The 57,671-nt window shown below is 57.1% G+C and carries 58 protein-coding genes (1 of these 58 running past the window's edge); 15 read left to right on the forward strand and 43 right to left on the reverse strand.

Annotated elements, in window-relative coordinates:
• A partial coding sequence (tnpC, locus tag FEAC_RS03590; protein WP_052565457.1) for an IS66 family transposase occupies window positions 1-1,261 on the forward strand: 1,261 nt, incomplete at its 5' end.
• Between the two features lie 4 nt (window positions 1,262-1,265).
• On the opposite strand, the gene FEAC_RS03595 is transcribed toward tnpC, so the two are convergent.
• The 12 genes from FEAC_RS03595 to ftsY all read right to left on the reverse strand — a co-directional run bounded on the left by FEAC_RS03595 (window position 1,266) and on the right by ftsY (window position 9,894).
• Complete coding sequence (locus tag FEAC_RS03595; protein ID WP_152623065.1) at window positions 1,266-1,745, reverse strand: hypothetical protein; 480 nt, start codon at window positions 1,743-1,745, stop codon at window positions 1,266-1,268.
• 143 nt (window positions 1,746-1,888) lie between these two features.
• Complete coding sequence (locus tag FEAC_RS03600) at window positions 1,889-2,284, reverse strand: TA system VapC family ribonuclease toxin (protein ID WP_035391473.1); 396 nt, start codon at window positions 2,282-2,284, stop codon at window positions 1,889-1,891.
• Window positions 2,281-2,511, reverse strand: coding sequence for a hypothetical protein (locus FEAC_RS03605; RefSeq protein ID WP_035391475.1), 231 nt, complete (start codon window positions 2,509-2,511; stop codon window positions 2,281-2,283). The genes FEAC_RS03600 and FEAC_RS03605 overlap by 4 nt, the downstream gene beginning before the upstream one ends.
• A gap of 1,074 nt (window positions 2,512-3,585) precedes the next feature.
• The gene (locus FEAC_RS03610) at window positions 3,586-4,671 is read right to left on the reverse strand and encodes a trans-sulfuration enzyme family protein (RefSeq protein ID WP_035391477.1); all 1,086 of its coding nucleotides are present in this window, start codon (window positions 4,669-4,671) and stop codon (window positions 3,586-3,588) included.
• A 21-nt stretch (window positions 4,672-4,692) separates the two neighbouring features.
• Window positions 4,693-4,986, reverse strand: a complete 294-nt coding sequence (locus FEAC_RS03615; protein WP_035391478.1) for a DUF2469 family protein — start codon at window positions 4,984-4,986, stop codon at window positions 4,693-4,695.
• A 34-nt stretch (window positions 4,987-5,020) separates the two neighbouring features.
• On the reverse strand, window positions 5,021-5,362 hold the full coding sequence (gene rplS, locus FEAC_RS03620) for a 50S ribosomal protein L19 (protein ID WP_035391480.1): 342 nt from the start codon (window positions 5,360-5,362) through the stop codon (window positions 5,021-5,023).
• Window positions 5,359-6,123 (reverse strand): tRNA (guanosine(37)-N1)-methyltransferase TrmD, encoded by a 765-nt coding sequence (trmD, locus tag FEAC_RS03625; RefSeq protein WP_035391504.1) that lies wholly within the window; start codon window positions 6,121-6,123, stop codon window positions 5,359-5,361. Before trmD ends, rplS begins: the two co-directional genes overlap by 4 nt.
• A 2-nt stretch (window positions 6,124-6,125) precedes the next feature.
• The gene (locus tag FEAC_RS03630) at window positions 6,126-6,620 is read right to left on the reverse strand and encodes a ribosome maturation factor RimM (protein WP_052565465.1); all 495 of its coding nucleotides are present in this window, start codon (window positions 6,618-6,620) and stop codon (window positions 6,126-6,128) included.
• Complete coding sequence (locus FEAC_RS03635; protein WP_052565467.1) at window positions 6,577-7,047, reverse strand: KH domain-containing protein; 471 nt, start codon at window positions 7,045-7,047, stop codon at window positions 6,577-6,579. The genes FEAC_RS03630 and FEAC_RS03635 overlap by 44 nt, the downstream gene beginning before the upstream one ends.
• Complete coding sequence (gene rpsP, locus FEAC_RS03640; RefSeq protein ID WP_035391484.1) at window positions 7,044-7,295, reverse strand: 30S ribosomal protein S16; 252 nt, start codon at window positions 7,293-7,295, stop codon at window positions 7,044-7,046. The genes FEAC_RS03635 and rpsP overlap by 4 nt, the downstream gene beginning before the upstream one ends.
• 72 nt (window positions 7,296-7,367) lie before the next feature.
• Window positions 7,368-8,702: a signal recognition particle protein gene (ffh, locus tag FEAC_RS03645; RefSeq protein WP_035391487.1), complete on the reverse strand. Its 1,335-nt coding sequence runs from the start codon at window positions 8,700-8,702 to the stop codon at window positions 7,368-7,370.
• Entirely contained in the window at window positions 8,695-9,894 is a 1,200-nt protein-coding gene (ftsY, locus tag FEAC_RS03650) for a signal recognition particle-docking protein FtsY (RefSeq protein WP_035391489.1), read from the reverse strand. The genes ffh and ftsY overlap by 8 nt, the downstream gene beginning before the upstream one ends.
• 556 nt (window positions 9,895-10,450) lie before the next feature.
• Between ftsY and FEAC_RS03655 the strand changes: the two genes are divergently transcribed.
• A complete protein-coding gene (locus FEAC_RS03655) occupies window positions 10,451-10,750 on the forward strand; it encodes a hypothetical protein (protein WP_152623066.1) in 300 nt (99 codons plus the stop codon).
• A gap of 140 nt (window positions 10,751-10,890) precedes the next feature.
• On the opposite strand, the gene FEAC_RS03660 is transcribed toward FEAC_RS03655, so the two are convergent.
• The 9 genes from FEAC_RS03660 to FEAC_RS03700 all read right to left on the reverse strand — a co-directional run bounded on the left by FEAC_RS03660 (window position 10,891) and on the right by FEAC_RS03700 (window position 19,711).
• The gene (locus FEAC_RS03660) at window positions 10,891-11,430 is read right to left on the reverse strand and encodes a DUF6036 family nucleotidyltransferase (RefSeq protein ID WP_035391493.1); all 540 of its coding nucleotides are present in this window, start codon (window positions 11,428-11,430) and stop codon (window positions 10,891-10,893) included.
• Entirely contained in the window at window positions 11,423-11,800 is a 378-nt protein-coding gene (locus FEAC_RS03665; protein ID WP_152623067.1) for a hypothetical protein, read from the reverse strand. Before FEAC_RS03665 ends, FEAC_RS03660 begins: the two co-directional genes overlap by 8 nt.
• Window positions 11,801-11,960: 160 nt before the next feature.
• A complete protein-coding gene (locus FEAC_RS16290; protein ID WP_201773830.1) occupies window positions 11,961-12,158 on the reverse strand; it encodes a zinc ribbon domain-containing protein in 198 nt (65 codons plus the stop codon).
• Window positions 12,074-13,171 carry an RNA-guided endonuclease InsQ/TnpB family protein gene (locus FEAC_RS14510; protein WP_201773831.1) on the reverse strand — a complete coding sequence of 366 codons (1,098 nt, stop codon included), beginning with the start codon at window positions 13,169-13,171 and terminating at the stop codon, window positions 12,074-12,076. The genes FEAC_RS16290 and FEAC_RS14510 overlap by 85 nt, the downstream gene beginning before the upstream one ends.
• Window positions 13,172-13,241: 70 nt before the next feature.
• On the reverse strand, window positions 13,242-14,792 hold the full coding sequence (locus FEAC_RS03675) for a DEAD/DEAH box helicase (protein WP_035391495.1): 1,551 nt from the start codon (window positions 14,790-14,792) through the stop codon (window positions 13,242-13,244).
• A 10-nt stretch (window positions 14,793-14,802) separates the two neighbouring features.
• Window positions 14,803-16,086 (reverse strand): BREX system ATP-binding domain-containing protein, encoded by a 1,284-nt coding sequence (locus FEAC_RS03680; RefSeq protein WP_035391497.1) that lies wholly within the window; start codon window positions 16,084-16,086, stop codon window positions 14,803-14,805.
• Window positions 16,083-17,078 (reverse strand): BREX system ATP-binding domain-containing protein, encoded by a 996-nt coding sequence (locus tag FEAC_RS03685; protein WP_035391499.1) that lies wholly within the window; start codon window positions 17,076-17,078, stop codon window positions 16,083-16,085. The genes FEAC_RS03680 and FEAC_RS03685 overlap by 4 nt, the downstream gene beginning before the upstream one ends.
• Window positions 17,071-17,847: a hypothetical protein gene (locus FEAC_RS03690; RefSeq protein ID WP_152623068.1), complete on the reverse strand. Its 777-nt coding sequence runs from the start codon at window positions 17,845-17,847 to the stop codon at window positions 17,071-17,073. The genes FEAC_RS03685 and FEAC_RS03690 overlap by 8 nt, the downstream gene beginning before the upstream one ends.
• A 1,309-nt stretch (window positions 17,848-19,156) precedes the next feature.
• Entirely contained in the window at window positions 19,157-19,711 is a 555-nt protein-coding gene (locus FEAC_RS03700) for a cysteine hydrolase family protein (RefSeq protein ID WP_035391511.1), read from the reverse strand.
• A gap of 854 nt (window positions 19,712-20,565) precedes the next feature.
• Between FEAC_RS03700 and FEAC_RS03705 the strand changes: the two genes are divergently transcribed.
• Window positions 20,566-21,771, forward strand: coding sequence for an RNA-guided endonuclease InsQ/TnpB family protein (locus FEAC_RS03705; protein WP_052565473.1), 1,206 nt, complete (start codon window positions 20,566-20,568; stop codon window positions 21,769-21,771).
• 181 nt (window positions 21,772-21,952) lie between these two features.
• Here FEAC_RS03705 and FEAC_RS03710 read toward each other — a convergent pair whose 3' ends face one another.
• From FEAC_RS03710 to FEAC_RS03740, 6 genes are all read right to left on the reverse strand, one after another.
• The gene (locus tag FEAC_RS03710; RefSeq protein WP_035388736.1) at window positions 21,953-22,879 is read right to left on the reverse strand and encodes a phosphoribulokinase; all 927 of its coding nucleotides are present in this window, start codon (window positions 22,877-22,879) and stop codon (window positions 21,953-21,955) included.
• 66 nt (window positions 22,880-22,945) lie between these two features.
• On the reverse strand, window positions 22,946-25,822 hold the full coding sequence (tkt, locus tag FEAC_RS03715) for a transketolase (protein WP_081900974.1): 2,877 nt from the start codon (window positions 25,820-25,822) through the stop codon (window positions 22,946-22,948).
• Window positions 25,823-26,359: 537 nt separating this feature from the next.
• A complete protein-coding gene (locus FEAC_RS03725) occupies window positions 26,360-27,553 on the reverse strand; it encodes a GAF domain-containing sensor histidine kinase (protein WP_035388738.1) in 1,194 nt (397 codons plus the stop codon).
• Window positions 27,550-28,227, reverse strand: a complete 678-nt coding sequence (locus FEAC_RS03730) for a response regulator (RefSeq protein ID WP_236684597.1) — start codon at window positions 28,225-28,227, stop codon at window positions 27,550-27,552. Before FEAC_RS03730 ends, FEAC_RS03725 begins: the two co-directional genes overlap by 4 nt.
• Window positions 28,228-28,499: 272 nt before the next feature.
• Window positions 28,500-29,522, reverse strand: a complete 1,023-nt coding sequence (locus FEAC_RS03735; protein ID WP_035388739.1) for a class I fructose-bisphosphate aldolase — start codon at window positions 29,520-29,522, stop codon at window positions 28,500-28,502.
• A 52-nt stretch (window positions 29,523-29,574) separates the two neighbouring features.
• The gene (locus FEAC_RS03740) at window positions 29,575-30,501 is read right to left on the reverse strand and encodes a LysR family transcriptional regulator (RefSeq protein ID WP_160290325.1); all 927 of its coding nucleotides are present in this window, start codon (window positions 30,499-30,501) and stop codon (window positions 29,575-29,577) included.
• A gap of 129 nt (window positions 30,502-30,630) precedes the next feature.
• Between FEAC_RS03740 and FEAC_RS03745 the strand changes: the two genes are divergently transcribed.
• From FEAC_RS03745 to FEAC_RS03770, 6 genes are all read left to right on the forward strand, one after another.
• Window positions 30,631-32,079: a form I ribulose bisphosphate carboxylase large subunit gene (locus tag FEAC_RS03745; protein ID WP_035388740.1), complete on the forward strand. Its 1,449-nt coding sequence runs from the start codon at window positions 30,631-30,633 to the stop codon at window positions 32,077-32,079.
• Window positions 32,080-32,123: 44 nt separating this feature from the next.
• Window positions 32,124-32,540, forward strand: coding sequence for a ribulose bisphosphate carboxylase small subunit (locus tag FEAC_RS03750; protein ID WP_035388742.1), 417 nt, complete (start codon window positions 32,124-32,126; stop codon window positions 32,538-32,540).
• Window positions 32,541-32,598: 58 nt separating this feature from the next.
• Entirely contained in the window at window positions 32,599-33,474 is an 876-nt protein-coding gene (gene cbbX, locus FEAC_RS03755) for a CbbX protein (protein WP_035388743.1), read from the forward strand.
• A gap of 415 nt (window positions 33,475-33,889) precedes the next feature.
• Window positions 33,890-34,456 carry a redoxin domain-containing protein gene (locus FEAC_RS03760; RefSeq protein ID WP_052565477.1) on the forward strand — a complete coding sequence of 189 codons (567 nt, stop codon included), beginning with the start codon at window positions 33,890-33,892 and terminating at the stop codon, window positions 34,454-34,456.
• Entirely contained in the window at window positions 34,453-35,175 is a 723-nt protein-coding gene (locus FEAC_RS03765) for a mycothiol-dependent nitroreductase Rv2466c family protein (protein WP_035388745.1), read from the forward strand. Before FEAC_RS03760 ends, FEAC_RS03765 begins: the two co-directional genes overlap by 4 nt.
• 428 nt (window positions 35,176-35,603) lie before the next feature.
• Window positions 35,604-36,065: a hypothetical protein gene (locus FEAC_RS03770; protein ID WP_035388746.1), complete on the forward strand. Its 462-nt coding sequence runs from the start codon at window positions 35,604-35,606 to the stop codon at window positions 36,063-36,065.
• Window positions 36,066-36,296: 231 nt separating this feature from the next.
• Here the strand turns inward: FEAC_RS03770 and FEAC_RS03775 are convergent, their stop codons facing one another.
• Window positions 36,297-36,962, reverse strand: coding sequence for a haloacid dehalogenase type II (locus FEAC_RS03775; protein WP_035388814.1), 666 nt, complete (start codon window positions 36,960-36,962; stop codon window positions 36,297-36,299).
• A gap of 444 nt (window positions 36,963-37,406) precedes the next feature.
• Here FEAC_RS03775 and FEAC_RS03785 point away from each other — a divergent pair, with 444 nt between their 5' ends.
• Complete coding sequence (locus tag FEAC_RS03785) at window positions 37,407-37,664, forward strand: hypothetical protein (RefSeq protein ID WP_152623069.1); 258 nt, start codon at window positions 37,407-37,409, stop codon at window positions 37,662-37,664.
• Window positions 37,665-37,852: 188 nt separating this feature from the next.
• Here FEAC_RS03785 and smc read toward each other — a convergent pair whose 3' ends face one another.
• The 12 genes from smc to FEAC_RS03845 form a co-directional block, all read right to left on the reverse strand.
• On the reverse strand, window positions 37,853-41,239 hold the full coding sequence (gene smc, locus FEAC_RS03790) for a chromosome segregation protein SMC (RefSeq protein WP_035388752.1): 3,387 nt from the start codon (window positions 41,237-41,239) through the stop codon (window positions 37,853-37,855).
• Window positions 41,236-42,120, reverse strand: a complete 885-nt coding sequence (gene mutM / locus FEAC_RS03795) for a bifunctional DNA-formamidopyrimidine glycosylase/DNA-(apurinic or apyrimidinic site) lyase (RefSeq protein WP_081900975.1) — start codon at window positions 42,118-42,120, stop codon at window positions 41,236-41,238. Before mutM ends, smc begins: the two co-directional genes overlap by 4 nt.
• Window positions 42,068-42,838, reverse strand: coding sequence for a ribonuclease III (gene rnc / locus FEAC_RS03800; RefSeq protein ID WP_052565479.1), 771 nt, complete (start codon window positions 42,836-42,838; stop codon window positions 42,068-42,070). The genes mutM and rnc overlap by 53 nt, the downstream gene beginning before the upstream one ends.
• A gap of 2 nt (window positions 42,839-42,840) precedes the next feature.
• Complete coding sequence (locus FEAC_RS03805; protein WP_035388756.1) at window positions 42,841-43,119, reverse strand: acyl carrier protein; 279 nt, start codon at window positions 43,117-43,119, stop codon at window positions 42,841-42,843.
• Complete coding sequence (plsX, locus tag FEAC_RS03810; RefSeq protein WP_052565481.1) at window positions 43,112-44,095, reverse strand: phosphate acyltransferase PlsX; 984 nt, start codon at window positions 44,093-44,095, stop codon at window positions 43,112-43,114. Before plsX ends, FEAC_RS03805 begins: the two co-directional genes overlap by 8 nt.
• 4 nt (window positions 44,096-44,099) lie before the next feature.
• Complete coding sequence (gene rpmF / locus FEAC_RS14515) at window positions 44,100-44,282, reverse strand: 50S ribosomal protein L32 (protein WP_081900976.1); 183 nt, start codon at window positions 44,280-44,282, stop codon at window positions 44,100-44,102.
• 180 nt (window positions 44,283-44,462) lie between these two features.
• Window positions 44,463-44,954, reverse strand: coding sequence for a YceD family protein (locus FEAC_RS03820; protein WP_052565483.1), 492 nt, complete (start codon window positions 44,952-44,954; stop codon window positions 44,463-44,465).
• Window positions 44,947-45,516, reverse strand: a complete 570-nt coding sequence (locus FEAC_RS03825; RefSeq protein WP_052565484.1) for an ATP synthase subunit B family protein — start codon at window positions 45,514-45,516, stop codon at window positions 44,947-44,949. The genes FEAC_RS03820 and FEAC_RS03825 overlap by 8 nt, the downstream gene beginning before the upstream one ends.
• Window positions 45,513-45,995 carry a pantetheine-phosphate adenylyltransferase gene (coaD, locus tag FEAC_RS03830; protein ID WP_035388758.1) on the reverse strand — a complete coding sequence of 161 codons (483 nt, stop codon included), beginning with the start codon at window positions 45,993-45,995 and terminating at the stop codon, window positions 45,513-45,515. The genes FEAC_RS03825 and coaD overlap by 4 nt, the downstream gene beginning before the upstream one ends.
• Before the next feature lie 150 nt (window positions 45,996-46,145).
• Window positions 46,146-46,673: an RsmD family RNA methyltransferase gene (locus FEAC_RS03835; RefSeq protein ID WP_052565486.1), complete on the reverse strand. Its 528-nt coding sequence runs from the start codon at window positions 46,671-46,673 to the stop codon at window positions 46,146-46,148.
• Window positions 46,674-47,100: 427 nt separating this feature from the next.
• Entirely contained in the window at window positions 47,101-49,263 is a 2,163-nt protein-coding gene (gene recG, locus FEAC_RS03840) for an ATP-dependent DNA helicase RecG (protein ID WP_035388820.1), read from the reverse strand.
• Between the two features lie 185 nt (window positions 49,264-49,448).
• Window positions 49,449-51,077 (reverse strand): DAK2 domain-containing protein, encoded by a 1,629-nt coding sequence (locus FEAC_RS03845; RefSeq protein WP_035388759.1) that lies wholly within the window; start codon window positions 51,075-51,077, stop codon window positions 49,449-49,451.
• 82 nt (window positions 51,078-51,159) lie between these two features.
• Between FEAC_RS03845 and rpmB the strand changes: the two genes are divergently transcribed.
• Together rpmB and hemH are read left to right on the forward strand one after the other, a co-directional pair.
• A complete protein-coding gene (gene rpmB / locus FEAC_RS14520; RefSeq protein ID WP_269078249.1) occupies window positions 51,160-51,339 on the forward strand; it encodes a 50S ribosomal protein L28 in 180 nt (59 codons plus the stop codon).
• 7 nt (window positions 51,340-51,346) lie between these two features.
• Window positions 51,347-52,360 carry a ferrochelatase gene (gene hemH, locus FEAC_RS03850; protein WP_035388760.1) on the forward strand — a complete coding sequence of 338 codons (1,014 nt, stop codon included), beginning with the start codon at window positions 51,347-51,349 and terminating at the stop codon, window positions 52,358-52,360.
• A 286-nt stretch (window positions 52,361-52,646) separates the two neighbouring features.
• On the opposite strand, the gene FEAC_RS03855 is transcribed toward hemH, so the two are convergent.
• Window positions 52,647-54,467, reverse strand: a complete 1,821-nt coding sequence (locus tag FEAC_RS03855; protein ID WP_081900979.1) for a phosphoenolpyruvate carboxykinase (GTP) — start codon at window positions 54,465-54,467, stop codon at window positions 52,647-52,649.
• 113 nt (window positions 54,468-54,580) lie between these two features.
• Here FEAC_RS03855 and thiL point away from each other — a divergent pair, with 113 nt between their 5' ends.
• From thiL to FEAC_RS03870, 3 genes are all read left to right on the forward strand, one after another.
• On the forward strand, window positions 54,581-55,483 hold the full coding sequence (thiL, locus tag FEAC_RS03860) for a thiamine-phosphate kinase (RefSeq protein ID WP_160290326.1): 903 nt from the start codon (window positions 54,581-54,583) through the stop codon (window positions 55,481-55,483).
• A gap of 119 nt (window positions 55,484-55,602) precedes the next feature.
• Complete coding sequence (locus FEAC_RS03865; protein ID WP_035388762.1) at window positions 55,603-55,896, forward strand: hypothetical protein; 294 nt, start codon at window positions 55,603-55,605, stop codon at window positions 55,894-55,896.
• 105 nt (window positions 55,897-56,001) lie between these two features.
• Complete coding sequence (locus tag FEAC_RS03870) at window positions 56,002-56,547, forward strand: hypothetical protein (RefSeq protein ID WP_035388763.1); 546 nt, start codon at window positions 56,002-56,004, stop codon at window positions 56,545-56,547.
• Window positions 56,548-56,715: 168 nt separating this feature from the next.
• Here the strand turns inward: FEAC_RS03870 and FEAC_RS03875 are convergent, their stop codons facing one another.
• Together FEAC_RS03875 and FEAC_RS03885 are read right to left on the reverse strand one after the other, a co-directional pair.
• Window positions 56,716-57,249 (reverse strand): HNH endonuclease, encoded by a 534-nt coding sequence (locus FEAC_RS03875; protein WP_081900981.1) that lies wholly within the window; start codon window positions 57,247-57,249, stop codon window positions 56,716-56,718.
• 333 nt (window positions 57,250-57,582) lie between these two features.
• A protein-coding gene (locus FEAC_RS03885; RefSeq protein WP_035388765.1) for an acyl-CoA dehydrogenase family protein crosses the window boundary here: on the reverse strand, window positions 57,583-57,671 show its 3' portion. Its footprint extends 1,177 nt past the window's final position; only the last 89 of its 1,266 coding nucleotides appear in the window; the start codon falls outside the window, past its right edge — the gene reads right to left on this strand; the stop codon is at window positions 57,583-57,585.

Genomic DNA, 57,671 nt, shown 5'->3' on the forward strand with positions numbered 1-57,671 from the left:
AAAACCAGCTCCGCGCTCGCTACGGCGTGCATCTGGGCGCCACCCTGGCAAGCAGCCAGGAGCAAAGGGAGCACGTCTTTTACCGGTCGCACACCCAGACAAGGTGCTCTATCATGCACCCTCGAACTGTAAGAGCTGTGGACGCGATCTCAGGGACGCAGACATCATCGACACTGAGGCCCGCCAGGTCTTTGACCTGCCTCCTATGGCACCTGAGGTGATCGAGCACCGGGTACAAAGGCGTCGCTGTAGGTGTGGAACCTTGAGCGTCGCTAGCTTTCCCCCAGAGGCTAAGGCGCCTACCTGTTATGGACCTCGGGTACGAGCGCTCGCAGTGTCACTGGTGATCGGCCAACACTTACCCTATGCTCGCACAGCAGAGGTGCTCAGGGACATGCTCGCAACACCGGTGTCGACCGGAGCTATCTGTGCTATGGTCGCTGAAGCCTCCAAGAGAGTGGAACCATTCATAGAGACGCTGCGAGAGGGACTCAGTCGAGCCAAGGTCGTGCATTTCGACGAGACGGGCGCTCGAGTAAGGGGCAAGCTCTGGTGGGTACATGGTGCCTCTAGCGAGTCGCTCACCTTGTACTTCGTGCACCCGAGACGAGGCATCTTAGCGATGGACGCGATGGATGTGCTACCAGGGTTCACCGGTGTCGCTCAACACGATGGTTGGAAGCCCTACCTACGCTACGAAGATGCAACGCACGCTCTCTGCAATGCTCATCACCTTCGAGAGCTCGAGTACGTGTCTAGCCAGATGGGTCAGGGGTGGGCAAGCGAGATGGCAGGGTTGCTCCTCGAGATCAAAGCAGCGGTGGGTCGGGCCTCTGACAAGGGCAAGGTCGCCCTCGATCCCCGTCTCCTCGGGCGCTACCTGGCCCGCTATGACCGCATCGTCGCTGCGGGCTTCGCCGCTAACCCTTTGCCCGAGCGAGTGTCGGGCAAGAGGGGACGCAGAGCCAAGTCCAAGGCTGCCAACCTGCTCGAGCGCCTCGATCGCTACCGCAGTGAGGTTCTGCGTTTTGGGACCAACTTCGCAGTGGACTTCGACAATAACTTGAGTGAGCGTGACGTTCGTATGCTCAAGTTACAGAACAAGATCTCAGGTGGTTGGCGATCCGAGGAAGGGGCTCAAGCTTGGGTTCGAGTACGCTCTTACCTCTCCACTGCGAGAAAGCAGGGCCACAACGCAACGGAGGTCCTAACCCAGCTCTTTGGGGGACACTGTTGGATGCCGACGCTTCCCGGTCCGTGAACGTCTACGAGAGCGATGCCTGATAGTCGCGCACCGTGGCAACTAGGCATGCCCCGATCTGCAAGGTGGCCTGGGCGACCACTTCGAGGGCCCTATTGCGTCGATCGAATGAGATCTTCGGCCCGAAGCGTTCAGAATGTAGCGCGGATGCGAGCTCCGTACAAAAGACGAGGACGTTAAAACCCATCCTTTTGCGCTCGGGTGCCTCGAGAGGGGTGGTCCCCAGCAAATCATTGGCCAGTTTGGCCCAGATAAGCAGCACCTCAGCGTGGGCTTCGATCATCGAAGGGTGCGAGGTCGATGCCTCCTCCTCGAGCGCCATGACCAAAGTGACCGGACCGTCTGCGAAATAGACGGGTCCTCTCCCGCGCAGCCAGGTCGGTGACTCAGCCAACGCCTCTTCGGGTGGAGGCAGCATCAGGGCGTGGTGAGCACACCGAAGCATAACCGTGCCGCTAGCCTCTGGCCTCTTCGTCTTGCTCATTGCCATCATGGTACCATCACCAGCTGCTAAGTGGTTGAGGGACCTGAATGGTTACAATCCGACAAGGATAACGCTCATCTCACCAGAGAATGACCAAGATGATCGAGACGTGACAATCTCTTTACGTCATAGATACGTAAGTGTTACTGAATCAGCTCGGTCTCGTTGGGAAGCACTTCAGCGAGAGCCTGATCGAAGGTTGCGAGCAGACAACCCCGACTAGTGGCAAGTGCCGCGAGGTAGGCGTCGGTGACCTGCCTATGGCCAACGACATGTCGGAGGTCCGCTGCCGTGTACGAGATTGAATCCGGCCAAAAAGCGCATCGCGGTGAACCGTAGAGGACTGATAAGGCTCCCACCGCGGTGGTGTAACTCTCGCCCACCCGGACAAGGAATCGGACAAGGGCGCCCTCCACGATCGGACAAAGCGCAATCGCATCGACTTCGGCTGCCCATCGCACCGCTGTGTCGTGGTGCTCGTGATCGGAGATCACGAGAGCGATCAGCGCGTTGGCATCCAGCAGATAGGTGACGCTCATTCGTCGTCCAGCGCGTTAGCCACCTCCGCAGCAGTGATTTGCCGACCAAGCGTGATCACCGGAAAGCCGCTCGTCGGATCGGTGGTTATCTCCAGAGACTCACCGAGCGCCGCAAGACCGCGCACCGTCAGGTCCGCCACCACGGTCGAAAGGGACTGATGACGCTCCAAGGCGAGCTCTCGAGCGCGCCGATGAACGGCAGGTGGCAAATCAACCGTAGTTCTCATGACTACATCATAACAGCATCACCCATGATGCTGACCGACGTTGTTCCACGGAGTGCTCGACCCGCTGAGTGAAAATCAATCTGTACATCTAGGGTATGCCGACGGCAACCCGCTGGTATCGTAGTCACGCCCCATCATGAGGGAATGAGTAGAATTGGTGGGCCTCATGGTCGAATGTACAGGACTTCGCCGGTCGTTCTGGTACCGGAGACCAATGCAGAGAGGCACTCTTTGACAATCGGTGGCCCAATGGCTTCGTCTAACTAAAGATGTGCAGGTAGCGCTTACTACACCCGACCAACCAAGCAACTCATGCACGCCTCATTCAGTCACATAACGTCGTTGGCTTACAGGCACAGCAATGCACCACAATCAGGCTGAGCATACGTACATGGTTCATGGCAATCCACCACGACACCGAGTCCAAGAAGGAGATCCGCGGAGTGGAGTTAGCCCCAAAGATCGGGGTGCGCTACACGAGGGTGTGGTATTTGTTTCGCCGATTCCACGTCGTCATGAGCCGGCGTCAACGAGGAGTATCTACTCAATGGCGAGTTCGATGTATACGACATGCTCGCGGGCGGAGCATGTCCTGAGGGGACTGAGACACCAAACCCGCAAAAGCTGCTGCCTCATCGCGGTGAGTCTCGATGAGCGCGCGTATCCAAAGTAGATGTGGGCCCACACCCGCTGACGGCTATGGTAGGTCACTAGTTCTGCCTCGTCCAATCGCAGTTGAGACCCCGACCAGGCGTTTGTGGTAGAGTCTTTCAGCCCACCGACCCGGGCCAGTCTTCCCCGTGATTGGCGTCAACTTCCCAAGCGACCCACTATCCAAGCGAGTACGCGAGAATCGAGCGCACCGAACTCCTTGGGGGAGTTACCCTGACAGCAGTGATTGTCCCAACCACAAACTACTGGGTTGAGTTATTCAACTACTGCTTCGATCCTCCCGATACTGATCGCTCTGCAACAATTTCGAGCCTGTCCACAAGAAGCGGGAAATACTACTGCCCCGACCATCAATTGCGAACAATCGGTTCGGGCCGCTGTTGGGCCCACCCCATGCGGATGCTAGACGCCGACAGCAGCTAGTGCGTATTCGATATCGGCCCAAAGGTCGGCGGTCGACTCAAGCCCTACGCTAAGCCGAACGAGTCCACTCGGGAGCCGCTCCTCGCCACTGTACTTCGAACGCCGCTCGGCAAGGCTCTCCACTCCTCCTAGCGAGGTTGCATGATGGAATACGCGTAGCTCGCTCACGAATCGATCAGCTCGCTCAGCCGAATCGAGAATGAGCGACAACAGCGCTCCACCAGCGCTCTGCTGGCGGCCAGGTCCTACAAGAAGCCCATCAAAGCCTGGATAACGGACGGCGTCTTGGCCCAATCGAGTCACGAGCGAGCCCGCAAGCTCAGACGCCGAATCGGATGCGTGCTTTACACGTACTCCAAGTGTCTTTGCACCGCGGTAACACAGGTAGGCCTCAACCGGGCCCATCACCGACCCTACCACTGCGCGAACCTCGAAGAGTCGTTCGGCGAGGGCCTCATCCGCGACCACCACCAACCCAGCGAGGACATCCGAATGGCCGGAGATAAACTTGGTCGCCGAATGTACGACGATATCAGCCCCGAGGCTCAACGGATTCTGCAGGATTGGGGTAGCGACGGTGTTGTCCACCGCGAGCAGCGCACCGTGATCATGGCAGGCTTGGGCGATCCCAGCGATGTCGTAGGTGACGAGGAGAGGGTTAGACGGTGATTCAAGCATGAGAACATCGCCCTCTTCGAGTCCGGTGATCTCCGTCGGCGTATGCAACAAGGCTTCTGTTACGTAGCTGCACTGCGCAAGATGGTTCTTGACCATAAAGTCGGCCAGATCCCGAGAACCCACGTAGGTGTCCTCCGAGATCACCAACCTACCAGCGGTCAACAGCGATGAGGCAAACATAGCCGCCTGGCCAGAGGCGAACGACACCGCGGTGCCACCCTCGAGTTCGCCGATCAGCGTCTCGAGCGCCTCCCATGTGGAGTTGGAATACCTACCATAGACGACACGCTGCCCCTCATAGTAGGTAGCATTGAGCGAAACCGCCGGATTCGGACCGTGCAAACGATCCTCCACCACTGGGAGTTGCAACTTTGTAAAGATATCCATCTATCCCCATCGCTAAGGAGCCTAGGAAGTGGGTTTCGAAATTTCCTCGATATTGACATCTTTGAACGAGATGACTCGCACTCTCTCGACGAATCGGACTGGGCGATACATATCCCATACCCATGCGTCTTCGAGTACTACATCGACAAAATTGACACCCTCTTGCTGCTTCGGCTCGACCTGCACTTCATTCGCCAAGTAAAAACGGCGCTCCGTCTCTACTACGAACTTAAACAGGGGAAGCACTGCCTTATATTCCTGGTAGAGAGCAAGCTCTACCTCGGTCTCAAAGCGCTCGAGATCCTCGGAGCTCATGCCAACCAAAGCCTCGGGCAGCGAGAGCTCGATGTCATCGCTTCTCTTTGATCTTTGCCTTCTTACCAATTCGATCACGCAAGTAATATAGCTTGGCACGTCGTACGTCACCGCGAGTGATGACCTCGATCTTTGCGATTATCGGGGAGTGAATCGGGAAGATGCGCTCGACACCAACACTGAAGCTGACCTTGCGAACCGTAAAGGTCTCTCCGAGACCAGACCCGTTCCTGGCAATGACAGCACCCTGGAAGACCTGGATACGTTCTCTGGAGCCCTCAACGACACGAACGTGGATCTTGAGGGTATCGCCTGGGGCGAAGTCAGGGATGTCCGTCTTCAAGGACTCCTGGTCTAGCATGTCGGTCGGCTTCATCGCTCGAAACGCTCCTTGTCAATAGTTTGCAACAGTTCATCATACCCGTAGCGATGAAGTAGCTCGACCTCTTCGGCCGAGATCCCACCACGAGCCTGAATCAGGTCTGGGCGTAGCTCCAGCGTACGCACCAGTCGTTGCGAGTGTCGCCAACGTGCGATCTCCGCATGGTCCCCCGAAAGAAGCACCTGGGGAACCTCGCGGCCATCAATCACTCGCGGACGGGTGTATTGAGGATACTCAAGCAGTCGATCGGAGGCGAAGGACTCCTCTCTCGGACTCTCCTCATTACCAAGTACCCCAGCGAGCAACCGTGCCGTCGCCTCGACGACGACTAGAGCTGCCAACTCACCGCCGGCGAGGACAAAATCACCGATCGAAAGCAGACGATCACAGCGTTGTTCGATGCGAGCATCGAAACCCTCGTAGCGTCCACAGATCAATGTGAACCCCTCTAAGGTGCTCAACTCCTCTGCGTCGGCTTGGCTAAACGTCGATCCAATCGGGGAAAGCCCGATTACCGGTTGTACGATCCTGGGCTCCTCCGCCAGCACGCGCAGTACCGGCTCTGGCATCATCAACATCCCTGGACCGCCGCCATAGGGAGCGTCATCAATAGAGCGCCTGGGATCATCGGTATAAGCGCGCAGATCCACAACGTCGACAGTCAACAACTCGCGCTCTCTAGCACGAGCGAGCAACGACGAGGTCAGATACTGCTCAATCATCTGTGGGAAGATGGTCATTACGGTCACCCGCAGTGTCATAGTTCGAACAATCCTTCGGGGGCGTCGATCACTACGCGATCATCGAGAACCTCGACGATAAAGAGTGTGGGAACAAGCGCCTCGTTCTCGAGTACCATCAGTTCGCTCGCAGGGTTCGCCTGAACCGCCACTACCCGTCCATGATCGACCGAGTGTTGATCGACGAGCAACTTCCCGATGAGCTGGCCCACCAGGGTGACAGGGGGTTCATCTAGTGGCTCTGCATATAGCGTCATCCCTGAGAAGCGCTTCGCGTCTTCCATTGAGTAGACGCCCTCAAGCCTGACCAACAATCGATCTCCGATTGGACGCAGCCCTGCTACAGTCACCTGCTGGCCGAGTTTTGTAGTGAGCGTAAGCCCTGGTCGAACCCGATCAGGGACATCACTTAATGGTCGTAGGTAGAGCTCGCCGGCCAATCCATGGCTTCGTCCGAGCTGAGCTACCTCAACCTTGCCGACGTGGTCGGTCGTCTCGTCGTGGTCCACCACGCCTACCACCACCATTGCCGCCGCGCGATGGGCGTCCACGCCCGCCGCCAGGGCGACCATCGGAGAATTCAACCTGCGCACTCAAACCAGAACGTTGAGCAGCAGCTCCAACGATGGTGCGAATCGCAGTAGCCGTTCTTCCGCCGCGGCCAATAACCTTGCCGAGCTCACCTTGTGGGACGGTAACGGTTACCTTGATCTCACCGTCATGAGCTCCGGTGGCGTGACGAACCGTGATCTGGTCCTTGCCACCACGTACGAGCGAGCGCGAAAGATAGCCAACCAACGAGCTAATGTGCTCACCGGACTGGCTGACCGATCCAGTGGACTCGTCAACCTCCGGAGCGTTCACTTCAGCGTCGTCTGCGTCGGACTCTACTCCGTCGCTGACCTGGTTCTCATCAGATGTCTCTTCGTACTCACTCACTGCTCACCCTCTTTACCTGCCAGCTCTAGAAGCTTTGAGACCCGCTCGGTAGCGGTTGCACCCTTATCGATCCAGCGCTTGGCGGCGTCGACATCGACGTGGAACTTGGACGGCTCGTTTCGCGGAGAGTACCAACCGATAATCTCGAGAAACCGACCATCGCGAGCGACTCTGGAATCAGCGACAACGATGCGATAATGCGGTTGCTTCTTCTTACCGGTGCGAGCTAGGCGCAACTTGACTGCCACAGAACTTCTCCTCAACAAACTTAGTTAACGTTGTAAACGATCAACCTCTAAAGTGTAGGCGCTCACGAGCGCCTACCTGCGCTTCTTACGCTTGCTCTTCGCGCGACTACGCGTCGCCGATGGCGGACCAACTCCCATCTGACGCATCATCTTATTCATATCGCGGAACTGCTTGAGCAACGTATTGACCTGTAACTGGGTGGTGCCTGATCCAGATGCGATCCGCGCCCGCCGGGAGACATCGATGATAGAAGGGTTTTTACGCTCCGCCTTGGTCATCGAGGAGACGATCGCCTCGATCCGACTTATCTCACCCTCATCGATATCTTGGTTCTTGAGCTCCTTTGGAACCCCAGGCAACATCGACAAGACACCCTTTAAAGGCCCCATCTTGCGAACCTGTCGAAGCTGCTCGAGAAAATCCTCGAGATCGAAATGCCCAGTTCGAAGGCGATCTGCACCCTTCTTGGCGACATCCTCATCCATGGTGTCTTGGGCCCGCTCGATAAGGCTTAAGACATCCCCCATCCCGAGTATCCGCGATGCCATCCGATCGGGATAGAAGGGTTCAAAATCCTCAAGCTTCTCGCCAACGGAGGCGAAGGCGATCGGCTTGCCTACCACCTCCTTCACCGATAGCGCGGCACCACCACGGGCATCGCCATCGAGCTTGGTGAGGATAACCGCAGAGAGCTCAAGACGTTCATCAAAGGCGCGGGCGGTCACAACAGCATCTTGGCCAATCATCGCATCCACGACCAGGAACCGGAGGTGCGCCTGCGTAGCCTTTTGGATCTCACTGACCTCATTCATGAGCGCATCATCAATAGCCAGCCGGCCAGCGGTATCGATGATCACCACATCTCTAGCGAGCCGTCTTGCCTCGGCGACGCCCTTGGTTGCTACCTCGACCGGAGTAGTCGGTTCACTAAAGACAGGTACACCCGCCTGTTCGCCGAGGATCTCAAGCTGACGCACTGCACCTGGACGTGCAAGGTCAGCGGCGATCAGGTACGGGGACCGGCCTTGGCGCCGAAGCAGCAGAGCGAGTTTGGCCGCCGCCGTCGTCTTACCCGAACCTTGAAGACCTGCCAACAGCAAGATCGTCGGTGGAGTGGAGGCGAACCGGATACGGTAGGTATCCTGTCCCAACACATCGATGAGTTCATTATGAACCGCCTTGACCACCTGTTGTCCAGGGGTCAAAGAAGGTGAGGCCATAGCACCGACGGCCGCGACCCCAACCCGTTCGCTGATCAGGTTAACGACACCGATATTGACGTCAGCCTCGAGTAGGGCACGCCGAATCTCGGCTAGAGCTTCGTCAACATCAGCCTGGGTAAGCCGAGTCTTGCCGCGTATCCGCGACAGCGCGCCTTCGAGGCGTTCTCCAAGTGTCTCAAACATCCGACTCTTCTCCTATCAGTGCCCCAACAAAGGCCTGCGGATCGAACGGGGCCAGATCCAAGAGCCCCTCTCCAAGCCCCACCAGCTTAATCGGGATACCAAACTGGGACTCGATAGCGAGTGCTACCCCACCCTTGGCACTCCCGTCAAGCTTGGTCAGCACTATGCCGGTCACCTCGGCTGCACCATGGAATACTTCAGCCTGGCGTAGTCCATTCTGTCCGGTAGTCGCGTCTATCACCAGTAGCACCTCGGTGACCTCCCCAGAAGACTTTGCCGCAACCCTACGGATCTTCTTCAACTCCTCCATCAGGTTGGTCTTGGTCTGTAGACGACCGGCGGTGTCACATAGAACCACGTCACTCCCGACAGCTCGAGCATGCTCGATAGCATCGAAGATCACCGAGGCCGGATCGGCGCCGGACTGGCCCGACACTACCTCGACCCCGGTCAGCGACGCCCAGACTCCCACCTGCTCGGTGGCCGCCGCTCGGAAGGTATCGCCTGCGGCGATCATCACCGAACGCCCTGAGGATGTGAGCAGGCTCGCGACCTTGCCTATGGTGGTCGTCTTGCCAGTACCATTCACGCCGACTACCAAGATCACACTTGGCTTTGTAGTAACAGAGAACTGAAGCTCCCTAGATTCCTGTAAAAACTTGGACTCCAACAACTCCGTTAACTCCTGCCGCAGCGCGAGCGCTGTCGGACTTTTGCCGAGCTTACCCTTAAGATCGGTCACGAGTTCAGCCGCCAGGCCAGGACCCATGTCAGAGAGTATCAACGTCTCCTCGAGGCGAGTCCACTCGCCAGCTTCGATACCGGCATCGCTCGAACGTAGACGCGAGAACAGAGTGGCGAACGGACCACGCGAACGGGTTAGAGAGGATGTCATCGAGACGGGTTGCGTAGGTGCAGTGGGGACGCGATCAGGAGTCTCGCGAGCATCCTCCTCCTCTTCGGCGAGTCGATCCTCATCGGCTGGGGCCTCGGGCGCTAGTGAGTCGGTAACAGCCGTTGAGCTGTGCTGATCGGAGGGTCGTTCCTCTACCTCAGGAGCGCTATTACCATCAATCGCGCTCGTTTTACCCTTGTCAATTCGCTGTCGATTCGCGCCAGCACGGGTGCGTACGAGCGCCAGCCCAAAACCAAGAATGACAAAGAGGACAACAACTATAAGCAATGATTCCATTGCCACTCATCGTAGAGTCTGAATCTCCCTTCTTGGCCACAAGCCCCCGATTTCAACACCACGAACCGCCCCGACTTTCGCGGAGACTCCTGATCTACAGAGAACAGGGCCTTGAGAGTAATTTCGGAGCTCCTCCCTGGAGGCAAGCGGATTCGGATAGCTGGGATCGCCGAGGGGATCGTCAATCACCTAGGGTCTCCTCGATTCCGCAACCAAAGCGGGTACGAGATCCATTTTCTTCTCGGAGCAATGACCCCGTGAGGCGACACAAGATCATTCCTGACGCCTGTACTACTCTTCCCTAGAGCTGCAACTCCGCTGACAGGGCCTTGGAGTGCAGCTCCGCTGACAGGGCTAGTACATATGTGTTCCGGGAGTTGCACCAACGTCAGGATCCATCCACGTTCAGCCGTGAACAGAACGGACACCGATCATCAGTGGAGCTTAAACGAACGGTCCGATACTGAAGAAAAGATTGCCCACCGCCAAGCATGCCTCCTCCACTGTCTCGATTCCTTCCAGGCCGGCGACCATCGATCATCAACTGAGCGGAGAGATGGCTGACTATGTAGCAATAGCTCAAGAAGATGCCACCAACGCAGCAGCTCAGTCATCCTACTTGTTTGCTGTAACGGCTACGATATTCACCTATTCGCCGTTCCTGCTACGATCGGTTTCACAGGAGCTGAGATTCTTGGTTGGCTTGGGGTGGTGGGTCCTAGGTGCTCTTGGAATTACCGCCGTTGGATCGTCGCTACTTTTCGGTCTCCTTTGGAGGAGGCTTCGCCACTTACACAACGGATACCATTTTCGATACAAGAGACACGCTGTCGTGGACGAGAGGCATGGATATTGACCACGCCCACGATATCTTAACGGTTTAGTTGGACAGACTAGGTTCCGCATGACATCCTCCCCGTCCGTAATGGCGGGGAGGATGTCACAAAGGTATTGCGGCGACAGTGACGACAAGCCTTACGGGTGGCAACGTCGCAGCTAACGCGGAGGCACAGGAGGGCTGAACAACTCGAAAAGTAAGAATTTAGAGCGCGGAGGTAGTTGGACGTGCGGGTATGCCTCTTCTAGCGCTGTCATAGCCTCTGCAACGTTGTTGAATCCAGTAAGAGGCCAGAGGGCCTTTAGATCATCTTCATCGCCTCCGATCCGGCTGGCGAATGCCTTGAGCAAGAATAGGTATCGCGGAGACGCGACTCGAACGGTTAACCATTCACTCTCAAAGAAAACATTAGCTTCAGGGTCATCACCAGGAAGAAACCCCTTGACACCATCATTGAGCCACGACTCCGGGATTCCACGAGTGTCGGCGATCTCTCTCGCAATTTGGTAGACAATTGTCTTTGGCTCGAAGACCGCATCAAGATCGCGTGTCAGTCGTCGCGGTGAATAACACAAGCTCATGGCGGAGCCTCCCACCAAGAATATCTCCGCTTTCGTGTTCCGTGCTTCGAGCGCAACCGACAATTCGTTGAGCAGTTCTACAACTTGTTCCCGATCGAAATAGATATCTTCAGACATGGGCCAATGCCGAACGTGGGAGGAATACACCTCGACAGGCAAATGCTGCCGGCGTATCGACAAAGCAGAGTGGTCTCAGACTCGGCGTATCGGTCGCGAACCACCACTTGTCGTCTACAGATCGCTCGGGGTTAAGAGCCCAGTGTGGGACTTTCATTCCGTGATGGAAGGCAAGGTGCTCGGCAAGTCCAGCAAGCATCGCATCGAACGCCCTACTCCCGGTGCTGCGCGGCTCGATGTAGAGCATTTCATGCCTGACGTGATCGTTTGCATCCTCAAAGTCGATACAGAACTGCTTGACACCACGGACAGCTTCAGGCCAGCCGTACCGATCCAACGCCACTACGATGGCACCTGCAAGGTCATCCATTGTCACCCCCCCCAGTTTACCAGGGATGGCCATACCGTAATCCTCACCTGTTCCGACGACGAGCCCAAAACTTGGGCGAAGTACACACCTCCATAAGCACATGTGCGCAGTGAACGCCGTGAAATCCTCCCCGCCCTACGGACGGGGGTTCTTAGGCTGCTCACGCAGTTTCGGCTGGTTGACGCTTTACTGGGTCGCTGTGCTTGTTCGCGTGCGATGTCCCTCCACGTCCTGTGACCGCAAGCCTTGCGGCAATGATATTCTTAGCTGCATTCACGTCTGCGTTATCGGTGTAGCCACACGCTTGGCAACAGAAGATGCTTGGTTCTTGCGGTTCTTCTGTTCTGTGTGACCACACTTAGAACAACGTAGGCTCGTGTATGCGGGGTTGATAGCGATGATTTCTACTGGTGTTATGGCATTGATAGCTTTGTCAGTAAGCCGTTGGCGGAACAAGCCCCAGCCCTGTTCAAGAATTGACCTGTTAAGTCCGGACTTTGCCTTAACGTTCTTGCCAGGCTTGTCTTTCGTTCCTTTGGCTGACTTGGTCATGTTTTTGATCTTTAGTGCCTCTAGTGAGATTAAGTCGTAGTCGCGCACCAGATCGGTTGTGGTCTTTTCGATCCAGTCCTTACGTCGGTCTACTTCTTTGGCTGCGAGCTTAGCTATGGCTAGCTTGGTTGCCTTGTAGCGGTTGGAGCCTTTGACTTGTCTGGCGAGTTTTCTCTGTAAGCGCCTCCTGCGTTGGCGCTGTCCTTTAGTCAGCAACTTCGGTGCTTTCAGGGATTTGCCTTCCGATGTAGCAACCGTAATCGCGATGCCCATATCTATACCGACGACGGACCCTGTTGATTGGCGCTCCATCTGTGGAGCTAGACGTGTGAAACTAACAAACCATCTACCAGAACGATCTGAGGTGACGCGGGCAGATGATGCAGTTTCGATGTCGCTCCATTCGCGAGTGACGCGGAATTTGACCCACCCGCACTTAGGAACGAATACCTGACCCCATTTACGATTAATACGCCTAACAGACAGATCTCGTACAGCAAAACCTTCGTTTACACCAGCCTTGCGCCAAGTCGGACGTCCAAAGTGGTCTGGTCTCTTCCACCAGTTTTGAAACGCCTGGTTTAGGTCCCGAAGAGCTTGCTGCTGAACTGCGGCGGAACCTTCCTTAAGCCATGTCTCTTTACGAGCTTCGGCTAGTTCGTGAGCTTGGGTGTGATAGGTAATCTTTTGTGACCGTTCGCGTCTCCATGAGTTGCGCTGTTCGAGAGCGATATTCCATACAGAGCGAGCATCTGAGCAGTGACGCGCAAGAACAGGCAATTCCTGTTCTCTTGGGTATAGTCGCTCACGAATGCTCATGCTTATAGTGTTGGTCGAGGGTCTAACAGACTTGACTTTGGGATGTAATCGAGGTCGCTCGATCCCGCCCTTAGAGACGGGGTTTGCGATCATGCTTGGTCAATGTCCAAGGAGTGATAACGTCGACACTCTTTGCGGCCGCCATCAACCGTGGGAGCAGTTGTCCGAGAGCACCACATGCGGGATCCTCTACAGTACCGCGCGCAAACAGCACCACCAGTTGCGCAACACCACCGTCAGGTTTTCGCCGAAGGATCCGACCAAGCCGCTGGATGAGCTGACGCTCTGAACCCGATGCGGTCGCGATGATCGCCAAACCTACCTCAGGGATGTCGATTCCTTCGTCGAGCAAGCGAGGCGCCACCAATGCCTCGACTTCACCGCGTCCAAACCGCTCCAGCTGCTCGCGTCGGAGCACGTTACCAACTCCTGAGTGTAAGAATGCAGCCCTCACCCTATGTTGGAGAAGTGTGCTTGCTGCCATCTCGGCCGAAGCGATGCTCTGGCTGAAGACAAGGCAACGCCGGGCCTCATGAATCAGGGTCGCGAGCTGCCCTAGAACTGCAAACTTGGAGGATAGTCCATCGAGAAAGCTCCTCCGTTGAAACAGTGTTTGTTGTAACTTCAGAGCGGTGTCTTCGATCCCAGGCGACCTGGTACTATAAGCGCCACCGGTGGCCTTGATGAGTATGGGTAGAAAATCATCCCGTGGGATCGGACGACCAAACTGGGCCATGAACGCTCGAATCAAGCCTCCGATCACCCCACTGATATCATCATAGATCGTGCGCTCATCATCGGACATGGTGACCGGCACGAGGGAGAGGCGAAAGGGAGCGACAACCTCATCACGGACAGCCATATCGTGAGAGTAGCGGTAGATCACTGGGCCAAAGTAAGGAACCAAGTAGCGAAGATGCCCACTGTCGGGTCGTGCGATGGTGGCGCTTATCCCGAGACGATAGCCAAAGCGTTCATCGAGAATCCGAATATTGGCAGGCGTTGCACAGCGGTGAACCTCATCTACAACCAAGAGGTCCGCTCCATGACGAACGGCAAAGTTTGCGTCTCTGGCAGAGTTCATCACGGAAACCACGATCTCCGGTTCGCTATAGATCCGTCGAGTCCGATCACGTAGGGCCGCAACGACATGTTGCCCTGCAAAAGCCGCCTGGAGTTGGAACAGCCATTGTCCCTCAAGTTCAATGGTTGGAACGACGACGAGGGCGCGCCCACCTTGAGCGACGATCTCTCGGATCGCGTGCAGCGCCACCAAACTCTTCCCCGCTCCGGTGACGGCTTCGATCAGACCACGCGAACCAGCCGCGTGCCATGCCTCCAACGCTTCACGCTGCCAACCGAACATCGAGGGGAATCCCTCGAGGTCGAGCGATGCGTCTGCTGGTATCGCATGGGAGCGATGCGGACAATGGCCAGTAAGTGACCACGCCTCTGAGCCAACTGCGCAGGGTTCAAACAGATCCTCATCCCCAAGCACCGCGAGGAGCGCATCGTGCGTGGGTTGCGCTGACACGAGTGATCTAGAGAGCGCCTCACCAAGTTCATCGATGGTACAGCATCCCTCGCTAGCCAGGATCAGTGCGACGACATCCGAGAGCATGCGATCTCACTCACCAAGGCGAGGTGGGTTCGTCCTCCGCTTGAATCGACTCACGAAGATCAACCTTTACGTCCGTTGACAGCGTGAAAGGGGTATAGCTTGGATCGAGATAGATCAGATCCCACTCGTTGATCCAAGATCGCACATACTGACGCATCCTGTTGGATGGGAGACGTTCGATACCGTGCACATCGGGTGGATCCCATTGGAGCGCCTCCCCGTGCAATGCTTTGATCGCACGGTAGGTGACATCAAGCTCTTCATTCGTCGGGGGTTCCAGCCGTATCTGATGATCACGCAGGAGTTCCATGCCTCGTTTTGCCAACTCGAGGAGTTGGGGCGAACCCTGTGCCATTGCCGCCAGGCGCACCGGAATTTTCTCCAGATCATTCCGCGCAACCAAGACCTCGCTCTCGAAGTCGTCTACGGTTGTGAGCACGGTGGTTACGGGAGCCTGAGGATCGTGGCTCGCCCCCTGCAACCATTGAGCGAGCTCTGCATACGCTCGACCACGTTGGAGTAGAGAGTACCTTCCGATCAACTCCACCTCATCGAGAAGAATGACCCAACCCGAGTAGCCTGCCGCCCCGATGAGTCGCGAGACGAATGACAATCGATCTCGACATAGAACATCTTCTCGCGTCGAGCGGATGTTGTACTCGCTCAACCAACCGGCTTCACGCAGTCGTCGACGGATCTCTGCGACAGCGAATTGATCGCCAGCCCAGAACTGGAGAATCTTATCGACGAACTCCTCATCACCACCTGCAAACTGCTCAAACATTCGCAGAGTCGACGTCAAGCGATGATCAACAAAGCTCCCGTCCGTCGCCAGCCATCGGTATAGCTGGGCAAAGCGGAGCGAGTCTGTTTGGAGTCCAGTAGCAATCTCGGTGATCGCCGACCCCGGTCTGCCGGGTACGCGCGCATCATTTATCGCAGCCCGATAGACAGCTGCGAGGTTGTAGAGGGGCGTCTCCTTAGAGATGACGACTCGTGACACAACAAAGTTCTGCTGAAGGGCTCGCTGGGCTAGGTACTCCAGGAGGTGGCTCTTGCCACTGCCAAAGCCACCCGAGATGAGCAGGCCCGCCGAGGCGCGATCCGTCGGCTCCCAGTTCGCCCGCCGAGCTGTCAACTCCAGATTTGCTAGGTACTTGTCTACCACCTGTGCCTGCATCGTGCCCAGATGGAGCACGCTCTCTCGATTCGGCACTCCTGCGCGCAGCGCCTCCAACGCACGCAGCGCTGTCACAGTCCTCCGTTGTACATCACCTGGATCCAGAAGCGTCATGACACATCTCCGTTTACTATTGAGAAAGTCGAAAACTCCTCGTGAGCTTCTCCCAGTCGAATCAATGCACCGAATGGATTGTCACGAGTCTCATCTCGGATCTCATCGTAGATTCTGAGCTTGAGGGCCTGGTAGAGATCCAAGCCGCGCGTGCGATCACTGACGAACTCCGGCGGCAGACAGACGATCGTCGCCATGTGCCCAAACTCATCGGTGTTGTCGATGAGTTGACGCAAGGATTCGTAAGCGTCGACGATCGCGGCCTTCGTATACCTGAGCGATAGATCAGTCGCGTCACGGAACCGCGGCAGGAAGAACTGCTGGAGATCGAGGGTGAGCAACAGCCCAGAGTAACCATTCTTGATCAACCACTGAACCAACGAGAACAACATAGATCGAGCATTCGCTCGGGTGATGCGGCGAAAGATTCGCGTATTACGCAACAGTGAGATCTGGCTCAGTTCGCCTTGGAGCCACGCCCTTATCGCATCTGCCTCAGCGTCGGTTACCTGTCCAGTCTTGAACTCAAACTGGCACAGACGGATCATGGCAATCCGGAACTCCTGCACCATCGCATAGTCCTTGAAGATATCTGACTGAAAACCACGGTTGACATCGCGGAGCAGTTCGCGAGCATCATACCCATAGTGCTGGGCGAGCTCTGCGAGAGAGATACGTTGGTTCTCGGCGGGTACGCCATATCCCAACGAGTGGCAGACCCGATTCACCGTCGTCCTAGCGAGCTGATCCCAGTCAAGGGTGCGGGCGATCGCAGAGAAGAGCTGGTCTATCATCTGTACTTTGGTTTTCGCTGCATCGATAGTGACGCTCACCATGCCAGCCTGTCGTGCCATCTCCCCCAGAGACGCCTCGATCCGACCGAGGCTCGTCGGTTCACCGATGCAGAACTTGACGGTGGCGCCACCCTCAGGGATGTAGCTCCGGAAGTAATGAGTCTGAAGAAAATCGCAGTAGCGATCAGTATCAATCATTGGCGTCCTCGAATGCAATCGTCGAATAGATCTTGACCTGGCCACCCTTTGCTACCGTCTCCAACAGACCACCACTACGGGTCGACGCACTTGCGGCAAAGCGTAGAATTCGACCATCTTTTGTCTCGATGCAACCACTCTGATCGAGGAGGTAGACATCACGCGCAAACTCTTGTTTCGAGTAGGCACGCGAACCATTGAGCAGCGTGAGGATTGAGTACAGGTGGATCAGTTTGACATGAGAACCCGGGCGCCCTCCCCGATGGGCTATCCACAAATCGTATACCGAGGCGAGTGCCTCGAGGAAAGGCTCTGGTCGGAAACGCGAACGCCGCTGACTATTGGCGCGCAGCTGTGCGACGACTCGGCTGGGGCGAACCTCGCGTACCCGCTTGCGATCGATGGTGATCGCCAGATCCCCTGGGAGTATTTGGAGTACCGAAGGGTAGCACAAGAGTCTCGAATCGGACTCGACCATCGGGAGATGGGCAGCAGCGGCCAACTCCATGAGCTCCCGTTGATAACCGCCAGACTCCATCCACGATGAAAGATCGTAATCGGCGCTCTTTAGCAGCTCACTGGTCATGCGTTGGAGGTCAGTCAGTCGTTCATGAACAGCAGTGATCGCCGCGATAAGTTCGCCCTGGTTGCCACTTGCACTCGCTCGTTGAGCCTTCCGAGCCGCAGCCAAAGCTGTCTGGGTCTCCTTTACCATGGTCGCGATCTCGCGATCGAGGTGGTCAAGTTGACTTTCATAGCCAGTTTCCATCTGCTCTGCTTCAATCACGCTTTCCGCCCTTCTCCATAGCTCCGCCAGAGACCAACTGGGTGGTACCCACGACCAACCCTGTCAGATGGTCAGCTGATCCCTCTTTCGGATCCGCACACCCATCGCTAGCTGCCACCTTAGTCAATGATCCCAGTCGGACCCATTCGCTGCGCTCTAGGCTATCACCAAGCCTGCATTCACTCCTGCATTGGAGAGCTTTCGTAAGCCATGGCAGATTGTGCGCAGCCTCGGCACCAAGTAGTCCTCGTAAGCAAAGGCGTGAAGCTTCCTGGGTTTTGCGGAGACCCCGGGACGCTTCAATGTCTACCACTTGACAATTCGTCCAAGTGTGCACGAGTATTGCGTCCCGACTAATGGGTAGTTTCAATCGCATGAGACGACTACCAACCATGGCAAGCGAGAGACTCAGGCGAAAGTGCCGACAAGAGACTGGGTCACCTGTTCAGATTCAGGAAAATCAAACAATGATGTGACTGCTTCCTGGTGGGCGAAGGAGTCGCTGAAGCGCCTTCTATCCCTATGGTTACCAAGAACTCGCCAAAGATCACCTCGATACTAACATCGGTGACTTCGCCGACAAGGAGCGACCAGCAGAGATCGAGCTACTCAGGAGACGACTGCGTGCCTGGCACGATGAGATCCTGGCACGATGAGATCCTGGCCCAATAGAGACAACAGGACTTACCGCATTCGTGACGAATCGGCCGACGGAATCGATGAACGGCCCCAAAAACCAAATTACGGCTCGGATGACGAACTTTGCGAACTCCAGTATCCGAGCGCTCCTGATGGTTGAAAACCCAGGCTGGTCACTCCGCTCCAAGCTAGCGTCAGCTCCTTCAATCCATGGAGTTCTCCTTTCGCAGGCGAGACCTCTTGCGGAATCGAATATCTCTGATGAGCTTGTGTCTCCTCCCACCCATCGATAGGTTTTGAATCTTGTGCCCAGCGAATTGATCATTCTCCCTTGCTGAGCGCCGCTGCAAGATAGTCGGCTTACCGATTCTCGCTCGATTCTCGTCGCTGATTACCGCTTATCGCCTAAGACCCAGCAAAGATCTCCCTGGGGTAGGAGAAGTCACGAGGTGCTCTTGGAGGAGATGATAGAGCGACCCAGATTTCAGCAGCGTAGAACAGAATGCAGCAGTAGCGGTGAGATCCGCCAAACTATTCTTCCACCTCCATTGGGTAGCTTTCATCTGCGAGCCCATCGCGGAGGTGATCCGAGCCCTCGGGGTCAAATGATTCAAAATCACCCTATGGCAGGGCGAGTTCATCCACATGAATCTCAATACAACCGAACATCGGATGTTCTCACGATCCTGGCGAACTCACCACTCAGGTTAGTCAGGCTCATCGCGTGAATATCTTCTGCTAAGTGTCGATCACCATCTGGACCCGTACGGTCAAAGGTCCAAGTGGCATCACGCACAAGCCACGGGTCAAAACCGAGGTTGCCCGCCATGCGTGTAGTCGTCTCAACGCAATGATTAGTAGTGGCGCCACATATCACAAGAGTATTGATTCCTACTTCACGTAATCGAGTCTCAAGATCGGTACCGATGAAGGCACTGTTGACCCGTTTTACCAGGACCGGCTCACCAACTCTTTCCTTTGCCTCCTCCTTTGGAGAGAATCCAATCCCTTCCGGTCGGAAATAGGAGCTGGCATCGGTACCTGCGTGCCGAATGTGGAAAATAGCGGCGCCTTCCGCTCGAAACAGGGCCAGCAAGCCAGCTATCTTGTCGATAGCATCTGGGTTGTTGCGACCTACTCCGCTGTCCTCAATCGCATCAAAGCCCCGCTGTACATCGATGACCAGCAATGCGGTCGCACTTCGCATCAACTTGGGCTCGGTCTGCACGTTCACTCAAGCTACTTTACCCAGTGAATCGACGCCCCTTGACACCCCAGCTGGATCCACCAAAATACGAGATCTGCGATACCCCGACGTACTCCCCTCCGCTGCCCATCAAAGCTGGTGTGTTAAAATTAAGAGGCCAGCTAGTCGAGGATATTCATGAGCTACCCAACAGGTAGGTTGTGAAACTACTCACGATACGTCCTTCTGTTTCCCATCTTCGTAGCGTCATGGGATGAACCTTAGAGTTCCTGTGCTGCCACTCCAATGGGAACTAACCTCATCGCATAGATATTACAGTCAACTAGTCTGAAACGTACTTAGATTAGAGGCAGCAGTAGTGTGCCCATCTCCGTTCACCTCGTGGTTGCAGCCATAGCCTTTCCTGGGCTGCCCACTTGGTGATCAGCTGGACGGGCAAACATGAGATCTCCCAGTTCTCGCGCATCAAGGTTCGGCGCGTGCTCAGGTTTTTTGACACCCACGGTTCGGCGGTGTCACACAATAACGTCGCCGTCGCTATTGTCTTCCACTTGTCATGACAGTGTCACCACCCTGGACTAACCCCATTTCGGGGCTCAATAGCTGGCCCGTACGTAGTGCTACCGACGCTTGGCCACGCCCTTACAGGTCGCCGACGCACGGCTTGCGAGCACCGTGGTGCGCTAGACCTTCGGCGTAGGACTCTTTCATCCCCGCTCCAATACCGGTTCATCAGAGAGCGCCGGAAGACCTCGTCCGTGAGGGCGGGGATGGATAGGCGCATACTGAGCTGGATATCTCCACATCAGTCAAAACTGTCAGACCCTCAAGCGATAATATAAGTATGAGTATTCGTGAGCGCCTGTACCCAGGAGAACAGGAACTACCTGTTCTTGCGCGTCACTCGCTATGTATGGAATATCGCTCTCGAACAGCGCAATTTGCGGAGACGCGAGCGATTACAAAAGATCACCTACAACACCCAAGCTCACGAACTCTCCGAAGCTCGCAAGGAAAGCTGGCTCAAGGAAGGTTCTGCCGCAGTCCAACAACAGGCTCTTCGAGACCTAAACCAAGCGTTTCAAAACTGGTGTAACAGACCAGACCACTTTGGACGTCCGACTTGGCACAAGGCTGGCATCAATGAAGGCTTTGCTGTACGAGATCTGTCTGTTAGACGCATTAACCGTAAATGGGGTCAGGTATTCGTCCCTAAGTGCGGGTGGGTCAAATTTCGCGTCACTCGTGAATGGAGTGACATAGAAACAGCATCGTCTGCCAGAGTCACTCTAGATCGTTCTGGCAGATGGTTCGTTAGTTTCACACGTCTAGCTCCACAGATGGAGCGCAAGTCAACTGGCGCTATTGTCGGTATCGACATGGGTGTCACTCATACGGTGGCTACGTCTAACGGTGAGTTTCTCGATATGCCAGAACTTCTCACCAAAGGAGAGCATCAACGCAAGAGACGCTTACAGAGGAGGCTCGCCAGGCAAGTCAAAGGCTCCAACCGCTACAAGGCAACCAAGCTAGCCATAGCTAAGCTCGCAGCCAAAGAAGTAGACCGACGTAAAGACTGGATCGAGTGGACCACAACCGATCTGGTGCGCGACTATGACTTGATCTCACTAGAGACACTAAAGATTAAAAACATGACCAAGTCAGCCAAAGGAACCAAAGACAAGCCTGGCAAGAACGTTAAGGCAAAGTCCGGACTTAACAGGTCAATTCTCGAACAGGGCTGGGGCTTGTTCTGCCAACGGCTTACTGACAAGGCTACCAATGCTGTAACACCAGTAGAAATCATCGCTATCAATCCCGCATACACGAGCCTGCATTGTTCTGAGTGTGGTTACACGGACAAGAAGAATCGCGATAGTCAAGCTCGCTTCCACTGTCTATCGCGTGGCTATACGGATAACGCAGACGTGAATGCGGCCAAGAATATCATTGCCGCAGGGCTTGTGGTCCAAGAGCGTGGAGGACAATCGCACATTGTGTCTACCAAGACACAACACAGCGACCCAGCGAAGCGCACCACCACTCCTAAAGCTGCGTAAGCAGCTTGGGAAGCCCCGTCTGTAAGGTCGGGGAGGATGTCACAACTCTCGAGACGATCCCGATCCCGATCCCGATCCCGAGGCCGAGCTGTGAGCGACGGCAGATCGTTGATACCTGACAGGTGTGTTGGCATAGACGATCGAGGGTGACATGGTGCGTTGCGATCTGAGTGGGCGGCCCTCAGCAATGGATCATGTGATGGAGAATGATGAGTTGGGCGATCGCGAGGGGGGCTGAACGTTCGGTGGAGCTGATCCGCCCGAGGCTCGCCGGTATATCGCCACCGAGGCCGATCTTCTCCCACAGCTTCTCTTCGACCAACCTGCTAGCGGCTTCGGGTGCATGACCGTGGATGTGGAGAGCGTCAACGGGCTTGCCATCCTGGTCCCTGATCAGTTTGATATGTGCAGCATCGCGTGTAGCTGGTGTCAAGATGTCGTGGAGATCGGGTTGTGGGACGGTCGGACGTAGCAGGATCGTCGCGCTCAGGGAGCTACGGCCCTCGACCGGGGCGAAGGAGATGACCAGATCGGCATGAGCGCGCTGCGGACGGATATACTTCTCGGACTCGGGTTCGCGTTGTTCCAGGTCGCTTAACACCTGCTCCGTCGTGTATCCACGTTTTGTGGTGTCGCGAGCGATTTTCCAAGCCCTACGGACGGTCTCGGGTGGATCGAGGTAGGCGGTGACGTCGAAGGTGGCACGTGAGAGCTTCGACCAAAGTGGGAACAGCCCCTCGACGATCACAATTTCACTGGGTATGAAGAGCTCTGGGCGACCGAGCGTTCCGTCGGCATGGTGATACTTCGGCTTCAGGATAGGTTGTCCGAGGATGAGGAGCTGAAGGTGCTGCTCCATGATTTCAAGATAGTTACACTCTGGATTCAGCGGCGTGAACGGAAGGTTCTTGCGCTCTTTCCGGTCGTAGCGGTGGTAGTCGTCGGTGCAAAATGACGAGATACGATGCGTGCCGATTGCCTCTACCAGTCCCTTGGTGAGGGTAGTCTTGCCCGACGCAGAATCTCCGGCGATCGCGAACATTGCAACTCGTTCAGGGTGGGGCTCAGTGGCGGTGAGCTTCTGGATGGCTGCTATTCGGTGGGGCATCGGTTCTCCTTTGTCGTGTTAGCGGTAGTCGATCGTACTGTCAAAGGGTCCGCAGACCGTCGGAGCTTATGGAACCAGACGGCGGACGACGCCATAGCGTCCCTCTTGGATCCAAAGACTCTCGAGTTCACTGAACTCGCCCACGGTTCGGGGCGGTCCCAGGGGATTTGCGCCGGTTATCGAGGTCGCAACCACGATGGAGCTTGGGTGTGCTAAATCGCTAGCGTCGAAGCAGCGCGTCGCATAATCAGGGTAATCCGCGGCGACGAGTGCAGCTTCTGTGTCACTCTGCGGTGCACACCTCGCCAGCATCTGACCTGAGAGTGCAAGCGTTGCGGCGGCGGAGATCACGCCCTCAGGAGTGCCTCCGATGCCCCAAAGCATGACAGTAGCGGGATCCCCCTTAAGAACGCGCAAACTTGCCATCACATCGCCGTCAGGTATCTCGATCACCGGCACTCCATGCGCCCGCAAGTCCGCGATCACCGCGGCGTGTCGTGGCTTGGCTAGGATAACGACACTAGTTTCACCAACACCCAATCCAAGCCGACTGGCTACGCGTTTGATGTTCTCAAGGAGTGGCCGATTCAGGTCAATGACCCCGGCGGCACGCTCACCGACGATCAGTTTCTCGAGGTAGTAGCCCGGAAGGCTTCGAAATCCTCCCGATTGAGCAGCGGCGATCACCGAGATTGCCCCCTCCCGGCCACTGGCGGCGAAGTTCGTCCCTTCTAGCGGGTCTACAGCGAGATCGATGTCAATGGTGCCGGTACCAAGGCGTTCACCAACATAGAGCATGGGGGCATGATCCTTTTCTCCCTCGCCGACGATCACGGTGGCCGATACCGGCAGGCGACTGAGTTCGGCTCGCATCGCGGTGACCGCCGCTTGATCAGCGCGATCTTTGTCACCGAGTCCAACTTCGTCAAGTGCTGCGCAGGCGGCTGCCTCGGTCGCCCGGAGTAAATCGGACACCAGGTGAGACGGATGTCCAAGCCTATAGGAGTCCACGACAAGGTCAAGGGCGGCATCTGCTACTTTTTCGGCGGTGAAGCCGAAATGGGCGGCAACATCGTCAACTGGAGCAGAGGTGCCAAAATGATCTACACCATAGAGGCGATCCCCAGGACTGAGAAAGGCGTGCCACCCGGTTCCGACTGAGGCCTCCACCACGAGGCGCGGGACTCCCGTGGGGGCAAGGGCATCTCGCTCTCTCGGCTCAATGGCAAGGAAGCGCTCACGCCATGGCACCGAAATGACTCTGGCCCAGACATCATCCTCTTCCTTCAAGATCTTGGCCACCTCGATCGCGAGCGCTACCTCCGATCCTGATGCGAGAAGGATGATCTCAGGGCTTGAGGGCGTATCGTAGACCACGCGCGCACCGATATCGGTGAGCCAGGTTGGCGACGGCGTTGGGGGCAGCTGTGGCAACGGTTGACGAGTAAGTGCCAGAATCGTTGGACGAGAGCGATCGCTGAGGGCGAGTTCCCAGCTCGCATAGGTTTCGAAGGCGTCAGCGGGCCGCAGGACATTCGTATTTGGGATGATCCGAAGTGCCTCGAGCTGCTCGATAGGTTGGTGCGTTGGACCATCCTCTCCCACCGCAAAGGAGTCGTGGGAGAATAGATAGATGACGCCAAGGCCCATGATGGCACTCAACCGAAGGGCTGGTCGGAGGTAGTCAGAAAAGACGAGGAAAGTCGAGACGTAGGGGGTGTAACCAGAGAGGGCGAGTCCGTTGGCGATCGCGGCCATTGCGTGTTCACGAATGCCGAAATGGATCGTTGACCCGGTGAAGTCGTTGGGTGCGAGCGCCTTGAGGCCTACGTTTAGACCGGTTGATTCGGCTAGGTCAGCCGAGCCACCGATGAGAGCCGTACTCTGAGCTGCCTGGTGAGCAAGGAACGTCGCCGATGCTGCGCGCGTCGCCACTGGTGAGGTAGGTAGCTCCAAAGTTGACCTACGGTTGCCGTGAACGAGGGGCGGGGATGGCGGATCGAACCGCGCGCCATAGGTTTGAGTCCACGTCTTGTGCGACTCTTGCTTGGCCACGATCTGCTCAGCCAGATAGGATCTGACATCCTCGGGAACAAGGAACGCGGGCTCGACAGGCCAACCGTAGGCGGCCTTGGTAGCAGTGATCTCCTCCGCTCCGAGCGGGGCCCCATGGGCCTTGGAGGTGTTCTGCTTCGTTGGAGCACCGCGCCCGATGATCGTGGGTGCGATGACGAGGCTCGGACGATCGTGATCGGCAATGGCTTCGCGGTATGCTCGCTCGATTTCGTCGACGTCTTCGGTGTCCGCAATGGTAATGACCTGCCAGCCATAACTCGTGAAGCGGGCGACGGGATCATCGGTGCAGGATTGGTGACGCGGTCCATCGATGGTGATGTCGTTGGAGTCGTAGGTTACGATAAGCCGGTCGAGGTGCAGATGGCCCGCGAGCGACGCGGCCTCGTGGCTGATCCCCTCCATGAGGTCCCCGTCTGAGGCGAGGACATATGTGTGGTGATCGATCGCCCCATGGCTGTTCTCACGCATCTTTGCTTCACCGATTGCCATGCCGACGGCGGTTGCAACACCCTGGCCAAGAGGGCCCGTGGTGGTCTCGACGCCCGGAGTGAGACCATACTCGGGATGCCCTGGGGTCCTTGACCCCAGTTGGCGAAAGCGCGCGAGCTCTGTGATTCCGACGTCGTAGCCGAAGAGGTGCATTAGAGCGTAGAGCAGGGCTGACCCGTGGCCAGCGGAGAGTATGAACCGATCGCGGTTCGGCCAGGTTGGGTCCTTGGGGTCAAAGTTCAAAATACGTGAGAACAGCGTGTAGCCGATCGGAGCGAGTCCAAGCGGTAGTCCGGGGTGCCCAGAGCGAGCCGCCTCGACCTGATCGATGGAGAGCATGCGGACGGTGGTGATACATCGTTGATCAAGAGAGTTCATGTGGAGGCTCCTTGGGGTACGCGAACAGATCGTAACATCGTCAGGTTCAGGCTGGTTACCTTGGGATGGTTGTGCTGAGACAACCGGGCCAGGTAGAGAGTGACGCAAGCGTCAATCGGGCCTTTTGGTTGGGTGGAGATTGCTGGCGATGCAAGGATTCTCGCATCAACGTCCCAGACGTTGGTACCTCCAAAACTTCGTCGATTGTGCACGTTGACACCGCTTGATCCAATACCGCCTGCGATACAAAGTTGATCCGACTGCGTTCGGCTTCGGGTTACGCGAGGCATGGGCGGGTACATTCCTTTCCTTCGCTGATGTCACTCAACCGCGAAAATGCAAAGAGTGCTGTCTTGGATCCGCTTTCATCGTGCACCACAACCCCCCTGGATCGCAAACGTCATCCCAACCTAGTGGACGATCTCGAGTCGACTCCTCCCCAACATGGGTGATGGAGAGGGTGAGTTGGGACTATGTTCCCGGGCTGGACGAAGGTCGCTCGATTGCGCTGCTCACCACGCCTCCTCGTCGCAGCTATCATGATTCCGTCGACGCACCATCCTCGATGACGGCTGGCGTGACTGGGACTCGTAGGCGTACTAGGGTCCCCTCCCCAGGGCTCGAAAAGAGCTCTAGATTGCCACCGATGATTCGTGCTCGCTCACGCATACCGCCGATCCCGATGGTAGTGGTCGGTGTCGCGAGGTCGAATCCATCTCCTCTGTCCCGAATGACCACCACCAGATCACCACCGATCGTCGCCAGCCGAAGTTCGCACCTGGCGGTCCCTGCGTGCTTCCATGCATTGTTGAGAGCCTCTTGAATGATGCGAAGGGTGGCCAACGCTCGTGTGGCTTCGAGCGTGTTGACGAGCATGTTCGTTCGATCCTCGACCGCGACGGTGAAGTCGGGGTACGAGTTGGCCAAGGTGTCGACGGCCTCGAGAAAGCCGAACTCATCGAGCACCTGTCGCGCTGAGTCCTGGATGAGGTGGCGCATTGCTTGGGTGCTGGCACGCAGGAGATCGGATGCTACCCGCAGATCTCTCGCCTCGTTCTCGTCGAGGCCTCTGGCCGCCTTGACGGCTTCAAGCCGATAGTACGCAGCGTGGACCTGTTGGAGAACGCCATCGTGAAGGTCGAGTTGGATGCGGCGGCGCTCCGCCTCCTGGGCGTCAATGAGCTGTTGAGCAAACCCCTCTAGGGCTCGTTCATGTGCCGCCAATTTATCGACCAAGATAGCATGGTCGAAGGCACCGGCCAGGAAACTCGCCACTGTCGTCAAGACCTCCTGGTGGTGATCGAGATCCACGTCGTCGCGTTGCCAATGGACATTGAGGACACCCACCACGGTCCCACTGGGATTGAGCATTGGCACCGAGATCAACGTGCGAAATCGTTCTCCTTGGAGCTCGGGGAGGTATCTATACCGATGATCACTCCACTTGTCAGGCACAACCGCGACCTGGCCAGTCTGAGCAACCCAGCCAGCGATTCCGTCACCGAGACCTAGCGAGACACGACGACGATAGGTGTCAAAGGGCGGGGTGGCGCCGACCAATTCTATGCGAGTCGCCTCGTAGTTGACCAGATGAACAAAGCAGACACTGGCCCCAACGGCCTCAACAACGAGTTGGGCTGATCGAGCAGCCAGTCGATCGAGCTGCAGGCTCTCGGCGAGCACGCCGGCAAGCTTACGATAGAGTATGAGCTCCTCAGGTTCAAGGATCATCGGAAGGTGACATCCCTCAACGCGACCGCCACCGCTTCGGCACGGGACTTGACCTTGAGTTTTCGGTAGATCGAGGAGAGGTGACTTTTGACAGTCTCTTCACCGAGGAAAAGGTTCTGAGCGATCGACTTCGTCGACATTCCCTTGACGATAAGCTCGAGGATCTCACTCTCGCGATGGGTCAACCCGAGATGTGCTCCAGGCCAAAACTCACCGAGCTGTAGCCGTGCGGCGAGCAGCGCGACGCGACCAGCGATCGATGGGTCGATAGTGATTTCGCCCTCCATCACACGGGTCAAAAGACCTACCAGTTCGGTGCTCGTTGCCTGTTTGAGAATGTAGCCTCTAGCGCCTCCACGCAGAGCACGGAACAGGTACGCCTCATCATCGTAGGCGGTGTAGAACACGACCGGCGTCTCGATTCCTGCCCCCACGACCTGTTCGAGGAGTTCAAAACCGGACCCAATCTTGAGACGAGCATCGGTGAGGATAAGATCAGGAGACTGCTCGGCCAAGATCTGCATCGCTTCGGGCACCGTCTTGACGGCAGCCGACACCTCCACCTCATCAGCATGGCTGCGCAGCATTGCACGCACACCGTCGATGATGACTTCGTGATCATCGACCAATAGGAGCCTGATGATCGACATCAGCGTCGCCTGAGTCCGCGCCATTGCATCGGTATGCCCACTAACACGGATCCTCGCCCGTCGCCTGAGCCCCTTCGTCGGTGTCGCAGAGCCACCAAGCGAGCTGCCCGTGCTTGAGCCCCGGCGCTAATGACCCGGTTGGACCGTGCGATGTTTGCAATGGATTCCACGATAACCAGACTCTCCCGGTGTGCTATGGTGGCCAAAGCTTAGACGCTGGCAAGCGGCACCAGCGCTGCCTGACTGCAGTGGCTGGGATTTGGACATCCTTCTGCCAAACGGCGGTAGACAAACTCTCAAAGCGTGACCAAGTCACGTGGTTCAAGCGCCGCGGCGGTGTCGACTACCCGTGACATCAGGCTTGCCTGAGTAAGTTCGCGGTCCTGACCTGAACTGGCCCAGACTTTGAGCGGGGTGTCCTGGAGCGCACGGCCGAACGAGAAGGTAAGCGGCCAGGGTAGTGGGTCCATGGCGTGCATCGCAGCCAGGTTTGTGGTGGCGGCCTCGTCGGATTGACCGCCGGACAGGAGGGCAATTCCCGCCACCGAGGCTGGTACGGTGTCGCGATAGCACGCGATGGTGGCCTGCGCGATCTCCTCGGGAGTAGCTGCAGGGCCAGCATCTCCAGGCGTGACCATGGAGGGCTTGAGTATCATGCCGGTAAGTGTGACGTCGAAGGAGCGGAGTTGCTCAAAGACCGCCGTCAAGACGGTCCGCGTGACCGCTATGTTGGTGTCGAGGTCGTGCGTCCCCTCCATGAGTACCTCTGGTTCGACGATCGGCACGAGCCCGAACTCTTGACAGAGCCTGGCGTAGCGCGCCAGCGCGTGGGCGTTGCTCGCGATGCAAATCGGGCTTGGTTGGCCGACGTCGATGCGCAGGACGGCGCGCCATTTGGCAAAACGGGCACCCTTGTCGTAGTAGCGTTCCAAACGGGGCCCAAGGTTATCCAGACCCTCGGTCACGAGTTCGCCATCGGTGCCGGCGAGAGGTTTGGCGCCGGTGTCAACCTTGATTCCGCATAGGAGCCCCAGGCGGGCCAGGTAGTCAGGGAAGGCCTCATCGGATGTAAAGGTCCTCTGGTTGAAGGTTTCGTCGTAGAGGATAGCTCCTGAGACGAAGGCAGGCAGTCCGGGCGTGCTGACGAGCGTTTCACGCCAGGCACGCCGCGACTGCTCGTTCGATTCTATTCCGAGCGCCGTGAAGCGCTTGGTGAGGGTCGGGCTACTTTCATCAGCCGCGAGGATCCCTTTCGGGTGCTCGACCAATGCACGAGCGTTGTCGACGAGTTCATTGATGGCGGTCAAGCGGTTGGCCATGGATCCTCCTGTTTGGAACTTTGCTCCAACTTAGGTTGGATGATTCGATCGCTTAGTCACCCAAAATGTGGGGTTGTGGGGTGAAATCAACCTCACCCGAGGCTTGGAGATAGCGTGCCAGGTCGATGATCGCGCTGGTGGGTGGTTCCCCGCTTCTCACCCCGAGACACCAGCTACGGCGCTGGGGTAGCGGTGGCACATTCAGTGAGACGAGTTCACCGGTCTCCAACTCGTGAGCCACCGACTCGGTGGAGATGACGGCGATGCCTAGGCCGAGCTCGACGAGGCGCTTCATAGCCAGATTCGATCCGACGGCAAGGGTGGGGGGTGTGATCGCGAGTTCACTAATCAGCTCTTCGGCCGATGCTCGGGTGCCTGAGCCGGGCTCTCGCACGAGCCAGGTTACGGCTCCCACCTGATCGATGGTCGGCTCGAGTGTCGGCCCAAACCACTGGTGTGCACGGGCTTCGTTCGCGATCAAGGCGAGTTCGTGCACTCGGGTTGCGATGACCTCGACGGGTTCGCTTCGTGTCGGTCTGCCTGAGATGACCATGTCGACACGGTGATCGTCGAGGAGTTGGAACAGAGTGGTCTTGTTGGCGACCTCAAGGCTGACCGTCGCGTGAGGTCGTCCCGCGAGATAGCCCTGAAGCCAACGCGGAAGTAGCTCTTCCCCGACGGTCGCTACCGCACCGATGCGAAGAACGAAGGTGTCAGGATCGTTGGCCTCCCGTGTTCGCACAAGGGCCTCCTCCATGACGCCAAGCAGGTTTGAAGCGTAGACAGCAAGCACTTCGCCGGCTGGAGTGAGTGCCATGCCGCGTCCGACACGTCTCGTGAGGGCTACACCCACCTCGCGAGCCAGGGCGGACATGGTTGAAGAGACGGCGGCGGATGTAACGAATAGACGTCGACTTGCTGCGCTGATTGACCCGGTTTCAGCCACTGCCAGCAGGGTTTTGAGTTGAGTGGTTGTCATGTGCATGAGTTTAGTTAACTATATAGTTAAGAATAGACGGCGAATTCATAGTAATTAAGTGAACTATTTGTTGATCCCCCGTCGCTACTGTGGCGCTATGTCCAAATTGGAGACGACAAGGAGTGGCAGATGGCAGAATTGACCGGGGAAGATCGCTACAAGGCTGGCGTCATTCCTTATAAGCAGATGGGTTACTGGGACGCCGATTACGTGCCAAGTGAGACCGACGTAATAGCGCTGTTCCGGATTACCCCACAGCCTGGGGTTGATGCTGAAGAAGCGGCTGCGGCGGTCGCTGGAGAGTCATCGACTGCAACCTGGACGGTCGTCTGGACGGACCGACTCACCGCTGCCGATCTTTATCGGGCAAAAGCCTACCGGATCGATCCAGTGCCTGGTCAGGAGGATCAGTTCTTTGCCTATATCGCCTATCACCTGGATCTCTTCGAACCTGGCTCGATTGCTAACCTCACGGCCTCGATCATCGGAAACGTCTTTGGGTTCAAAGCGGTCAAGGCGCTCAGACTAGAGGACATGCGTATCCCAGTCGCCTACGTAAAGACCTTTGATGGGCCACCGACCGGCATTGTGGTCGAGCGTGAACGACTGGACAAGTTCGGCAGGCCATTGCTCGGTGCTACCGTGAAGCCGAAGCTTGGGCTGTCGGGGCGAAACTACGGGCGAGTGGTTTACGAGGCGCTACGTGGAGGCCTTGACTTCACGAAAGACGATGAGAACATCAACTCGCAGCCGTTCATGCATTGGCGCGATCGGTACCTCTACTGCATGGAGGCCGTGAACAAGGCACAGAGTGCCAGTGGTGAGGTCAAGGGGCACTATCTCAACGTCACGGCAGCCACGATGGAGGATATGTATGAGCGGGCCGAGTTCGCCAAGGAGTTGGGCTCAGTCGTCGTGATGATTGATCTGGTTATTGGCTATACCGCTATCCAGTCGATGTCGAAGTGGGCACGACGCCACGACATGGTTCTTCACCTCCACCGTGCGGGACATGGAACCTACACTCGTCAAAAGAATCACGGGATATCCTTCCGCGTGATCGCGAAGTGGATGCGTCTCGCTGGTGTTGATCACATTCATGCCGGAACCGTCGTAGGCAAGCTAGAAGGTGACCCGAACACGGTGCAGGGAATCTACAACGTCCTTCGCGAGTCCGTTAACGAGGTCGATCTCACTCGGGGAATCTTCTTCAATCAAGACTGGGCGGGTCTGCGCAAGGTGATGCCGGTCGCGTCGGGCGGTATCCACGCTGGGCAGATGCATCAATTGCTGACATACCTCGGCGATGATGTGGTGCTGCAGTTTGGAGGAGGAACGATTGGGCACCCGATGGGTATCGCTGCAGGAGCGACCGCCAATCGCGTCGCTCTCGAAGCTATGGTGCTTGCTCGCAATGAAGGTCAAGATATCTGGAACAAGGGTCCGGAAATTCTCGACGCAGCGGCAAAGTGGTCACCCGAGCTTCGCGCTGCCCTCGACACGTGGCGTGACATCACCTTCAATTACGCATCAACCGATACCCCGGATTACGTCCCAACAGTGAGCGAATCCTACTAATACCGGCTATTACCGACAGTCACTAGCGAAAGGACACAAACATTATGCACCTTACTCAAGGTCAATTCTCATTCTTACCACCCTTGACCGATGAGCAAATCATTGCTCAGATCCAATGGGCGCTTCAACATGATTGGGCAGTAGGGGTGGAGTTCACAGACGACCCGCACCCGCGCAATACCTACTGGGATATGTGGGGTTTGCCGATGTTTGACCTCCGTGATCCTGCCGCAATCCTCTATGAAGTCAACGAGTGCCGCCGGGCGTACCCGAATCGCTATATCCGGGTTACGGCGTTCGACTCGACGAGAGGTTGGGAGGCGCCTCGGATGTCCTACCTGGTCCAGCGACCCGAAGATGAGCCGGGCTTTGTTCTCGAGCGTCAGGAGACAGAGGGTCGTCGGGTGGTCTACTCGACGAGGAGCTACGCGGCAGATAAGCCAGCGGGGACACGCTATTGACACCAATGTTGATGGTTCCGCAGTTGCTGTTTGGCACTGACACGAACGGAGTTTGCGCATGAGTGATGGCATCGATCTCGGTGCGCTCTATACCGAGACGAAGATCCAAGAGACGCTCGATGAGCTAGACCGGGAGTTGGTCGGGCTCAAGCCAGTCAAGACGCGCATACGGGAGATCGCTGCCTTGCTGCTCGTGGATCGAGCGCGTGCACAGCTGGAGCTCATTGGTGGGCAGCCCAGTCTGCACATGAGCTTTACCGGCAATCCCGGCACCGGCAAGACCACGGTAGCGCTGCGTATGGCCGAACTTCTTGCTCGGCTTGGTTACATTCGACAGGGCCATGTCGTTGCGGTGACACGAGATGATCTCGTCGGACAATATATCGGCCATACTGCGCCAAAGACGAAGGAGGTCCTCAAGCGCGCGATGGGCGGCGTGCTCTTCATCGATGAAGCCTACTATCTCTTCAAGCCGGAGAACGAGCGAGACTATGGCGCCGAGTCGATCGAAATCTTACTCCAAGTCATGGAGAACCAGCGTGATGATCTTGTCGTGATTCTGGCGGGTTACAAGGATCGCATGGACACCTTCTTCAGTTCGAATCCAGGCATGTCTTCGAGAATCGCCCACCATATCGACTTTCCGGACTACTCCGTACAGGAGTTACTGGCTATCGCGAAGCTGATGTTGGCTGCATGGCAGTACCAGTTCTCGGATGAGGCGCAGGAGGTCTTTGCACGCTACCTCGAATTGCGCATGACCCAGCCGAATTTTGCTAATGCACGCAGTGTTCGCAATGCGTTGGACCGGACGCGCTTGCGTCAGGCGAATCGACTCTTTGAACGAAGAGGTAGGTCGGTGACCAAAACTGATCTCATGACGATCGAGCCGGAGGACATACTCGCCAGCCGAGTCTTTCAAACTTCTCCGTAACAAGAGACAAGCACACCGATGGGTTACACCATACAGGTACCATCCGTTAGACGACTCGAGTATCAAGCGTCGATGGTAAAGCCCCACGGCACCGGCCACTGCCAAGACCTCGTCGCTGACAGATCACGAGGACGTACCGGCGAGGTCGTTGGCTTGGACACCGGGATCTATAGAGCACACTGATGTCGGCTGTAGGCTTATCTCAGCCGGTTGGCTCCTCTAGCGCTAACAAGCACACGGCCAAAGAGAATGACGCTCGAGTGATGGACCAAGGAGCGAACCCGCTCTAGCCAAGTCCACACCGAATGGAATAGCTCGGGAACCGACGCGTTGGTTATAGTTGCAAATCATTTGGCATAGTGGCTCCATTGCCACGTATTAGCCAGCTCAATGACGAAAACTGAAAAGGAATGCCATGACGACATTACCCGACACATCCAACACTCTCGTAAGTGAACAAGCGCTCACAGCTCCACCGGTGCCAACCCAACCAGCGCCATCCCTTGAGGTTGACCTGGTTGGTGGAGGTCGTTTCGTGCTGGCTGACTCCACACCGAAGAATTTCACTTTGGTGGTGTTCTATCGGGGATTACACTGCCCGATCAGCCGAGGTTTTCTAGCCCAACTCGACCGAGCCCTAGGCGAACTCGCTGGGCTCGGCGTCGAGGTCGTGGCGGTGAGCGGCGACGATGAGGATCGCGCCAACCAAAGCGTTGTGGAATGGGGCATCGATCACCTGCGGGTGGGCTACGGCCACAGTGTGTCCTCCATGCGCGAATGGGGCCTGTCCGTGTCAAAAGGCATAAAAGACTCAGAGCCCGATTACTTCGGTGAACCAGGGGTTTTCCTAATCAAACCCGATGGAACCGTCTTTATGGTAGCACTCAACTCTATGCCAGCAGCCCATCCGCGAATCGAGGATCTTGTCGGTACAATCCGGTTCTTCGTAGAGCGCGACTACCCAGCCCGAGGAGATGCATGATGGCCGATCTCGACTTCTACTTTGACCCAGTGTGCCCGTTCGCATGGATGACCAGCAAGTGGGTTCGTACTGTCGCTAGCCAACGAAACTACCAGGTGGAATGGCGGTTTATCTCCCTGCGTATGGTGAACGCCGAGGTAGACTACGATAGCCACTTCCCTCCCGGTTACGAACGCGGCCACACTGCTGGACTTGAGCTGCTCCGTGTAGCAGCAGCGCTACGTTCAACACACGGCGCCGAGGCAGTCGGTCGCCTCTATGCTGCGTACGGGGCCGAGATCTTCGACTCAGAACCCGGCAGACGGGAGGAGCTAAATCGTGACTCTGTGGCGTTTGTTACACCCATCCTCGCCCAGCTCGGTCTCCCTACCGACCTCGCAGAGTCAGCATTGGACACCTCATTCGACCCCGAGATACGTGCCGAAACCGACCGAGCTCTATCTCTGACCGGCAGAGACGTCGGCACTCCGATTCTGCATTTTGAACCGCCAGAAGGAACCGCCTTGTTCGGGCCGGTAATCAGTCGGTTGCCAGACCCCTCCGAAGCGATAGCCCTGTGGGAGCACGTCGTCGCGCTTTCCCGTTTCGGTGGCTTCGCTGAACTAAAACGCTCACTCCGCGAGACACCACAGCTAAAGGGACTAGGCGTCGACGTGGGACAGATTGGTGCCGAGGAGGACTGGCAGCAAGGACATCGTCGAGACGCCGTCGACTCCTGATCAACCAGCCAACGTCGCACTAGTGTAATGTTCGGGCACAAAAAGAGTAGGTCAGAGCATCGGCCCTAACACAGCTGCGTAGGGCGAGTTGCGAGACCGCCTTAATCCTCCATAATTGCAAGTCTTCGGAGAGAGCGGAGACCGTCAGAACGTGAGTTGGGATTTGCTGATCCGCTCCTAGACAGGATCGCTCCTGGCGCTCCATTGGCTGTACCGTCTCGCCTGCGCGGCCAGTGAATCCCTGTCCAGTGTGTCGAGCGTTAAAAACATTGCTCGCCCACAGTGACAGCTGCCAGCTAGCTCTCCGAGAGGCAGCAAGCCGTGCGATGAGCGCTCCATGGGCCCGATGTCCCTATCGTCACCGTAGTCCAGACGACATGCAAACCTGACGTCCTTGAAACTGTGCACCGACGAGCTACGATAAGGTGATGAGCCATATAGTTGACTTCACCAACGTCTCAACCGTCGGTCTTGAGTCCTCACCGGTAGCATCTTCACTTGCTGGCTTGCGAGCCAACGAGGCTCGCTACTTCAAGAACAAGTACGACTTCGTATTTACGGTTGAACCGGCTCAAGAGACGCAAACTATCGTCGATTGGGTGCACCATATCCTGCAAAAGGAGCGAAATATTGTCATCGCATCTCCTCCTCTCGAGACAGCTCTAGTCGAGGTCGATGACATTCGATGGCCGTATGTGTTCTATCAGAATGGACTCGCGATCAACGTCCTGTACACGCTGAACGACGCAAAGAAACGAGCAGTTGGTTTCAAGCTTTCTGAGGGGATGGATATACCGTTCGAATTGAACACGTTCAAATTCGCGCGGCAGAAGTCGAAACTAGCCGGGATCATTCGGGGCTCTTATTTCGTTATCAAGGGCCAGTATTGAAACCTTCGAGTCCTAAATGCTAATGTCAATCTTTCCGTAGCATTCGGACTAGTAGAACCTACCAAAAACAAGGTGTTGGCCCAAGGAGGTCTATGGAGGTCCGAATGCCGAGGGTTCGACTCCTGCCGGGCCCACATCATGAAGTCTCATAGTCATCATGAAGTCTCGTTGTAGAGTTGTGCCATACCTTAACAGCTGGGCTCAAGGGGCCGTCCAGTTGCACAGTCCACGCTATCCAATGAGCCCGGCAAGCTCAGGAAGGTTAGCAACCGTGTAATCAGGAACTAGAAAATAATCCGGATAGTTCTGGCCTCGGCGGTTGAGCCACGCAGTTTGTAATCCAGCCCGCTTGGCTCCGTCGATGTCCCAAGGGTGCACCGCGACCAAAATCATGTCGCCAGGATCGACAGAGCAGGTATTTGCTGCATAGGCATAAGCGGCTGGAGCTGGCTTCCATCCGTCGGTGTCCTCTACCGACAACAACCGTTCAAAATATTCAAGAATCCCTGCCCTCGTGAAGAGCTGCTCGGCTACTTGAGTTGAACCATTAGACAAGGTAATCAGGCGAATGTGACTCGCAGCCAGCGTTCGAACGCCATCAGCCACATCAGGGTGAACCGGAAGTTCAAGGAACCTCTTCATAATTTGATCAATCGCTGCGTCAAGCTCCCGGTTGAGCGGATGATCCGCCAAGACTGTGTCAAGAGCGCCGATAGCAAGCTTCGAAAACGGCTCTGCGGAACCCGCGGCAGTAAGTGCAAATCCATCACGCAATACGGACGCAAACCATAGCGGCACAATATCTCTGGGTGCACCAACTTCGACGAAGACCTGCTCCAGCGCGGAGAGATCCGACAGTGTTTCGTTAACGTCAAAAACCACAACCTTAGGTGTCATCCCAACTACTCCCAGTTCCTTGATAGCCAAATCTTTCCAACTACATCGCCTGAACAGGCTGGCTCGATGTCTTCACTCTGGCAAAAAGGCTAGCTCCAAATATAGCCATCATCGCTAGGCACCGAATCCTTCCTATGTCCGCGGCTCTCAACCCGCTCACTTGCTGATACTGAGCCCTATGGAAAGGTTTGCTCATACTCGCAATCGAGCCATCTGCTATGGTCACCAACCGGCGGTCGGAGGCTGAAAACTCGTTTAGCGCCAACGCAAGACCAGCAGCCATGCCCACAGTTAGAGAACACACCGCAATCGACGAGGAAGAGCGGATGTGGGCAGGTCATTATCTCCTGCCTAAGCTGGCTCGGGAATCTCCGTCCCCGACAGTGGGGAGATCGTCAAGGTTCTGTTCGTACTCGTATGTCCTATCACGGAAGGATTAATGCGGTGGACCACGGTAGTGCTCTAATGTCGATTCTCGCCGACGACAACGTAACTGCAGTAGCGGTAGCGGTAGCCATCGAGGCGTCGGCTGGCAATCCAAGACAACGAGCTATTGTGCCCGGCGCACCTGCAACTGGGCGTCACGTACCGAGTGGAATCCGTTGCATTACGGCGACCGAGCGCTCCAGTGCCAAGGAGCCACCGTTACAAGAGATTAATGGCCCCTTACCCGGATCTGCCAAGCTAGTAGTCAGTTCATAGCGCCCTATCCTCTGGGCCTCAGCCGCCCGGGCGGGAATTATTGGGTGGGAATTATTGGGTGGGAATCAAAATATGTCAGGCAAATCCAAACGAACGAGCATGGGTGCACAAGCGTTCAACGCTTATGCCAACAGGCTTCGGTCCAGTGGTAGCGATAGTCTCCTACGCCCGGACAGGAGCCAGCACAGTCACGCTGACCTGTCATCCACGCCGTCGACTGGCACCTCACCACTTATGTAGTCTTGGGGTGCATCGGTGAGTACGTGGCGAACCACGTTAGAGAATCCTCTAGGCGACATAGATATCCCCACTAGCGAGTGAGCAACCTCCATCGTCCTGCGTTGGTGGGTTACCACGATCACCTGGCAGTCTTGACTGACGTCCTCGATGAGGGAGGCAAAAGCGGATAGATTCTTATCGTCGAGCGCGGCCTCAACCTCATCGAGTACCACGAACGGTACAGGACGAACCTTAAGCACCGCGAAGAGGAAGGCGAGCGAGACCAGTGAGCGTTCTCCACCTGAGAGGAGGCCGAGTCGTCGCACCTTCTTGGCTGGAATCTTGATATCGAGACTGATGGAACTCGTGAGCGGTGCCGTCGGATCGTCAAAGATGATGGCACCAGTCCCTCCTCGGAAGAGACGCTCCATCAGTCGATCGAACTCGACTGTAACCTGGGCAACCATCTCGTTGATACGAGATGCCATCTCACTCTCGATCAGCACGAACGCCTTCTCTGCCTGTTGGTGTGCCTCACGCACGTCAGCGGTCTCGACACGAAAGCGTTCGAGCTCCTCCTCGAGCTCTCCGAGCTCTAGTGCCGCCAACGGGTTCACCTGACCTACCTGGACGATCTGATCCTCAAGCTCTGCCAACAACGGCTCAGCGGCGGTAGGAGCGATGACATCGGGCAACACCGCTTGGCGAATATGGGCGATCGGCAGTCCGGTTGCACGCACAGCCGCCTCCTCCTCGGTGAGAAGACGGCTCCGCAGCCGACTCTCCTCGGTGGCGGCATCCAAGCGCTGACTGGCCAAGGTCTCTAGTTCGAGCGCTCTCGCCACTCGTCGCTGCTCGGCTAGTTCCCTTTCCTTCTCCTCCTCTGCGCGCGCCTTGACAACTCGATCCTCTAGCGGCAACAGCAGATTCGCCTGTTGGCTCAACTGCTCGGCTAATGAACGCAGACGAGCTAGCAAGCCACGCACCTCAGCCAGTCCAATGACATGATGGTGGTCGCCACTCGTCGCACGTTGTCCCAAGACATCCGCTCGTGCATCGAGCTCTGCCAGTCGATCACTCGCAGCCTTGAGTTGTGCCGCAAGATCGGCCGCCTTCAACCTGATGCTGACGTCGCTACGCTCTAACTCACCACGCTCGCGCTCGTACTCCTGTGTCAGAAGACGGCGCTCATCGAGTTGAGCGGTCACCTCCTCTAACTGACGGTCGATAGCGGTGATCTCGGTATCAACAGAGCTCGCCATCTCTTCGGCGTCTTCGACAGGTGTCTGCAAAAACTCCAACTCAACCGCGAGCGTCCCTGACTCCGAGTGCAAGCTCGCTACACGGCTAGCAATCTGCTCGCCACGACGCGTCAGAGCCTTGAGCTCCCCCTCAGCCGCGTTGAGTGTCTCACGCGAGCTTGACGCCTTCGGGCGCAGCTCGGCGAGGCGTTTGGCGATCTCATCGTGCTCACGAGTTAGCTCCGCCAACTCTCTTTGATGAGTCGCGAGTTGAAGCTGGGCAACCGCTCGCTGCGAGGCACCCACTCGCAATAGCCCCGCACGAAACACGGTCCCACTCCGATCGACCAAGGTACCGGAGCTGTCACCTTGACGAAGAGAGTCAAGGACGCTATCGACTAGGCGAACCCCTTCAAAATGGGTGCTCAACCACTGTGGTGCCTCCTCGAAGAACGCCGATGCGTCACCGCTCCCCTCTTTAGATGGGACATAACCAACGAACGACTCCACAGGCTCGGCATCGAGTGCGGCGAGAAGCTCGTCGACGCTGTCATATACGTGAGCCTCGCTCAACTCTCCTAGAACGGCGGCAACCGCCTGAGCAAGCCCTGCACGCGGCATGAGCGTCTGGCCGAGGGAGGTTGCTGCGTCTGCACCAGCGAGCTTGGCAAGAGAGTTCACCTGGCTACCGAGCACGCGTAGCTGCCCCTGCAGCTCGCGCTCTCGACCGGCATAATCGGCCACCTCCACCTGCACACTCTCGAGTTCGAGCCGCTGTTGCTCAAGCGCCACCACCAGCTCACCACGCTGGGCCTCAACCTCGGCGAGCTCTCGCTCGCGCACTACGAGTTCGTCCTTGACCTCGGCGTTGCGAGTCTCGGCCCGCAGCCTACGTTGTTGTCGGGACTGCTCCTCACTATCACGGCGTTCACGCTCCATACGTTGACGACGTTGCTCAGCAAGCAGATGTGATCGCTGCCCCCTCAACTCGGCCACCAACGTCTCGAGCTCAACTGGTCGCACTGGTGCTCTCTCATCGAAGCGACGACGCTCGGCGCTTAACTCAGCCCTCTGGACGGCAAGCTCCTCGCCCTCTCGTTCGAGTTCATCGATGCGCGCACTCACATCGCGCCGCGACCCGTTCACTCGGTCAAGCTCTTCGGTGACCATGGCTAGTTCGGCGTCGGTTCTAGCGATATTCGCCTCAAGCTCATTGAGAGGCGTCATCGCAGCCAATACCTCCCCACGAAGATCTGCGATCTCTTGCCGCGCTGATCGAAGCCGAACAAGCAACGGCTCCAGCGTTGATGAGCGCCGCTCAACCACCTCTTGATGCTCCTGGAGTTCGCCTAGTCGCGCGGTGATGACTCGCAAGGTCTCGGCGGCCTGTTGTGCCTGCTCTCCGTATCCCTCTAGCCGTCGCCGGAGTACCCACAGCGCGACCGCATCTCGCCTTCGGGTGAGCTCTGCGCGCTGCTCATAGAGCGACACCTGCGCTCTCAACGGCTTGATTCGTCGCCGTAGCTCTCGCTCCTTGACAGCCACCTCACCCAAACTCTGAGTCACGCTCTCGACATGGCGCTCAGCCTGGTTCAGCCGTCGCCGGAGCACAGACACCTGGGCGGCATCCTCGAGCACACCTCGAATCTCATCACCCTTGGCGTTTGCGAGCGACTCTATCTCTCCTTGCGAAATAATGACGTGCTGGGTCTTGCCGAGATTCGCCTCGCTCAGCGTATCGACTAGGTCAACCAGCCGACATTGAGCCCCGTTCAGTCGATAGAGGGCATCACCATTTCGAGTCATGGCCCGACTCATCGCAATCTCTGCCATCGGAAGAGCCACCTGCTGGTCGGCATTGTCGAACTCTATCGTCACCTCAGCACGACCCAAGGGCTGGCGACCATCGCCACCAGCGTAGATCAGCTCCTCCATCTTTGCGAGTCGCATGAGTCTAGGACTCTGGGCGCCGAGCACCCAGGCCAAGGCGTCGACCACGTTTGATTTGCCAGAGCCGTTGGGTCCGACGATCGCCGTAATACCGGCGTTAAACTCGATCGTCACTGAGTCGGCGAAGGACTTAAAACCCATCATCTTCAGGCGCTGTAGCTTCATGACAACCTCCGCTGGCACTGCGGACAAAAATGCGAATACCGACCTTGATACCGTACTCGCTCAATCACTGAGTAGCAGAGCAAACAGCGTCGAAGCTGGCGTCTGTAGACCAAAAGGTAGGGGTAGTAACCACCCTCGCCCTCGAGATTTCGATATCCGCGGTCTTCGAATGTCGAACCACCAAAAGCTATCGCCTCGTCGAGTACCCGATGTATGCCCGCAACCAGCGATCGTAGACCCTCGTTGCCGAGCCTGGCACAAGGCTCCTCAGGATGGATACCCGCTCGGTAGAGCGCCTCATCTGCGTACATATTCCCCAACCCAGCCATCATCCTCTGATCCATGATAAAGGCCTTCACCGAACGTCGCGCTTGGCCAAAACGGGCACCAACCCGGTCTAACACCGTAGCGGCGTCCATGAGCAGATCGACTCCTATGTGAGATAGTACATCGGCGTGAGGGGGATCGAGAGACCATGCAGCGACATAGATCAGCTCCCCAAAGGTTCGTGGATCTACGAAATCGAGTACCTGCCCACTAGCAAGCGTCAACGAGCACTGCGTATGCATCGCTCGCCTCTCTCCAGTCGAGAGCCGCAGATGCCCAGACATTCCGAGATGCATCACCAGTGCCGAACCATTCAGCATCCGGATGGCCAGAAACTTCCCAACCCTGTCAACGCCAACTACCTGTTGGGGAATCCAGCTTTGCAGTCCATCGGTGCTACCACGGCGGATCACGCGAGAGCCGAGAAGCGCCACAGACTCAACGCTATCACCGACGATCTTGGCCTCGAGTTGCCGTCGAATCGTCTCTACCTCTGGCAGTTCAGGCACGAGTTGGCCGTGACCCAGACCCGTCTGCAAAGCCGTGACCCTCATCGGCTAAAGCAACCCCAAACTCTGGAGCGAGCTCATCGGCTAGAGCAGCGAGTTCACGAAGCGCCTCCCGGCTGGCAGCCTGCTCAGCCTCTTTTCGGGAGTGACCGACACCCTCAACGACAGGCAGCCCTTCTACGCGAAGACGAACCTGAAAAACCCGCGCGTGGTCTGGGCCAGTCCAGCTGACATCGTAGCTAGGCGCACCTCGTCGAAGATGAGCCAACACCTCGTGTAGGTGTGATTTGAAATCCCCAAGGATGAGATCGTCGGTCAGCTCTGCCAACAACGGATCGAGGAGGTGTTCGACAAACCAGCGTGCGCCATCGAGTCCATGAACCTCATAGACCGCACCGATCAGAGCCTCAAGTGCGTTCGATAGTGCGTTCGCGCTCCTGGCATCTGCCTGACCGACGATCAAGAGTTGCCCTAGACCAAGAGCACTGGCACGTTCTGCAAGCACAGCGCGACTCACCAGTGCTGCACGCAGCTTCGTGAGTCTACCCTCTGTGGCACCTGGAAATTGGTGGAACAATCGATCGGTAACAACTAGCTCAACGACTGCATCGCCAAGGAGTTCTAGGCGCTCGTTTGAGGCCAGTGGCTCGTCTGTCCCAGAACGGTGTGTCATCGCCTGAGCGAAGAGAGCGTGATCGACAAAGCCAGAGGGCAGGAGCGCAAGAATCCCTGGTTCAGGATCCGAGTCGTGCCGGCTGGCCAACGTTACTGGCTGACCCCGAGTACCGAGGCGACGTAGTCGACTGCATCGCGCATCGTGCGAAGGTCCTCTAGGTCATCGTCCTCTATACGAAATTGGTGCTCATCTTTAGAGAACTCACCCTCGATCGCCTCGACCAACTCAATCAGAGCCAAGGAATCGGCATCGAGATCATCAACAAACGATGAGCCCTCATGGATCCGATCCTCGCTGATCTCGAGGATCTCCGCCAACTGATGTCGGATAACCTGAAAAATTTGTTCTCGTGATGGCGGGTTACTCACCTGCACTCCCCTCTAGTCGTCTAATCGTCTGGACAACACCAGCCTCAGCGAGCTGACGCGCATTGCGAACTGCACTTGAGACAGCTCGGGCATTCGAAGCACCGTGCCCGATCAAGAATAACCCGTTCACGCCGAGTAGCGCGGCGGCACCGGTATCGTCGGGTGTCATCTGATTCCACAACGGCAACAGCTTGGGTAGCGCTGCATCTAGGACTCCATCATCACCCTCTGAGAGAGCGGCAAGAACCGCGTGTGCGAACAGATGCGCAGCCCCCTCAAGCGATTTGAGGACCACATTGCCTGTAAACCCATCGGTGACGACAACATCAACACGATCACTCATGATGTCTCGACCCTCGACGTTACCTAGGAAATTGATTGAGGGTTCTTCGGCTAGGAGCGGATAGGTCTCCTTGACCAAAGCGTTACCCTTACCGGCCTCCTCTCCGATGGAGAGCAGACCAACTCGTGGAAGATCGATCCCAAGTCGCGCTGAACAGTAGACCGAGCCCATCACCGCGAACTGGTGTAACCATTGGGGAATCACCTCGGTGTTAGCTCCCGCATCGAGCAGAACCGTTGATGTCGTGCCTGGAACCGGCAGCTCGATAGTGATAGCTGGGCGAGCCACCCCACGGATTCGGCCCACCTTGACCAACGCTGTCGCCATTGCCGCCCCAGAGTTACCAAAGGTTATGAAGGCACTCACCTCTTGAGCTTTGAGCAGGGTTGCCCCTACGACCATGGAGGCATCACGCTTACGACGCGGAGCACTAGCAGGATCGTCGCTCATGAGGATCTCCTCACTCGCATGCACGATACGGACCCGACTATCTCCAACTAGCGGACGGACAGCCTCCTCGTTGCCTACAACGACGATCTCTCCACCCATATCCTCGAGCGCGGCGAGGACGCCTTCGACGATCACCGCTGGGCCGCTATCACCTCCCATGAGGTCGACGGCAACTGGGTTCACGTTGTTACGCTTCCACCTCTAGCGCCTGGCGACCCTTGTAGTAGCCGCAGCTTGGGCAGACGTAGTGAGGACGCTTGGGACTCGAGCAGGTAGGGCAAAGGCTTGAGGCTGGCGCCATCAACTTCCAAGAGGAAGCTCTTCGACTCCTCGTCTTTGCCTTCGACGTAGATCGCTTAGGAACCGCCATGACTACTCACTCCTCTATCAAAACACAGTACCCAACGCGCACCTATGGCCTCGGTTGGGTCGTCAAGAATTCAAATTGACCAAGTAACTCTAATCGCTTGCGCAAAGAACCGAGTCCACCTGCGCCAGTCTGACAATAGTCGAGCCACGTCTAGAGCCACCAGGAACGACTGCGGGTCGACTAGAGCTGATCGAGGACCGCCCATCTCGGATCACCGGTGTCACCCTCACAACCACAGGGGCCATCGTTGAGGTCGGCACCACAGTATTGGCAGAGCCCTTTACAGTCATCTCGACACAGAGGCACCGGTGGCAGTAGCAATATACACAGATCTGAGACTGCAGCTGTGAGATCAAGTACCTCACCACGGTAGCCATAGTACTCTTCGGTATCATCGCCGTCTACGAAGAGTTCACGCGAACTGCCGAGAAGCACGCCAGTAACCTCGCCTAGACACCGAACGCACTCGCCAACGAAGCTTGTGCGAACCTCCAAGCTGACGAGCATTCCCTCCCCAACAGCCTCGACCCGTCCTTGGGCATGGATTAGAGCATCGTCTGGGACCCTAGAGGAGGTTACAAACAGGTTCGCCAGCCTGCCCTCCAGAACGAACTCACTTAAGCGGTCGCTCCCTGTGAGTAGGTTCGAGATCGAGAGCTCGAAATCACGCATCAGCGGCATCACCACCGTCGCGGCGAGGGGGTGTTGGTGCACCCTGTTGCGACTGAAAAAAATCATCCGGGTGCTCGGGAGCTACTGGTCTTGGCTCAGAGCTCTCAGCGAGCCGTTGGCGTCCACGCCGCGTCTGATCGAGTAGATCCGAGAGGATGATCTCGAAGTTGGCCAACCGTCGATCGATGTAATCCTCAGTCTGGCGCTTTAGTTGACTCGCCTGTTCGTTGGCTTGGCTGCGAATTCGACTGGCACCGGCGTGAGCTGCTCGAACGATCTCGCTCTCTGTGACCATCTCCTCCATCTGTCGATGAGCCTCAGCGAGCAGCTGATCAGCCTCGGCTCGCGTGCGTTCTAGCACCTGAGTCCGTTCCAATAGCACCTCGCGAGCCTCGGCAACCTCTTTAGGAGAGGCGGCTAGACAACGCTCTATCAGCGCGAGTGTCTGGTCACGAGGGACCAGTACCGAGGCTGAAAGCGGCACTCCCTTGGCGTCGGCCACGATCGTGCGCAACTCCTCGAGCAGCTCGACGATCGGCTCGTTACCCTGCGCACCAGTCACGACGGTCGGCCCCGCTCTCGGAGTGCCACATCCACCGCCTTTGGCACTAGCGATGAGACGTTGCCGCCGTAGGCTGCTACCTCCCGAATGAGCTTGGATGAGAGGTAGGAGTACTCCGACGATGTCGGGACAAAGAGGGTGTCGATGCCCGAGAGCTCCCGATTCATCTGTGCCATCTGTAGTTCGATCTCAAAATCGGATACCGCCCTAAGACCACGCACGATAACGTTGGCCTCGACCTCTCGGGCGAGATCAACCACCAACGAGGCGAGCGCGACCACGCTCACGTTCTGCATGCCATCAACTGCAAGCCGGACAAGATCCATCCGCTCCTCGAGCGAGAAGAGAGGACCAGCCTTTTGAGGGTTACGCATCGCAGCCACCACCACCTCATCAAAGAGTTTACTGGCACGCTCGACCACCTCGAGGTGACCATTGTGGAAGGGATCAAAGGATCCGGGAAAGAGAGCACGTCTCATCAGAAGTTAACCACCCCGTCTTTTCTATTCATGATCGTCCATTCATGATCATCCATATGCGACCGTCCATCTGTGACTGCTCGTAGCTGCTTACCCGATACGCCCTGACACCATACAAACTGGACACCATCTGGACTGGAACTCCTCCAGCTACACCTGCTCGAAAAGCCCTAGACGGGTGTCTCCATAACGACGCCACCACTTCGCCTCCCAACGTGGACCTAGCGTCACCTCGCTAGTAGACTCTACCACTACGAACCGAGCAGGTGGCAGCCGGCTCCCCAGCTCCTCGAAACCCAGGTAACCATAGGGAGGATCGAGGAAGATGATCCCGAACGCGTCATCGCGAAGCCGCTCGAGACACTGGAGCGCATCGAGTGCGTAGCACGTCATCCTCGCATCCACCCCAAGAGCAACCGCCTCCTTACGCACCTGGTTGACGAGGGCGAGGTTGTGGTCGTTGTAGACCACACGCGGTACACCACGAGAGAGAGCCTCAAAGCCAATCGCTCCTGAGCCCCCAAAGAGATCGAGCCACGACATCGTCTCGGGCGATACCCTGCTCGCCAGGATAGAAAAGAGCGCCTCCCGCAGACGTTCCGTCGTGGGCCGGACTCCAGCTGGAATACGGACTCCGAGCTTGCGCCCTCCGAGGGTACCGGCGACAATTCTTATCACTCCGCGCTACCGCCTCGTCGTGGCGGATTCGCCAATAGCGCTGGACTCCATAGATTGAAACTACTCTCCCACCAACGCGAACTCCAGCAAGATCTATCGCAGCGCCAAGACTCATTCATAGATCTCACCAGACTCGTATATCCCACCAGCCTCATAGGCGCGCCCGCAGTGATTATCGCTATCTGGGTGTCGACGAGGAACGGGGCAGAGGAAGAGGCTGGGCAACAACCTATGCCCTGCCTCACCTCTCGTAGCGCTGGCATAGAGCGGACCCCGACAGCATTGCCCTCCATCGTGAACCACGGCCTAAGTTCCTACCTTCCGATCCAAAACTGCACCTCATCGCCAACGAGCAGGTGTAGGAGATATAGACCCAACCTAGCGGTTTGGACGCTTGAAGGCTAGCAGAACCGGGTTCGAGGTTCTCTCAGCTTCGTAGCAGGAAGTCGGCCTCATCCTCACCGAAGAGAGCCAGTATCATCGCTCGAAGCCTAGGGTGCTTCGCGAGCGACCTATCTAGAGCTATAATCGCTCGTGCGTGTTGACGTGCCTCAAGAACCAGCTCTCGATCACGACTCAAAGACGCCACCTTCAGGTCGGTACGCCCCGCCTGGCGGCCACCCAACACAGTGCCTTCACCCCGTAGCTCGAGATCTACCTCGGCCAAGGCAAATCCATCCTCCGTCGCCACCAGGGCACCAAGTCGTGCCTCAGCGACAGCAGTCTCGGCCTCTGAGAGAAGATAGCAGTACGACTGCTCTGCTCCACGGCCGACCCGGCCACGTAGCTGGTGAAGCTGGGCAATCCCGAAGCGATCGGCGTCCTCGATGATCATCACGGTGGCGTTGGCCACGTCCACTCCAACCTCTATCACGGTGGTGGCTACCAGTACGTCGATCTCACGTGATCGAAAGGCGGCCATCACCTCCTCTTTGGCTTTGGAGTTCATCCTGCCGTGCACCAAGCCCAATCGAAGCCCGGCGAGTTCGGCGTTGTTGAGTCGTTCGTACTCATCGGTCACTGCCCTCACCTGGAGTTTGGTACTCTCCTCCACAACCGGGCAGACGACGTACCCCTGGCGCCCCTGGCCTACCTGCTGGCGAAGCAGCTCGAAGGCTGCCGTCGCCTCTGCCGGAGTCCGCGCCCAACGGGTCTCGATCGAACGACGTCCGGGAGGAAGTCCCTCAATCACCGAGACATCGAGGTCACCGTAGACGGTCATCGCAGCGGTTCGAGGGATCGGTGTCGCCGTCATCACCAAGGTGTCCGGAGAACTCCCCTGCTGGAGTGTCACACGATCGGTCAACGCCGAACGCTGCTCAACTCCAAAACGGTGCTGCTCATCGACTACCACCAGCCCTAAGGAGGCGAAGGAGAGCTCATCGTTGAAAAGAGCGTGAGTCCCAACGACAATATCTAGATACCCATCGGCGAGCTCGGCGAGCAACTTGCGTCTGCGAGCTGCAGGTGTTGAGCCAGTAAGAATATCGATGGTCACTGGACGAGGAAGCCCCTCAAAGAGGCGGCCAGTCGAACTATCTGGTGTCTTCGTCTCTGCGAGTAGGGCGCTGATAGATCGGAAGTGTTGATCAGCAAGGACCTCTGTCGGGGCGACTAGCACCGCCTGATGGCCGCTTTGTACCGCGAAGAGCATCGCCAGCACCGAGACCAGAGTCTTACCTGAACCGACGTCTCCTTGGAGCAGACGATGCATAGCCTTCTCCGAGGCCATATCCGCGGCTATCTCGCCAACCGCCGTCAGCTGACCGGTCGTCGGTGCAAATGGTAGGCGGGAGAGGAAATCCTCGACAAGGCGAGCCTCGCCAGCACCGAAAGGATGGGTGTCATGGACGGTTGCCACCGCCAACGCCTCGCGTTCCGCACGCAGCTGGGCGAGCTTTACCTGCAGTAAAAAGAGCTCGTCAAACGCAACTCGCCTGCGGGCGATCTGGCGAGCCTGTTCGTTGGATGGGAAATGCAGCTGCCAAAGGGCTTGATAGACGTCGTACATGCCAAGATGATCCCTCAGCGAAGGAGGCAACACGTCCACGAAATCGGAGTAGGTCGAGAACACCTGCGCAACCGCTCTGGCGATGTCGGAGGAGTTTAACCCTGCCGCCTCACGAAGCGAGTACAACGGCACGATGGCACCTGTCTTGTCACCAATAGGGTCTACCAGCGGATTGGTCATCTGCCGACGACGTCGAAAGAGCTCCACCCGACCAAAGACCGCGACCTCACCGGCGATCGATGCCAACTGTTTGGCGCGATAGGGTTGCCCGAAGAACGTAAGCGTGATCTTGCCGGAGGCATCTACAAGCTGCGCCTCGACAATGACTCGACCTCCGCGCGTTGGTATACGACGAGCATCGACTACACGGCCGACCAGTAGAACCTGCTCTCCTGGCACCGCCTCACCGATAGAGACCTGCCTGGAACGATCTATATAGCGTCGTGGAAAGTAGGTTACGAGGTCGTAGATCGTCTCTACCCCGAGCGCATTGAGAGCTCTGGCACGAGCTGGGCCGATGCCTGATAACTCCTCGACGCTGAGCCGCGTCAACTCGTCTAGCCTGACTGCTGTCGCCACAGCGATGTGCACCTCCACTCGTCTTGTGGCCCGTTGTTAACCCCAGGCTAGTGGCCACTCACACAGATCGCAAAGACTCAAGCACACCCGGGAAAATGCTGTGTACTCACGATCGAAACAACCTGAGTCGCCGGCTATTCATCTGCACCTATCGGATCGAGCCGGTTATCGCCATGATCTGACCATCACTCAACGCCGACTAGAAACGGATAGAGGGGCTGATCGCCATGAAGCACCTCTACCGTCAGTTGAGGGTAACTCTCCTCGACGCTACGACTTATGGTGCTCGCTAGATGGGCATCTACCCCCTCACCCACTAGCAGGGTTACGATCTCTGACCCCTGATGCACCAGCGACGCCAACAAGGCTAACACCACCGTCTCAAGATCGTCATCGGCAGCACGAATACCATCGGCACTCAAACCGATGTAGGAGCCAACCCTGAAACTCCCGTGCTCATATGTGCCAGCGCGAACCGCAGTAGTGACCTCACCCCAGGCGACCCGTCTGGCAGCCTCGGTCATCCTGGCGAGGTTCGTCGCTCTATCCGACTCCGGATCAAAGGCCATGAGGGCAGAGAAGCCTTCGAGCACGTTAAGCGTAGGAATGATCTCGACTTGTTTGTCGACGAGCGACACCACCGATTGCGCAGCTGCCTGGATATTGGAGTTGTTCGGGAGCAGGAGAACCGAACTCGAGTTGGCCGACTCCACCGCATCTAGCAACTCCTTGATGGAGGGGTTCTTACCCTGTCCCCCAACGACCACCGATTGCACCCCGAAGGACTTGAAGAGTCGCGCCACCCCAGCACCTGCAGCTACAGCCACAACAGCTGTCTGTTGGTCATGCACGGCCGTGGCTGGCAGGCTGAGTCCGTCACTGACCCAAGACAGTTCATCGATCTGATGTATGAGATCAGTGACGTTGATGTCTGAGACCCTTCCGGCCTGAATCCCCGCCTCGATCGAGGGCCCAATCTCATTGGTATGGATGTGGCAGCGGTAGACCCCCTCCGCCCCGACCACAACTATCGAATCCCCAATCCCTGACCAAACCGTCTTCATGGCCTCGATCTGCTGTTCGCCGGACTCGAGCGAGAACATCACTTCGAAACGCATCTCCGACTCACCAGCACTCTCAAGCTCAACGGTAGAGAGATCGGGCAAGACCGCATCTGTAATATCTCCGGCGTGGTCGAGCCATGGGTATAAGCCAGCATCGTCAACCTCTACGCCAAGAGCCTCCGCAAGCGACTCGAGAACCACGATCAGACCAGCACCGCCAGAGTCAACGACACCGGCACGTGCCAACACCTCTAACTGTTCTGGAGTAGCTAGTAGCGCTCGCCGCATGGCGGCGAGACTCTCGCGAATGGTTCCAACCTCAGCCACAGCACCGGCTGCGATCACACTCAAGATAGTGCCTTGTTTTGGGCTCAGTACTGCACTAGTTGCAGCTCGTGACCCCTCAGCAAGAGCCTGATGCCAGGCATCTTCTAACGCGACATCACTGGTAAGTGCCTGTAGCACCGCCTGCAAGATCTGCGAAAGGATCACACCTGAGTTACCTCTGGCACCTAACAGCGTTGCCTTGGCTATTGTCCGGTGCCAGTCTGGGCTATCAAGATCATCGAGTTGATCGAGCGCTACCACCCCGGCAGTCAACGTCGCAAGCATATTGTGCCCAGTGTCCCCATCGGGCACCGGGAACACATTCAGCCTATCGATCGCTGCACAGTGTCGCTCTAGTCCGGCACGCGCTGCACGCAAACCTCTCGCGACGTCATTGGAACGACGAAACTGCCCTGAATCCACTCAGGGCATGATAGCCTAGAGGGTCGACTAATGAGTCCAGTTGTTCAAAACCGTTTCCGAAGGGAGCCCCAGCGTGGCAAGCGTGTGCGAAATTTGTGGCAAGAAGCCTGGCTTCGGGATGAGTCTCTCGCACTCTCACCGACGTAACAAGCGTCGTTTCAACCCAAACATTCAGAGGATTCGTGTTCTCGAGAATGGAACCTCGCGTCGTAGGAACGTATGCACCTCATGCATACGAACCAACAGACTGGTAAAGCCTTAACCTCACGATGGCCAGACCAGAGCGCGGCATTCTCTGGCAATCCTTTGGATCGCCCGAGGGGCCCGATGATGTATGGCCGTTTCTCCAGAACGTAACTCGTGGACGAGGTGTTCCGGAGGCGCGTCTGCGCCTTGTCGCTGATCAGTACCTGGCCACCGGGGGGTCGAGCCCTCTCAATGCTCTGAATCGGGATCTGATTCGCCGACTCGGTGACTCACTTGGCGAACGTGGGGTGGAGCTTCCGATCTATTTCGGCAACCGCAATTGGCATCCCTACCTTGCTGATACCGTAGACGAGATGGCCCGCGACGGCATCCAAGAGGCGCTGATCATCCCGTCTTCAGCGTATAGCTCCTACTCAGGCTGTCGCCAGTACCGTGAGGACCTGATCGGCTGTCAAGTAACCTTCGACACCCAGACTCTAAAACCATTCTCTCAACATCCGCTATTTATGGCCGCCGAGGCCTCTGTCGTGGCAAGCTACCTTGCCACACGCCCCCCAATCGACGCGAGCACCACCGCCATCTTTGCAACTGCTCACTCGATCCCGACCGCAACGGCCGACAGCTGTGACTACCAACGCCAACTCGGCAGCGTCTGCGAAGTCTTGCGTGCGTTGCTCCCCAGCGATGCCCCGATCGAACTCGCCTATCAAAGTCGATCTGGAGACCCTCGAACTCCTTGGCTAACACCTGACATAGCCGATGCAATCCATGCCAGCTTCGAGGCTAACCCAAATCTGCGTCGGGTGATCGTGATTCCAATCGGCTTTATCAGTGACCACCAAGAGGTCCTCTACGATCTCGATATCCTCGCGCGCAACGCAGCGCAAAGCCATGGGCTCGGCTTCGATAGATTGCCCACGGTAGGCGGTACATCCGAGTTCATAGAGATGCTCACCGAGTTGGTGCTTGTCTGGAACAGTGGAGGCGACCCCAACTCCGAGATCCCTGGAGCTGAACATCTCTGTCACGATGGCTGCTGCCTCTCGGGTGCGCCACCGATCCCTACTTCACGCTAACCACTTAAAAAACTGTTAGCGCGCTGTTAGGCCGGGGCCCCGCTAATCGGGCACTAACTCACGGCCCACTTGAAGCCTAGATACGACTCCTAACTCAGCTGAAATCTGCGGCCAAATGCCAGAGGAAGATAGAGCCAAGAGCATCGGCGAAGATGCTCTACTTTGGGTAATCACTAGCGTATCCATCCTGCACACCACGCAGTGTCCACAGCCTCGCAGCTCGACAAGCTCCTCTGCTGGGCTAGCATCATCACATACGAGCTCTGCCAGCCCAGCCACTGAGGGCTCAAGAATCTGCGTGGACTGCGCGTTCAAACTCCTCGAGTTCAGCCGCCAACCCTTTCGGTAGGTGGTCACCAAATCGGGCATAGTGCTCGCGGATCGATTCGACCTCTTCTTTGAGTTCGTTGACATTCATGGAGAAAAGATGATCAAAGGCGTCATCTCCAAGTTCGAGACCGTCCACGTCGAGGTCCTTTACTTTAGGGATCCTGCCGAGTGGAGTATCGATGCCCTCTACTCGTCCTTCGAGACGGTCGATGATCCACGATAGCACTCGAACGTTCTCTCCATAACCGGGCCAGACAAACCTCCCGTCGGCCCCACGCCGGAACCAGTTGACGAGATAGATCTTTGGCAACGCCTGAGGATCCTCCTCGGCCATACTCAGCCAGTGACCAAAATAGTCAGCCATGTTGTAACCGCAGAACGGCAACATCGCAAACGGGTCACGACGTACCCTGCCTACGGCTCCTTCGGCAGCCGCTGTCGTCTCCGAGGCCATCACGGAGCCGAGGAAGACTCCATGCTCCCATGACCGGGCCTCGGTTACCAACGGCACCAACGTCGAGCGCCTACCGCCAAAGAGGATCGCAGAGATCGGCACGCCATCGCGCTCGGGCGCAAGGTTGGGCGCCTCGTAAATAGAGACGGTGAAGCGGGCATTGGGATGGGCGGCGGGTCCGTCACCGGTATAGGGCTTTCCCTGCCAATCGGTGAGCCCCTCGGGCACCTCCTCTGTCATCCCCTCCCACCAGATGTCACCATCAGCAGTCAACGCACAGTTAGTGAAGATGGTGTTCTTTGCAATCGTCGCCATAGCTACAGGGTTGGTCTTGACCGAGGTCCCAGGTGCGACCCCAAAGAAGCCCATCTCTGGGTTCACAGCCCACAGTCGTCCGTCCTCACCGCGACGTAGCCATGCGATGTCATCCCCCACCGTCTCCGCCTTCCAACCAGGACGGGTTGGCACGAGCATCGCAAGATTGGTCTTACCGCACGCACTCGGGAACGCACCGGTGACGTAGTAGACCTCATTCTTCGGCGAGGTGAGCTTCAAAATCAACATATGCTCGGCTAGCCAGCCATCGTCACGCGCGGCCACCGAGGCGATACGAAGGGCTAGGCACTTCTTGCCAAGCAAAGCGTTGCCGCCATAGCCTGACCCATAGGACCAGATCTCCCTGGTCTCCGGGAAGTGCACGATATAGGTGTCCTCCGGGTTGCATGGCCAGGCTATATCCTCCCGCCCCGCGAGTGGATAGCCAACAGAATGAACCGCAGGCACGAACGAACCGGACGCGTCGATCGCCTTTAGCACCTCTTCGCCCACGGTCGCCATCGTCATCATCGACAGCGCAACATAGGCTGAATCGGTGATCTCGATCCCATAGAGGGCAAAGGGAGAGCCCACCTCTCCCATCGAGAATGGGATCACGTACATGGTGCGACCGACCATGGAGCCTTTGTAAAAACCGCGCATCATTTCACGCGTCTCGGCTGGGTCACGCCAGTTATTGGTAGGACCTGCATCCTCTTCGCTGTGCGAGCAGATCAGAGTACGGCTCTCGAGTCTGGCCACATCCCGTGGATCAGAACAGGCCAAGTAGCTACCCGGTCGCAGATCGGGGTTGAGCGCCCGCAACGTACCACGCTCCATAAGAGCAGAGACCAGCTGGTCTCTGGTCTCCTGACTATCGTCTAGTATCACGCTCCGCTCTGGCTGCATCAATGCTATCCATTCATCGAGCCAGTTGACTACCTTTTGATTGGTAAACTTCATCAGTGCCTCACTCCTCCTCCGCCATGTCTGCCAGACTCGCTCCATCGACTGAGACAGACGATGCACACCAACTCTAGGGTGTGATCAACACAGTAGATTAATTATGTCAAAATAATTGCATCCGGGACAACTTTTCAATCGAAGATCGGAGTGTGCAGGTGGATCGAGCGTGGGATGAACTCGCAACCGCCGAAGGTATAGCTCGCCGCGCGACCTGGGATACTACCGGCAAAATCCTCGGAGATGATGCCGCCGTGGTGCCAGACCCAGGCGCCCCGCTCACTATCTGTGCCGATGCACTCGTCGAAGGGATCCACTTCGATCTCAGATACTGGACACCAACTCAAATAGGCTCCAAGGCGGTGACCGTCAACATCTCTGACTTAGCCGCGATGGCGGCACAACCGTTGTGGGTGCTCTCCACCATCGCCGCGCCGAAGCACTTTGACGTCGATCGTCTCCTCGAAGGCATCGAGGCTGGTGCAGCACGTTATGGTGCCAGGCTCATCGGCGGAGATCTCACTAGAGCAGAGACCGTAGTCATCTCGGTGACCGCGATCGGTAGCCAACTGCTACCTCCGTTACGAAGGAGTGGAGCACTGCCCGACGACACTGTATTCGTCACTGGCCCACTTGGGCTAGCCTCCGTCGCCCTGGAGCGTCTGTCAGGCGCGATGATAGTAGACGAGCGCACTCGGCTAGCACTGTTAGATCCCAGTGCACGGCTTAATGAGGGTTTTGCCGCCTCACGGGCAGGAGCTAGCGCCGCCATAGACATCTCCGACGGTTTTGCCTTGGACCTGCATCGACTCGCAAACGCCTCGGGAGTTGGTTTTGAGATCAGCCATCTTCCAGTTGCCGAGGGCGCAACCCGTAGAGATGCGCTCGGTGGCGGTGAGGACTATGAGTTGCTCTTCACCGCACCCGACCCGTCTCGGGTTGCAGAAGAATTCGCCAAGTTAGGGATCAAGCCGCCGCTGATGGTTGGAACAGTGCTCGCTGACCCCGAACAGCGCGCGCTGGAGGGTGAACCACTCGACCCGATCGGATATCGACACTGACCACCTTGGGGCCTCGATCAGCACCCTAGCTCAGACACGTCTCATCCTGGCCAACCAGCCTGCAGATACCGAACCTAGCTGGGCGAGATTCGCTACAATAGAAGGCGAGGAGGACGACTATGAGTTTGTTTGACAAGGTCAAGGAGCAGGCGCAGACGCTTGGTCAGAGTGCCACCGAAGCCGCCCAAAAGGGACAAGATAAGTTAGATCAACTCCAGACCAAGCGTCAGCTGGACTCTCTGTATCGCGAGCTAGGTTCGATCACCTACCGCGGCGCCAACGAAGATATCACTCCAGAGGTGCAGCGATCGGAGACAGAGCGCCTAATCAGTGCGATTCGCGCGCAAGAGGAGCAGATAAAATCAACCAACACCGACCCTCCGTCGAGCGGCACGAGCGCGCCACAGAGTTAATCAACCACAGCTCTTCGGGCCTCGCGTTTTGCCAGAGGCTACCGAGTGCACAACAAGGTAGGCTGCCAACCAGAGATGATTCGCCCTTGACTCAGTGAGGATCCCATGGCCACCTATCGACCTAGCTATCGGCGCGCCCTAACCATTCCCGTTGTCTTAGCAGTGATCTTCATCGCTGTTGGACTCATCCTTGGGCAGACGCTGGGCAGTCATCAACGACTGGTAAACCAACAGAACGAGTGCCGTGCTAAACAAGTGACCGTGAGGATAGCAAGTATTACGGCAGCGACGAGCGAGCATGCCTCTTTCGAGGTGATAACGATACGCCCGCACAAGGGTATCTCCTGTACGCTCGCAGGGTATCCCACGTTGGTCACCCACAGCTTGAGCTCCATCGTCGTCACCCATCTAGGACCAACATTCGGACTCACTGCAGTGACGTTAACAACGACCCCCACCGCTCCTGGTGAGCTCCTGATCTCACCGGCGGTTACCCCATACGGACTGCGGCTGCCTGGTACGAACGGCCTACTTGTCGTCAACTCTAGTGCCAAGCCTTCGACCACGCGCTACAGACTCACACCCATCTTTGCGAGCAAGAATACGGGGACGGTCAGATCGCTCGCCGCAACCGATCTAAGCGTCGGGTAAGCCTAGCCATCGGCTGAATCAACTGCAATGCTGCGCTCCAAAAGGCTGGTATCTTGGATGACTGGCACCCCGAAACTGGACTGGCACGGGCAGAACTGGCATGTACACAGCTGGCATGTTTGGGACTGGCATCGGCATAGGCGAACTCCAGAGCCCCTCGGTTCCGGACTAGCCGCTTAACTCCTGGTATGGACGTTCTTGTAGATGAAACTCGTAGTCAAGATAGGGCATCCACTCGTCACGGACGAGACCCAGGAGGATGATCGCCGATGTGCGCCCACGCGGCACTTGTGGCGGTCGATGGAGCACGAAACTGGTCTCTGAAAGCAATCGATCTCGTTTCCGGGAGTTGCATGACCGACAAGACGCCACTACATTGTCCCAGCGATGTGGCCCGCCACGACTGCGTGGTATCACGTGATCGACGTTCTCGGCAGGAGCGCCACAATACTGACACTGATAGTGATCGCGTGCGAAGATCGCCCGTTTAGTGGGGGCGACTCTTCGAAGATGCGGAACTCGCACAAAGTATCTGAGACGAATGACCGAGGGTTCAGCGATCACCATTCGAGCTGAATGTAACAACGTCGACGTCTCTAGTACCACGTCAGCCTTGCCAACCACGACTAGGCCAATCGCCCGGTGGGTCGAAACAACACAGAGAGCCTCGTAGCTCGCGTTCAGAACGAGGACCCCTGCCACGGCGTTACCTAACCAACCCCGTCTCAACACCATGACAGCGATGCTCGAACGCATGATGCAGGGGGGCGGTCATCGCCGAGCGACCATCGGTATGGAACCGAGCATCACACATCGACTCTACTCTCCATGGACGCTAGTCTAACCGCCTCCAGCTGGCTCTCTCCCTCGCTGACCATCGAAGAAAGCGAGCGACCTCGCTGGCGCGCATGCCTCCTCCTTCGCCGGCATAGGTCTCCATGCGAAACCTCAACCAACTCAACTGTCTCTTGATCGACCAAGGTCGACCGCGCGAGCCAAACGTGAGTGCCCAGAGCTGACGAAATCCCTCAACTATCATGATCTAGGCTCGCGTGGAAGGCCTAGCAAGCGCTCGCCAATGATCGACCGCTGAATCTCAGAGGTGCCGGCGTAGATAGTACCAG

Origin of the sequence: Ferrimicrobium acidiphilum DSM 19497 (genome assembly GCF_000949255.1) — a bacterium.
GTDB lineage: Bacteria > Actinomycetota > Acidimicrobiia > Acidimicrobiales > Acidimicrobiaceae > Ferrimicrobium > Ferrimicrobium acidiphilum.

Bases quoted from the DNA above. Each gene is read 5' to 3' on its own strand.
- FEAC_RS03770 (WP_035388746.1), top strand. From the start codon at position 35,604: ATGAGCCATATAGTTGACTTCACCAACGTCTCAACCGTCGGTCTTGAG.
- FEAC_RS03745 (WP_035388740.1), top strand. From the start codon at position 30,631: ATGGCAGAATTGACCGGGGAAGATCGCTACAAGGCTGGCGTCATTCCT.
- ftsY (WP_035391489.1), bottom strand. From the start codon at position 9,894: ATGGAATCATTGCTTATAGTTGTTGTCCTCTTTGTCATTCTTGGTTTT.
- FEAC_RS03610 (WP_035391477.1), bottom strand. From the start codon at position 4,671: ATGGATATCTTTACAAAGTTGCAACTCCCAGTGGTGGAGGATCGTTTG.
- FEAC_RS03700 (WP_035391511.1), bottom strand. From the start codon at position 19,711: ATGCGAAGTGCGACCGCATTGCTGGTCATCGATGTACAGCGGGGCTTT.
- FEAC_RS03775 (WP_035388814.1), bottom strand. From the start codon at position 36,962: ATGACACCTAAGGTTGTGGTTTTTGACGTTAACGAAACACTGTCGGAT.
- FEAC_RS03740 (WP_160290325.1), bottom strand. From the start codon at position 30,501: ATGACAACCACTCAACTCAAAACCCTGCTGGCAGTGGCTGAAACCGGG.
- FEAC_RS03865 (WP_035388762.1), top strand. From the start codon at position 55,603: ATGAGTTTGTTTGACAAGGTCAAGGAGCAGGCGCAGACGCTTGGTCAG.
- FEAC_RS03595 (WP_152623065.1), bottom strand. From the start codon at position 1,745: ATGAGCAAGACGAAGAGGCCAGAGGCTAGCGGCACGGTTATGCTTCGG.
- smc (WP_035388752.1), bottom strand. From the start codon at position 41,239: ATGAAGCTACAGCGCCTGAAGATGATGGGTTTTAAGTCCTTCGCCGAC.
- FEAC_RS03730 (WP_236684597.1), bottom strand. From the start codon at position 28,227: ATGGCGCGGACTCAGGCGACGCTGATGTCGATCATCAGGCTCCTATTG.
- FEAC_RS03820 (WP_052565483.1), bottom strand. From the start codon at position 44,954: ATGCGTGATTTCGAGCTCTCGATCTCGAACCTACTCACAGGGAGCGAC.
- FEAC_RS03725 (WP_035388738.1), bottom strand. From the start codon at position 27,553: ATGATCCTTGAACCTGAGGAGCTCATACTCTATCGTAAGCTTGCCGGC.
- FEAC_RS03675 (WP_035391495.1), bottom strand. From the start codon at position 14,792: ATGCTCTCGGATGTCGTCGCACTGATCCTGGCTAGCGAGGGATGCTGT.
- FEAC_RS03760 (WP_052565477.1), top strand. From the start codon at position 33,890: ATGACGACATTACCCGACACATCCAACACTCTCGTAAGTGAACAAGCG.
- FEAC_RS03655 (WP_152623066.1), top strand. From the start codon at position 10,451: ATGGCTGACTATGTAGCAATAGCTCAAGAAGATGCCACCAACGCAGCA.
- FEAC_RS03680 (WP_035391497.1), bottom strand. From the start codon at position 16,086: ATGACGCTTCTGGATCCAGGTGATGTACAACGGAGGACTGTGACAGCG.
- FEAC_RS03870 (WP_035388763.1), top strand. From the start codon at position 56,002: ATGGCCACCTATCGACCTAGCTATCGGCGCGCCCTAACCATTCCCGTT.
- rplS (WP_035391480.1), bottom strand. From the start codon at position 5,362: ATGAAGCCGACCGACATGCTAGACCAGGAGTCCTTGAAGACGGACATC.
- ffh (WP_035391487.1), bottom strand. From the start codon at position 8,702: ATGTTTGAGACACTTGGAGAACGCCTCGAAGGCGCGCTGTCGCGGATA.
- FEAC_RS03735 (WP_035388739.1), bottom strand. From the start codon at position 29,522: ATGGCCAACCGCTTGACCGCCATCAATGAACTCGTCGACAACGCTCGT.
- FEAC_RS03690 (WP_152623068.1), bottom strand. From the start codon at position 17,847: ATGGAAACTGGCTATGAAAGTCAACTTGACCACCTCGATCGCGAGATC.
- tkt (WP_081900974.1), bottom strand. From the start codon at position 25,822: ATGAACTCTCTTGATCAACGATGTATCACCACCGTCCGCATGCTCTCC.
- FEAC_RS03685 (WP_035391499.1), bottom strand. From the start codon at position 17,078: ATGATTGATACTGATCGCTACTGCGATTTTCTTCAGACTCATTACTTC.
- coaD (WP_035388758.1), bottom strand. From the start codon at position 45,995: ATGAGACGTGCTCTCTTTCCCGGATCCTTTGATCCCTTCCACAATGGT.
- FEAC_RS03605 (WP_035391475.1), bottom strand. From the start codon at position 2,511: ATGAGAACTACGGTTGATTTGCCACCTGCCGTTCATCGGCGCGCTCGA.
- FEAC_RS03665 (WP_152623067.1), bottom strand. From the start codon at position 11,800: ATGGATGACCTTGCAGGTGCCATCGTAGTGGCGTTGGATCGGTACGGC.
- hemH (WP_035388760.1), top strand. From the start codon at position 51,347: ATGGCCAGACCAGAGCGCGGCATTCTCTGGCAATCCTTTGGATCGCCC.
- FEAC_RS03600 (WP_035391473.1), bottom strand. From the start codon at position 2,284: ATGAGCGTCACCTATCTGCTGGATGCCAACGCGCTGATCGCTCTCGTG.
- FEAC_RS03660 (WP_035391493.1), bottom strand. From the start codon at position 11,430: ATGTCTGAAGATATCTATTTCGATCGGGAACAAGTTGTAGAACTGCTC.
- rpmF (WP_081900976.1), bottom strand. From the start codon at position 44,282: ATGGCGGTTCCTAAGCGATCTACGTCGAAGGCAAAGACGAGGAGTCGA.
- FEAC_RS03615 (WP_035391478.1), bottom strand. From the start codon at position 4,986: ATGAGCTCCGAGGATCTCGAGCGCTTTGAGACCGAGGTAGAGCTTGCT.
- FEAC_RS03855 (WP_081900979.1), bottom strand. From the start codon at position 54,467: ATGGAGCGAGTCTGGCAGACATGGCGGAGGAGGAGTGAGGCACTGATG.
- cbbX (WP_035388743.1), top strand. From the start codon at position 32,599: ATGAGTGATGGCATCGATCTCGGTGCGCTCTATACCGAGACGAAGATC.
- FEAC_RS14510 (WP_201773831.1), bottom strand. From the start codon at position 13,171: ATGAGCATTCGTGAGCGACTATACCCAAGAGAACAGGAATTGCCTGTT.
- FEAC_RS03750 (WP_035388742.1), top strand. From the start codon at position 32,124: ATGCACCTTACTCAAGGTCAATTCTCATTCTTACCACCCTTGACCGAT.
- FEAC_RS03765 (WP_035388745.1), top strand. From the start codon at position 34,453: ATGATGGCCGATCTCGACTTCTACTTTGACCCAGTGTGCCCGTTCGCA.
- FEAC_RS03710 (WP_035388736.1), bottom strand. From the start codon at position 22,879: ATGCCCCACCGAATAGCAGCCATCCAGAAGCTCACCGCCACTGAGCCC.
- mutM (WP_081900975.1), bottom strand. From the start codon at position 42,120: ATGAGGGTCACGGCTTTGCAGACGGGTCTGGGTCACGGCCAACTCGTG.